The 51,549-nt window shown below is 64.3% G+C and carries 42 protein-coding genes; 32 read left to right on the forward strand and 10 right to left on the reverse strand.

Annotated elements, in window-relative coordinates:
- Nucleotides 1–64: 64 nt before the first annotated feature.
- A complete protein-coding gene (locus AC1VXC_RS11415) occupies nt 65–691 on the reverse strand; it encodes a hypothetical protein (protein ID WP_313173929.1) in 627 nt (208 codons plus the stop codon).
- Nucleotides 692–766: 75 nt separating this feature from the next.
- Nucleotides 767–3,205, reverse strand: coding sequence for a penicillin-binding protein 1A (locus AC1VXC_RS11420; protein ID WP_313173930.1), 2,439 nt, complete (start codon nt 3,203–3,205; stop codon nt 767–769).
- A 214-nt stretch (nt 3,206–3,419) separates the two neighbouring features.
- On the opposite strand from AC1VXC_RS11420, the gene AC1VXC_RS11425 reads away from it, so the two are divergent.
- From AC1VXC_RS11425 to tkt, 13 genes are all read left to right on the forward strand, one after another.
- Entirely contained in the window at nt 3,420–4,478 is a 1,059-nt protein-coding gene (locus tag AC1VXC_RS11425; protein WP_343239511.1) for a pilus assembly protein PilM, read from the forward strand.
- Nucleotides 4,478–5,272, forward strand: coding sequence for a PilN domain-containing protein (locus tag AC1VXC_RS11430; protein WP_481528150.1), 795 nt, complete (start codon nt 4,478–4,480; stop codon nt 5,270–5,272). Before AC1VXC_RS11425 ends, AC1VXC_RS11430 begins: the two co-directional genes overlap by 1 nt.
- Entirely contained in the window at nt 5,269–5,934 is a 666-nt protein-coding gene (locus tag AC1VXC_RS11435; RefSeq protein ID WP_313173933.1) for a type IV pilus inner membrane component PilO, read from the forward strand. Before AC1VXC_RS11430 ends, AC1VXC_RS11435 begins: the two co-directional genes overlap by 4 nt.
- 32 nt (nt 5,935–5,966) lie before the next feature.
- Nucleotides 5,967–6,467 (forward strand): pilus assembly protein PilP, encoded by a 501-nt coding sequence (locus AC1VXC_RS11440; RefSeq protein WP_313173975.1) that lies wholly within the window; start codon nt 5,967–5,969, stop codon nt 6,465–6,467.
- A 19-nt stretch (nt 6,468–6,486) separates the two neighbouring features.
- Nucleotides 6,487–8,370 carry a type IV pilus secretin PilQ gene (locus AC1VXC_RS11445; RefSeq protein ID WP_313173934.1) on the forward strand — a complete coding sequence of 628 codons (1,884 nt, stop codon included), beginning with the start codon at nt 6,487–6,489 and terminating at the stop codon, nt 8,368–8,370.
- Nucleotides 8,371–8,471: 101 nt separating this feature from the next.
- A complete protein-coding gene (locus AC1VXC_RS11450) occupies nt 8,472–9,491 on the forward strand; it encodes an AAA family ATPase (protein ID WP_313173935.1) in 1,020 nt (339 codons plus the stop codon).
- A gap of 67 nt (nt 9,492–9,558) precedes the next feature.
- Entirely contained in the window at nt 9,559–10,491 is a 933-nt protein-coding gene (locus AC1VXC_RS11455) for a DUF58 domain-containing protein (RefSeq protein WP_313494362.1), read from the forward strand.
- Nucleotides 10,491–10,943: a DUF4381 domain-containing protein gene (locus AC1VXC_RS11460; protein ID WP_313173937.1), complete on the forward strand. Its 453-nt coding sequence runs from the start codon at nt 10,491–10,493 to the stop codon at nt 10,941–10,943. The genes AC1VXC_RS11455 and AC1VXC_RS11460 overlap by 1 nt, the downstream gene beginning before the upstream one ends.
- A complete protein-coding gene (locus AC1VXC_RS11465) occupies nt 10,943–11,941 on the forward strand; it encodes a vWA domain-containing protein (protein WP_313173938.1) in 999 nt (332 codons plus the stop codon). Before AC1VXC_RS11460 ends, AC1VXC_RS11465 begins: the two co-directional genes overlap by 1 nt.
- Nucleotides 11,920–13,743, forward strand: a complete 1,824-nt coding sequence (locus AC1VXC_RS11470) for a VWA domain-containing protein (RefSeq protein ID WP_481539147.1) — start codon at nt 11,920–11,922, stop codon at nt 13,741–13,743. Before AC1VXC_RS11465 ends, AC1VXC_RS11470 begins: the two co-directional genes overlap by 22 nt.
- Entirely contained in the window at nt 13,740–15,425 is a 1,686-nt protein-coding gene (locus AC1VXC_RS11475; protein WP_481539146.1) for a BatD family protein, read from the forward strand. Before AC1VXC_RS11470 ends, AC1VXC_RS11475 begins: the two co-directional genes overlap by 4 nt.
- Nucleotides 15,426–15,483: 58 nt before the next feature.
- A complete protein-coding gene (locus tag AC1VXC_RS11480; protein WP_481539145.1) occupies nt 15,484–16,791 on the forward strand; it encodes a dicarboxylate/amino acid:cation symporter in 1,308 nt (435 codons plus the stop codon).
- A 182-nt stretch (nt 16,792–16,973) separates the two neighbouring features.
- Entirely contained in the window at nt 16,974–18,980 is a 2,007-nt protein-coding gene (gene tkt / locus AC1VXC_RS11485; RefSeq protein WP_313173941.1) for a transketolase, read from the forward strand.
- A 537-nt stretch (nt 18,981–19,517) separates the two neighbouring features.
- Here the strand turns inward: tkt and AC1VXC_RS11490 are convergent.
- The gene (locus AC1VXC_RS11490; protein ID WP_313494378.1) at nt 19,518–21,476 is read right to left on the reverse strand and encodes an acetyl-CoA hydrolase/transferase C-terminal domain-containing protein; all 1,959 of its coding nucleotides are present in this window, start codon (nt 21,474–21,476) and stop codon (nt 19,518–19,520) included.
- Between the two features lie 118 nt (nt 21,477–21,594).
- Between AC1VXC_RS11490 and AC1VXC_RS11495 the strand changes: the two genes are divergently transcribed.
- The 3 genes from AC1VXC_RS11495 to AC1VXC_RS11505 are packed head-to-tail and all read left to right on the forward strand — an operon-like array spanning nt 21,595 to nt 24,155.
- Nucleotides 21,595–21,969, forward strand: coding sequence for a BlaI/MecI/CopY family transcriptional regulator (locus AC1VXC_RS11495; RefSeq protein WP_313173942.1), 375 nt, complete (start codon nt 21,595–21,597; stop codon nt 21,967–21,969).
- Nucleotides 21,956–23,581, forward strand: coding sequence for a TonB family protein (locus tag AC1VXC_RS11500; protein WP_481539144.1), 1,626 nt, complete (start codon nt 21,956–21,958; stop codon nt 23,579–23,581). Before AC1VXC_RS11495 ends, AC1VXC_RS11500 begins: the two co-directional genes overlap by 14 nt.
- A 1-nt stretch (nt 23,582) precedes the next feature.
- Nucleotides 23,583–24,155: a hypothetical protein gene (locus AC1VXC_RS11505; RefSeq protein ID WP_481528160.1), complete on the forward strand. Its 573-nt coding sequence runs from the start codon at nt 23,583–23,585 to the stop codon at nt 24,153–24,155.
- A 33-nt stretch (nt 24,156–24,188) separates the two neighbouring features.
- Here AC1VXC_RS11505 and AC1VXC_RS11510 read toward each other — a convergent pair whose 3' ends face one another.
- Complete coding sequence (locus AC1VXC_RS11510) at nt 24,189–25,013, reverse strand: S1/P1 nuclease (protein ID WP_481528161.1); 825 nt, start codon at nt 25,011–25,013, stop codon at nt 24,189–24,191.
- A gap of 129 nt (nt 25,014–25,142) precedes the next feature.
- Complete coding sequence (locus AC1VXC_RS11515; protein WP_282268944.1) at nt 25,143–25,790, reverse strand: OmpW/AlkL family protein; 648 nt, start codon at nt 25,788–25,790, stop codon at nt 25,143–25,145.
- A gap of 210 nt (nt 25,791–26,000) precedes the next feature.
- On the opposite strand from AC1VXC_RS11515, the gene gap reads away from it, so the two are divergent.
- Nucleotides 26,001–27,002, forward strand: coding sequence for a type I glyceraldehyde-3-phosphate dehydrogenase (gene gap, locus AC1VXC_RS11520; RefSeq protein ID WP_282268943.1), 1,002 nt, complete (start codon nt 26,001–26,003; stop codon nt 27,000–27,002).
- A 341-nt stretch (nt 27,003–27,343) separates the two neighbouring features.
- Here gap and AC1VXC_RS11525 read toward each other — a convergent pair whose 3' ends face one another.
- Entirely contained in the window at nt 27,344–28,384 is a 1,041-nt protein-coding gene (locus tag AC1VXC_RS11525) for a pirin family protein (RefSeq protein ID WP_481539142.1), read from the reverse strand.
- Nucleotides 28,385–28,489: 105 nt separating this feature from the next.
- Between AC1VXC_RS11525 and AC1VXC_RS11530 the strand changes: the two genes are divergently transcribed.
- The 5 genes from AC1VXC_RS11530 to AC1VXC_RS11550 all read left to right on the forward strand — a co-directional run bounded on the left by AC1VXC_RS11530 (nt 28,490) and on the right by AC1VXC_RS11550 (nt 35,026).
- Nucleotides 28,490–28,909 (forward strand): winged helix-turn-helix transcriptional regulator, encoded by a 420-nt coding sequence (locus tag AC1VXC_RS11530; protein WP_313173948.1) that lies wholly within the window; start codon nt 28,490–28,492, stop codon nt 28,907–28,909.
- A gap of 300 nt (nt 28,910–29,209) precedes the next feature.
- Nucleotides 29,210–31,942, forward strand: coding sequence for a DUF2339 domain-containing protein (locus tag AC1VXC_RS11535; protein WP_481539347.1), 2,733 nt, complete (start codon nt 29,210–29,212; stop codon nt 31,940–31,942).
- Complete coding sequence (locus AC1VXC_RS11540) at nt 31,939–33,324, forward strand: DUF3999 domain-containing protein (protein ID WP_481539346.1); 1,386 nt, start codon at nt 31,939–31,941, stop codon at nt 33,322–33,324. The genes AC1VXC_RS11535 and AC1VXC_RS11540 overlap by 4 nt, the downstream gene beginning before the upstream one ends.
- A gap of 325 nt (nt 33,325–33,649) precedes the next feature.
- Complete coding sequence (locus AC1VXC_RS11545; RefSeq protein ID WP_481528166.1) at nt 33,650–33,940, forward strand: hypothetical protein; 291 nt, start codon at nt 33,650–33,652, stop codon at nt 33,938–33,940.
- A protein-coding gene (locus AC1VXC_RS11550; protein WP_481539345.1) for an IS3 family transposase occupies nt 33,918–35,026 on the forward strand; the annotation gives its coding sequence in 2 pieces (ribosomal slippage) (nt 33,918–34,170 and nt 34,170–35,026; 1,110 coding nt in all). The genes AC1VXC_RS11545 and AC1VXC_RS11550 overlap by 23 nt, the downstream gene beginning before the upstream one ends.
- Before the next feature lie 22 nt (nt 35,027–35,048).
- Here the strand turns inward: AC1VXC_RS11550 and AC1VXC_RS11555 are convergent.
- Nucleotides 35,049–35,603, reverse strand: a complete 555-nt coding sequence (locus AC1VXC_RS11555) for a GNAT family N-acetyltransferase (protein ID WP_481539344.1) — start codon at nt 35,601–35,603, stop codon at nt 35,049–35,051.
- 81 nt (nt 35,604–35,684) lie between these two features.
- Here AC1VXC_RS11555 and AC1VXC_RS11560 point away from each other — a divergent pair, with 81 nt between their 5' ends.
- The 5 genes from AC1VXC_RS11560 to AC1VXC_RS11580 all read left to right on the forward strand — a co-directional run bounded on the left by AC1VXC_RS11560 (nt 35,685) and on the right by AC1VXC_RS11580 (nt 42,276).
- Nucleotides 35,685–36,863, forward strand: coding sequence for a phosphoglycerate kinase (locus AC1VXC_RS11560; protein ID WP_313173953.1), 1,179 nt, complete (start codon nt 35,685–35,687; stop codon nt 36,861–36,863).
- Complete coding sequence (locus AC1VXC_RS11565) at nt 36,860–37,504, forward strand: HAD-IA family hydrolase (protein WP_481539343.1); 645 nt, start codon at nt 36,860–36,862, stop codon at nt 37,502–37,504. Before AC1VXC_RS11560 ends, AC1VXC_RS11565 begins: the two co-directional genes overlap by 4 nt.
- 593 nt (nt 37,505–38,097) lie before the next feature.
- Nucleotides 38,098–39,564, forward strand: a complete 1,467-nt coding sequence (pyk, locus tag AC1VXC_RS11570; protein ID WP_313173955.1) for a pyruvate kinase — start codon at nt 38,098–38,100, stop codon at nt 39,562–39,564.
- 164 nt (nt 39,565–39,728) lie between these two features.
- Nucleotides 39,729–40,733 carry a class I fructose-bisphosphate aldolase gene (locus AC1VXC_RS11575; protein ID WP_282271310.1) on the forward strand — a complete coding sequence of 335 codons (1,005 nt, stop codon included), beginning with the start codon at nt 39,729–39,731 and terminating at the stop codon, nt 40,731–40,733.
- Between the two features lie 235 nt (nt 40,734–40,968).
- On the forward strand, nt 40,969–42,276 hold the full coding sequence (locus AC1VXC_RS11580) for a M1 family metallopeptidase (protein WP_481539342.1): 1,308 nt from the start codon (nt 40,969–40,971) through the stop codon (nt 42,274–42,276).
- Nucleotides 42,277–42,459: 183 nt separating this feature from the next.
- Here AC1VXC_RS11580 and AC1VXC_RS11585 read toward each other — a convergent pair whose 3' ends face one another.
- The 3 genes from AC1VXC_RS11585 to cysG all read right to left on the reverse strand — a co-directional run bounded on the left by AC1VXC_RS11585 (nt 42,460) and on the right by cysG (nt 45,652).
- Nucleotides 42,460–43,050 carry an O-acetyl-ADP-ribose deacetylase gene (locus AC1VXC_RS11585; protein ID WP_313173957.1) on the reverse strand — a complete coding sequence of 197 codons (591 nt, stop codon included), beginning with the start codon at nt 43,048–43,050 and terminating at the stop codon, nt 42,460–42,462.
- Between the two features lie 170 nt (nt 43,051–43,220).
- The gene (gene cysK / locus AC1VXC_RS11590; protein ID WP_313173958.1) at nt 43,221–44,180 is read right to left on the reverse strand and encodes a cysteine synthase A; all 960 of its coding nucleotides are present in this window, start codon (nt 44,178–44,180) and stop codon (nt 43,221–43,223) included.
- 20 nt (nt 44,181–44,200) lie between these two features.
- Nucleotides 44,201–45,652 (reverse strand): siroheme synthase CysG, encoded by a 1,452-nt coding sequence (gene cysG / locus AC1VXC_RS11595; RefSeq protein WP_481539341.1) that lies wholly within the window; start codon nt 45,650–45,652, stop codon nt 44,201–44,203.
- A 179-nt stretch (nt 45,653–45,831) separates the two neighbouring features.
- Here cysG and AC1VXC_RS11600 point away from each other — a divergent pair, with 179 nt between their 5' ends.
- From AC1VXC_RS11600 to AC1VXC_RS11620, 5 genes are all read left to right on the forward strand, one after another.
- Nucleotides 45,832–46,815: a LysR family transcriptional regulator gene (locus AC1VXC_RS11600; RefSeq protein WP_481528179.1), complete on the forward strand. Its 984-nt coding sequence runs from the start codon at nt 45,832–45,834 to the stop codon at nt 46,813–46,815.
- A 14-nt stretch (nt 46,816–46,829) separates the two neighbouring features.
- Nucleotides 46,830–47,537, forward strand: coding sequence for an alpha/beta fold hydrolase (locus AC1VXC_RS11605; RefSeq protein WP_481539340.1), 708 nt, complete (start codon nt 46,830–46,832; stop codon nt 47,535–47,537).
- 274 nt (nt 47,538–47,811) lie between these two features.
- Nucleotides 47,812–48,267, forward strand: coding sequence for a hypothetical protein (locus tag AC1VXC_RS11610; RefSeq protein ID WP_481528181.1), 456 nt, complete (start codon nt 47,812–47,814; stop codon nt 48,265–48,267).
- A 68-nt stretch (nt 48,268–48,335) separates the two neighbouring features.
- Nucleotides 48,336–50,396, forward strand: coding sequence for a TonB-dependent copper receptor (locus tag AC1VXC_RS11615; protein WP_481539339.1), 2,061 nt, complete (start codon nt 48,336–48,338; stop codon nt 50,394–50,396).
- Between the two features lie 82 nt (nt 50,397–50,478).
- On the forward strand, nt 50,479–50,910 hold the full coding sequence (locus AC1VXC_RS11620) for a BLUF domain-containing protein (protein ID WP_481539338.1): 432 nt from the start codon (nt 50,479–50,481) through the stop codon (nt 50,908–50,910).
- Nucleotides 50,911–51,549 lie beyond the last annotated feature (639 nt).

The following is a 51,549-nucleotide window of genomic DNA, read 5'->3' on the forward strand; positions in this document are numbered from 1 at the left end:
ATGCTCGGCAGGGAGGCTATGCCGGGAAAGCCTCTGCCGAGCATGGCTCGGCACTACCGTCGTCCTATGCTTCCAGTGCCAGCAATTGCCTCAGCTGCGCCAATGTCGCGCGCGGCAGGGGTTTGCCGTCGTCCGCCGACACCGGTGGTTGCCGCAGCGCATCCTCGGGCAGTACCACCAGTTCGAAGGCGATGCCGTCGGCGGCGAATTCGCAGCCGGGGAAATGCTGTTTCGACGCATGGCCGGCAAGTCGCAATGGCCAGGCGCGCGATTCGGCAGGAATGCGCTGCTCATGCAGGAAACGCTGCACCGCATCGGCATCGTCACAGTGCAGGTGCAGGATGACGGGGCTGTTGCTGTCGGCGAGGCCGCTCAGTACCGCGCCGGTCAGGCGCGGCTGGAAGGCGTGTAGAAACTGCATTGCCTGCAGTGCCGATTCGCGGTGCAGGCGCAGTGCGCCGGGTTGGCTGGAAGCGGCAAACAGCAACTGGTGTTCGCGCAGCGCTTGCTCGATCTCGCTGAGCCGCGGCCACAGGGCCTCGCTGGTGATGCCAAGCTTGATGGCGGCCTTGCGGCGTGCGTGCTCAAGATCGTGGATGCCGCTTTCGGCAACCAGACGTGCGGCTTCCTGCGCGATCAGCTGGCGCTCGCGGCTGTTGCGCTGGAGTGAGGGCGGTGGTGAAGACGGCATCGGGCTCTACCTGGTGGTCGCTGGCCCGATTGTAGGCAGGCGGCGGGGCTTGCGTCCCGCCGCCTGCGCGAACGATCAGAAGATGTCGAACGCAGCGTCGTCGGTAGCATGATCCTGCTGGCCGAAGTCGAAATCCTGTACGCGGTCCAGGTCTTCGGTCTTGACCCATTCGGTGGCGCCGTTGAGGGTGGCCTGGACCATGCCCGAGGGCGGGTCGTTCCTGGCGATCGGGACGTCCTTCAGTGCCTCGCGCATGTAGTCGATCCAGATCGGCAGGGCCGCCTTGCCGCCGTACTCGCGGTAGCCCAGCGAACGGAAATCGTCGCGACCGACCCATACCGTCGTTGCCAGCGGGCCGCCAAAGCCGGAGAACCAGGCATCGCGGTGGTCATTGGTGGAGCCGGTTTTGCCGCCGACGTCCTCGCGACCCAATACCTTGGCCGCGGTACCGGTGCCGCGTTGGACCACGTCGCGCATCATCGACACCAACTGGTAGGCGGTGCGTTCGTCGATGGCGCGTGGCGCGGTGCGGGCGTCCGGATTGACCGGCTTGGCCGGCTCGACGGTTTCGGGCTTGGCCTCCGCCGGCTTGGCAGCCACCGGAGCGGGTGCCGTCTCGGCGCCGAAGTTGAAGCCATCCACCACCTGGCTGGCCGGTGCTGCGCCCGTGGCGGAGATGCCGCCGCAGCCGCGGCAGGCCATGGCCGGGTTTTCCTTGAAGATCACGGTGCCGTCGCGGTCCTTGATTTCATCGACGATCCAGGTGTCCACGCGTGAGCCGCCGTTGGCGAACACGGCATAGCCGCGCGCCACCGACAGCGGGGTCAGCGAGGCGGTGCCCAGCGACATCGACAGGTTGGGCGGCAGCTCGGCCTCCTGGAAGCCGAATTCGCTGATGTATTTGCGCGCATAGTCCACGCCCATGCTGTCCAGCAGGCGCACCGAGACCAGGTTGCGCGACTGCACCAGCGCTTCGCGCAGGCGCATCGGGCCACGGAAGCCGCCACCATCGTTCTGCGGCTGCCAGGTCTTGCCGCGACGGTCGCGGAACACCACGGGCGCATCCAGCACGATCGAGGCCGGGTTGAAGCCCTTGTCGAAGGCGGCGGCATAGATGAAGGGCTTGAAGCTGGAGCCCGGCTGGCGCCGTGCCTGGGTGGCACGGTTGAATTTGTTGCCGGCAAAGCTGAAGCCGCCAACCAGTGCGCGCAGTGCGCCGCTGTCGGCGTCGACCGAGACCAGCGCGCTTTGCCCACGCGGAATCTGGTCGATCAGCCATTCGCCTTCCTTCGCACCGGCGCGCACGCGGATCATGTCGCCGCGGGTGACCAGTTTGGCAGGGCTGCGATTGGTCCAGCGACTGGACGCCACCGGCAGCACCAGCTCGCTGCGGTCCGCCAGCACCACGGTGATGCCGCCGTCGGCGTGGGTGGCCGAAACCACCGCTGGCTGCAGGCCCGACTGCGCCGGGATGCCCGCGATGTGGCGGGCCAGGGCGGTGTTGTCGGCATCGGCGGCAACGTCGAAATGCTGTTCCACCCCATGCCAGCCATGGCGGTGGTCATAGGTCAGCAGGCCATCGCGCACCGCGGTGTTGGCCGCTTCCTGCAGTCGGCCATTGATGGTGGTGGTGACGTGATAGCCCTTGTTGAGCACGTCGCCGCCGTACTTGGCGATCATTTCCTGGCGTACCAGCTCAGCCACATAGGGCGCGTAGACCTGCACCGGCGGCTCGTGCGGGCTGGCGTGCATGGCCACGGCCTTGGCCGCATCGGCCTCGGCCTGGCTGACGTAGCCGAGGTCGGCCATGCGCTGCAGCACATAGTTGTCGCGGCGCTGGCGAGCGCGCTCGGGGTTGCTCAGCGGGTTGCCGCTGGAAGGGAACTTGGGAATGCCGGCCAGCGAGGCCATTTCGTCCAGGTCGAGCTCGGCCAGCTTCTTGCCGTAGTAGTACTCCGCAGCGGCACCAATACCGTAAGCGCGATTACCGAAGAAGCTCTTGTTGAGGTACAGCTCGAAGATCTCGTCCTTGCTCAACTCGCTCTCGATTTTGCGGGCAAGCAGGATTTCGGCGAACTTGCGGGTGTAGCTGACCTCGCTGCTGAGGAAGAATTGCCGCGCAACCTGCTGGGTGATGGTCGATCCGCCGGGCACGCCGTCCTTGGAGCCGGTGCGGGCGATCAGCCATACGGCGCGGGCAATACCCTTGTAGTCGATGCCGTCGTGTTGGTAGAAACGGGCGTCCTCGGTGGCCAGGAAGGCCTGCTTCAGGCGCTCCGGAACGTCCTTCATCTGTACCGGGTAGCGGCGGGTCTCGCCGAATACCGCCATCAATTTCCCTTCGTTATCATAGACATACATCGGCTCCTGCAATTCGACATTGCGCAGCGCCTGCACGTCCGGGAGCTTGGACGAGACAACGTAATAGAGCGAGCCAATGGCGATTGCGCCGACCAGAGAGAAGGCGACGAAGAGGGCCAGCAGCCAGCGCAGCCAGCGACGAAAACGTGGCATCCAGAAGTCCCGATTGCGGTTTTTGTAGCCGCAGAGTATAGATTACGCAGGGGAGCGGCTGGGGCCGCGTCCTGGGGAGAGCAAATGAGATACAGCTGGGCGGCGTGATGCAGATCGCGTCTCGCATTCCCGGTGGTTGCCATTTGCTGTAAAAACGTTATTAATGCGCCGACGCAAGACTTGCGTCCAAGTGCCCGTCGGCAGGGGAGAATCCGTGGGGCTTATCCCAAAGAGTCAGGCACCAATCATTGGTGTCGACATCAGTTCGACTGCGGTAAAGCTATTGCAGCTTTCCCGCAGCGGTAACCGTTTCCGCGTGGAACACTACGCCGTGGAACCTCTTCCGCCGAATGCGGTGGTGGAGAAAAACATTGTCGAAGTCGAAGCAGTCGGCGAAGCGATTCGGCGGGCTGTTGCGCGTTCAGGCAGCAAGGCCAAGGGGGCGGCCGCCGCTGTTGCTGGCTCTGCGGTGATCACCAAGGTGATCCCGATGCCGGCGGACCTGGACGAGAACGATCTGGAAGCACAGGTCGAACTGGAAGCGGTGAACTACATCCCGTACCCGATCGACGAAGTGAATCTCGATTTCGAAGTGCTGGGTCCCGTACCGAACAATCCGGAAATGGTGCAGGTCCTGTTGGCCGCATCGCGTTCGGAGAACGTCGAGCTGCGCCAGTCCGCACTTGAACTGGGTGGACTGACCGCCAAGGTGATGGATGTGGAGGCGTTCGCTATCGAGAACGCGTTCGCGCTGGTCGCCAGCGAGCTGGCTGTACCCAGCGATGGCGTGGTGGCGCTGGTCGATATCGGTGCAACCATGACCACCCTCAACGTATTGCGCGGTGGTCGTAGCCTGTACAGCCGTGAACAGGTGTTCGGTGGCAAGCAGCTCACCGACGAGGTGATGCGTCGCTACGGTCTGAGCTACGAGGAAGCCGGTCTGGCCAAGCGCCAGGGTGGCCTGCCTGAAAGCTACGATGTCGAGGTGCTGGAGCCGTTCAAGGAAGCGACGGTGCAGCAGATCAGCCGCCTGTTGCAGTTCTTCTACGCCGGTAGCGAATTCAATCGCGTCGACCACATCGTGCTGGCCGGCGGTTGTGCTGCGCTGGTCGGCCTGCCGACGATGGTGGAAGAGCAGTTGGGCGTGGCGACGTCGGTGGCCAATCCGTTGGCGCAGATGACGCTGGGGCCGAAAGTCCAGGCGCATGCGCTGAACCAGGATGCACCGGCGCTGATGATCGCGACGGGTCTGGCCATGAGGGGGTTTGACTGATGGCACGGATCAACCTATTGCCGTGGCGCGAGGAGCGCCGCAAACAGCGCCAGCGTGAGTTCTACGGGATGCTGGGCTTTGCCGCGCTCAGTGGCGTGGTGCTGTCGGGCTTGCTGTGGTTCTATTTCAGCCAGCAGATCAGCGGACAGAACGACCGCAATGCCTACCTTGAAGCGGAAATCGCCAAGGTCAAGGAACAGAACAAGGAAATCGACCGCCTTGACGTGCAGAAGAGGCGCCTGCTTGATCGCAAGAAGGTGATCGAGGAACTGCAGGGCAAGCGTTCGCAGATGGTGCACCTGTTCGATTCGCTGGTGCGCACCATTCCCGATGGCGTGGTGCTGACGGCACTCAAGCAGGAAGGCGATACGCTGACGCTTGAAGGTCGCACGCAGTCCAACGCGCGCGTCAGTACCTATATGCGCAACCTCGAGACCTCGGGTTGGATGACCAGTCCCGAGTTGTCGATCATCGAGGCACGGGCACAGGATCCGCAGGACAAGGGCGGCAGCGTCGTCGACATCAAGTCCCTGCCGTATGTGTTCACCCTCAAGGTGAAGCTGCCCACGCCAGGCGATGGCCAAGCCGAAGGCGGTGAAATTGTTGTCACCGATGCTGCTTCCACTGCAGCTGCAGCCCCTGCGGCGGCGCCGGCTGCAGCAGGCGCGGCGGCACCCGCTGCGCCGGCAACAACAACACCTGCTGCCGCTCCTGTAGCCCCTGCCGGTGGCGCAGAGCAGCCCAAGGCCGAGGCAGCGCCGGCGGTGCCGGCGCAGAAGGAGGCTCGTTCGTGAGCAAGAAATTCAACGCCAAAGAGCTGGACTTCAACAATATCGGCGCGTGGCCACGCAACGCGAAGATCGTGTTCTGCGTATTGCTGTCGCTGCTCATCATCGTTCTTTCGTATCTGCTGGTCGTTCGCGGCCAGCGCGAAGAGCTGGAAGGCCTGGTGAGCAAGGAGGCCACGCTGCGCGATGACTTCGTGGAAGAGCAGAAGCGTGCGGTCAACCTGGAGCCCTTGAAGCTGCAGCTGGCGCAGATGGAGCAGGTGTTGCAGCAGATGCTGCGACAGTTGCCGAGCAAGACCGAAATGCCGGACCTGATCATCGATGTGTCGCAGACCGCGTTGTCCAGCGGTTTGAACAACGAGTTGTTCAAGCCCGGCGACGAGACCTTGAAAGAGTTCTATGCCGAGAAGCCGATCGCGCTGCGCCTTGTTGGCAGTTATCACCAGTTCGGTGCCTTCGTCAGCGGTGTCGCCTCGCTGCCGCGCGTGGTCATCCTGACCATGCACGACATCAACCTGAAGCCCAAGGGCGGGCAGGGCGTCATTACCCCGGGAGGGGCGCTGGAGCTTTCCGGTACGGTCAAGACCTACCGTTATCTGGATGACGCCGAGTTGGCCGAGCAGGAAAAAGCAGCTGCCGCCGATGCCAAGAAGAAGGGAGGGGCCTGATCATGCGCAAGACTTCTTCCTTGGCGCTGGGCATGGTGTGCATGGTGTTGCTGGGCGGTTGCGCCCGCAGCATCACCAGCACACCGGGCGATGCGCCCAATCTTGAGAAATGGATAGCCGACGTGCGTGCACGCCCGGCCGAGCCGCTGGAGTCGCTGCCGGTGATGCAGCAGTTCGAAACGTTTGAATACTCGGCCCAGGGGCTGCGCGATCCGTTCAGTGATGCCTGGGTGTCCGATGACGGCAACAGCCAGCTGCGGCCGGATCCGAACCGTCGCAAGGAACCGCTTGAAGCGTTCCCGCTCGACAGCCTGGACATGGTCGGTACCATCGGCAGTGGCGGAGGTGCCGTGGCACTGGTGATGGGGCCGGACAAGGTCACCTACCGTGTACGTCCCGGGGTGTACATGGGCCAGAGCGATGGCCGTGTAACGGGGGTGCGCGAGGACGGGATCGAGTTGATTGAACTGGTGCCGGACGGTGCAGGTGGCTGGCTGGAACGCCCAGCCTCGCTTGCACTGGACGATCGTTGATTGATTAGGGGATAGCACGATGACTTTTACCAAAGCCCTGAGCCTGCGTCCCATCCGGCGCCATGCACTGGTCCGCGTCTGCGCCCTGGGAGTGGCGTTGGCAGCGGTGTGCGGCTCTTCATTCGCAGCACAGCCTGCCAACGGTGTCGGCGGCGCAGCCGCGGCCACCCAGCAGGCGGTGAAGGCGGTTTCCGTAACCAAGATCGACTTCAAGCGTGCCGATGATGGCGCTGGACGTCTGATCCTGCAGTTTGACGGCCAGGGCGCCAGCCCGGATCTGCGCAACCAGGGCAACAACGTCGTGATCGACGTTGGCAACGCCGTGTTGCCGGCCGAGCTGCAACGTCCGCTCAACGTCGTGGACTTTGCCACGCCGGTACAGCGCATCGACGCCAAGCCGTCCGGGCAGGGTTCGCAGCTGGTGCTCAGCACCAACGGTGCGTTTGACTCGCTGGCATACCAGACCGGCAATGAGTACGTCGTCGAGATCACCCCGCGGCAGGCCGAGGTGGCTACCGGCGCGGTGACCTCCAAGACGGTTGCGCAGGCAGCGGCTACCGTTGCCGCACGTGGTTACAGTGGCCGTCCGGTGACCTTCAACTTCCAGGACGTGCCGGTGCGCACCGTGCTGCAGTTGATCGCCGAAGAGTCCAACCTGAACGTGGTGGCTTCGGACACGGTGCAGGGCAATGTGACCCTGCGCCTGGTCAACGTGCCGTGGGATCAGGCACTGGACATCGTCTTGCGTGCCAAGGGCCTGGACAAGCGCCGCGAGGGTGGCGTGATCTGGGTTGCGCCGCAGCCGGAGCTGGCCAAGTTCGAGCAGGACAAGGAAGACGCGCGTATCGCGATCGAGAACCGCTCGGACCTGATCACCGACTACGTGCAGATCAATTACCACAACGCCACAACCATCTTCAAAGCGATCACCGAAGCCAAAGGCATCGGCGGCTCGGGTGGTGAAGGCGGTGGTGGTAGTCAGAACGAGAACGGCTTCCTGTCGCCGCGTGGTCGCCTGGTTGCGGACGAGCGTACCAATACCCTGATGATCAGCGACATCCCGAAGAAGGTCGCGCAGATGCGCGAGCTGATCGAGGTGATTGATCGTCCGGTTGACCAGGTGCTGATCGAAGGCCGCATCGTCATCGCCAATGACACCTTTGCCCGCGACCTGGGTGCCAAATTCGGCATTGGCGGCAAGCGTACCTACAACGAGGGCGACAACGAGGCGACGATTGGCAATACCACCAATGGTGGCGGCAGCGCCAATCGCGGACTCAACGTCAATCTGCCGGCAGGCACGTTTACTTCGGCCAACGGTTTGGGCCCGAGCCTTGCCTATACCTTGCTGGGTGCCAACTTCAACCTGGATCTTGAGCTGTCGGCCCTGCAGGAAGAAGGCCGCGGCGAAGTCATCTCCAACCCGCGTATCGTCACCGCCAACCAGCGTGAGGGCGTGATCAAGCAGGGTAAGGAAATTGGTTATGTCACCATTACCGGTGGTACCGGCGGTGCCGCAGCAACGCCGAACGTGCAGTTCAAGGAAGTGTTGCTGGAGCTGAAGGTCACCCCGACCATCACCCAGGACAATCGCGTCTTCCTCAACATGAACGTCAAGAAGGATGAGGTCGACGAATACCTGACCATCACCAACTTCGGCGTTGTCCCGGTCATCAATCGTCGCGAGATCAACACCGCCGTACTGGTGGATGATGGCCAGACGGTGGTCATCGGTGGCGTGTACGAATTCAGTGACCGTGAGAGCGTCAGCAAGGTCCCGTTCCTGGGCGACGTCCCTTTCCTTGGCAATCTGTTCAAGAAGCGTGGTCGCAGCAAGGACAAGGCCGAACTGCTGGTCTTCGTGACCCCGAAGATCCTGCGCGTCGCCAAGGCTGCCCGCTAAACGCTTGTTGTGGATGAGAAAAAGGGCCGCGGATGCGGCCCTTTTTCGTTTGCGGCGATCTGTTTGGAACCATTTCATCGCAGATCAGTCAAACTGCGCCTATGAACCTGCCCCCTCAATTGCCCACCCAAACCGATGCGCCGGTCCGTGACGGCGACCTGCATCAGGAATTCACCGCCTTGCGCGATGCGCTGGCCAGCGAAATCGTCGGCCAGTCCTTGCTGGTCGACCGGCTGCTGACCGCGCTGTTGGCGGATGGCCACTTGTTGGTGGAGGGGGCCCCCGGGCTGGCCAAGACCACCGCCATCCGTGCCCTGGCGTCGCGTATCGATGCCAGTTTCGCGCGCATCCAGTTCACCCCGGACCTGCTGCCTGCCGACCTCACCGGCACCGATATCTGGCGTTCACAGGAAGGACGTTTCGAATTCCAGGCCGGGCCGATCTTCCACCCGATCCTGTTGGCGGACGAAATCAATCGTGCCCCGGCGAAGGTGCAGTCGGCGCTGCTGGAGGCAATGGGCGAGCGGCAGGTGACGGTCGGTCGAAATACCTACCCATTGCCGGAGGTGTTCCTGGTGATGGCCACGCAGAATCCGATCGAGCAGGAAGGCACTTTCCCACTGCCCGAAGCCCAGTTGGACCGTTTCCTGATGCATGTGCGCATCGGTTACCCCGATGCCAGCGCCGAGACCGAGATCCTGCGGCTTGCACGCGAGCGCGCCTTGCGGGCGATGCGGCCGCAGCAGGCAGCTGTCGAGAAGATATCGCTGCAGAAGATCGAACAGGCGCGGCGCGAGGTGTTGGAACTGCATATGGCGCCGCAGCTGGAACGCTACCTGGTAGCGCTGGTGCTGGCCTCGCGCGACGCCAGTGCTTACGACGCCAAGCTGGCCAAGCGTATTGCCTGGGGCGCGAGCCCGCGCGGTTCGATTGCACTGGAGCGCTGCGCGCGTGCGCGTGCCTGGCTGGCCAATCGCGACTATGTGACACCCGATGACGTACGCGGTGTTGCCGCCGATGTGCTGCGCCATCGTGTATTGCCCAGCTACGAGGCTGCCGCCGAGGGTTGGGACGGTGAGCGTCTGGTGGCTGCCCTGCTCGACTGCGTGCCCCTGCCTTGAGGCCGGGTGTGATGACGGGCGGCGGCACCGGAACGGTTGAAGGACCACGTTTGCAGGTGGACCGGCAATGAATGTGCCGGTAACCAGGCAAGCACCGCAGGTCGTGGCCGCCGCCGATGGCATCCGACCACAGTTGGCCGAGCTGATCGCCTTGCGCGGTTCCGCCAACGGCGGCCGCAAGGCCCGGCGCGGCCATTACGCGGTAAGCGGCCGCGCCGCCTCGATGCTGCGTGGTCGTGGCATGGAGTACGCCGAGTCGCGTGAGTACGTAGCGGGTGACGATGCGCGGCACATCGACTGGAAACTGACCGCACGTACCGATGCCACGCATACCAAGACCTTCCAGACCGAGCGCGAGCGGGTCACCTTGTTGATTGCTGACACTGCACCGGCGCTTTATTTCGGTACGCGGGTGCGCTTCAAGTCGGTGCAGGCGGCACGCGCTGGTGCGGTTGCGGCGTGGTCGGCACTGCGTGACGGCGATCGGATAGCGGCGCTGCGTGGTTCCGCGCAGCAGGCATTGGTCCCCCCGGCTGGCGGAACTCGCGGGGTGTTGCGGAGCCTGGACGCCCTTGTGCGTTGGTACGGCGAGCGACCGGCCGATGATGGTGGCCTGCAACTGGCGTTGGAACAGGCCGCCCGGGTGTTGCACCCGGGTGCACGTGCGGTGGTGCTGGCCGATCCGGTCAGTGCACAAGCCGTGGCAGCCGCCACCTGGTCATCGTTGGCAATGCATGTGGAGGTGGAACTGGTGTTGCTGCTGGATCCTCTTGAGATATCGCCTCCGCGATGTGTTCTGCCATTGCAGACACGGGCTGGCCGTCTGCAGCTGGATCTGACCGCAAGCAACGTACGCGAGGCCTGGCACGAAGCGCTGGTCGGGCCGGTCGAGGCACTGTGCCGACAGTTGCCGGGGCGACGCATCCGCGTCAGCACATTGGTCACCGACGATGCCAGTGATGCCTGGTTGAGCGCGACACCGAACCGGAGCGTGGGCTGATGGCCGCACAACTGCCGCTGCGGGATGTGCACCTGCCTGCAGCACCGGGCTGGTGGCCGCTGGCGCCGGGCTGGTGGCTGCTGATCGGTGCGGTCGTGGTGCTCGCGTTGATTGGATTGACCCTCTATTTCTTCCGCCGCCGTCGCTTGCAGCGTTGGACGAACCTGTTCGACCGGCAGTTACAGGCGGCGCCGCAGGGGCCTGCACGATTGGCTGCGGCCTCCGAGCTCCTGCGCCGCGCGGCGCGGCGGATCGATCCGCGGGCAGTGCAGTTGCAGGGTGATGCGTGGTTGCGTTTTCTCGATGGCGGCAAACGAACGGATTTCAGCGGCGGCGAAGGCCGATTGCTGCTGGATGGCGGGTTCCGTCCTCAGCTTGAGGGCGAGCAGGTGGATCGTGCCTGCCAGCTGGCGCGCACGCGTTTCCTGGAACTGATGGCAGGGCGACGTTGATGCAGGACATCCTCGCCAACTGGTCGAACCTGTGGCCGAGCTTTGCCTGGCCGTGGGCATGGCTGGCGCTGCCGTTGCCACTGTTGATGCTGTTGTGGCCGCTACGCGAACAATATGGCGCCGCGCTGCGCGTGCCCTACGAACCGGAGCTGCTGCAGGAACAGGCGCCGTCGCGGGCCGGTGCGGTGCTGCAGACCTTGTTGTTGTCGCTGGCATGGTTATGCCTGTGTGCCGCGTTGGCGCGTCCACAGCAGTTGGGTGAACCGATCGAGCCGCCACGGCAGGCGCGGCAGATGATGCTGGCGGTGGACTTGTCCGGCAGCATGAGTGAGCCGGACATGCAATTGGGCGGTCAGGTGGTGGACCGCCTGACCGCTGCCAAGGCAGTGCTGGCGGATTTCCTCGAGCGCCGCGAAGGGGATCGCATTGGCTTGCTGGTGTTCGGCCAGCGTGCCTATGCCTTGACCCCGTTGACGGCCGACCGCGCCACCGTGCGTGACCAACTGCGCGACAGCGTGGTCGGGCTGGCCGGACGTGAGACGGCATTGGGTGACGCCATCGCCTTGTCGGTGAAGCGTCTGCGCGAGCAGCCTCAGGGACAGCGGGTGCTGATCGTGCTCACCGATGGTGTGAACACCGCCGGCGTGCTGGAACCGTTGAAGGCGGCAGAACTGGCCAAGGCCGAAGGCGTGCGGGTCTACACCATCGCCTTTGGTGGCAGTGGCGGCATGTCCTTGTTCGGTGTGCAGTTGCCCGGGGCCGATGATCAGGTGGACGAGGCTACCTTGACCAAGGTGGCTGATGAAACCGGTGGCCGCTTCTTCCGCGCCCGCGATACGGATGAACTGGTCAACATCTATGCCGAGCTGGATCGATTGGAACCGGTGAAGGACGCCGGTCCCGCGGTGCGGCCGCGGATCGAACGCTATCCGTGGCCGTTGGCGTTATCGCTGCTGCTGGGCATGACGGCATTGGCCTGGCGGGGGCTGCGGCAATGATTGATTGGCAGAATCTGCATTTCCTGCGTCCGGAGTGGCTGTGGGCGCTCTTGCTGGTGCCGGCTGCGCTGCTCGGCAGTTGGTGGCGCCGTCAGCGCAGTGCCCGTTGGCACGAAGCAGTGGACCCGCATCTATTGGCGCAGCTGTTGAGTAAAGGCGGCAAGCGTGGCTGGTGGGGCAGTGCAGGGCTGGCGCTCGGCCTGGTGCTGGCGGTGCTTGCGCTTGCAGGGCCAAGTTGGCGTCAACTGGATCAGCCGTTGTGGGAGTCGAAGACGCCGCTGGTGATCGTACTGGACTTGTCCAGCAGCATTCGCGCCACCGACCTGCCGCCGTCGCGCCTGCTGCAGGCACGCGCGAAGCTGGCCACCCTGCTGCGCGAGCGCAAGGGCGGCGAGGTAGCCTTGATTGCCTTCGCCTGGGAGCCATTCACGGTTGCGCCGCTGACCGATGATGCCGCCAACGTCGCGCTGTTTCTTGATGCGCTGGCACCGGAAGTGATGCCGGTGGATGGTCAGCGCGCGGACAAGGCACTGCTCTGGGCAGGTGATCTGCTGAAGCAGTCCGGGGCCCGCAATGGCGAGATACTGTTGTTGAGTGATCATGCCGACGCCGCGGCACTGGCCGAAGCGGCCAAGCTGCGCGTGGCGGGCTATCGTGTTTCAGTGATCGGCCTGGGCAGCCTGCAAGGTGCGTCCTATCGCGATCCGCGTGGGGCGATCGAACAGGCGCACCTGGACGAAACCTCACTGCGAGGTTTGGCTGCAGCCGGCGGTGGTGGCTATCAACGCATCGCCACTACCTCGGCAGATCTGCAGGCCCTGGGGGTGCTGGAGCCACAGGCCGGTGCGCAGGATCGTGCGCAGCAGGCCAGTGCGGGCAAGCAATGGCAGGATGAAGGCTACTGGTTGTTGCCGCCGCTGTTGCTGCTGGCGTTGTTTGCGTTCCGTCGCCCGCGCCGGGTCATGCCGGTATTGGCGCTATGCCTGTTGTTGCCGGTCCTGCAGCCTGCCCATGCAGCGGAGCAGGGCGGTTGGTGGCAGCGTGCCGATCAGCGCCAGCATCAGCGCCTGGGCGAAGGCGTCGAGGCATACAGACTGGGTGATTTCGCTACCGCGCAGAGAAAATTCGAGGGCATCGACAATGACCAGGGGTGGTACAACCTGGGTAACGCGCTTGCCCGTCAGGGCAAGTATGACGAGGCGATTGCCGCCTACGACCGTGCCCTGAAGGCGCATCCGGGCATGCCGGATGCGGTGGCGAACCGCGCTGCGGTGGACGCCGCACGCAAGCGCAAATCGCCGCAGGGGCAGCAGGGTAGCCAGCAGAACCCGTCCAAGCCGCAGCAGGGCAAGGATCAGAGCGGACAGCAGAAGTCACAGCAGGATTCGCAACAGAACCAGCAGGGACAACCGCAGGGGCAGCAGCAGGGGCAGCCGCAGGGACAACAGGGGCAGCAATCCGGCCAATCGCAGCAGTCGCAGCCACCGGCTGCGCAGTCTCCCCGCAGCTCCGACGCATCGTCCTCCGGGCGGGGCGAACCGCAGCCGCCGCAGACGGAAGATGCGGGAAAGCAGGAGCAGGCTGACCAGGCCCAGCGTCAGCGCATGGCCGAGGCCATGCGCCAACAGCAGGTGGATGAGGGCGGGAAGCAGTCCGCCGCGCGGGCGGCGATGACACCTGCGCAGCGTGAACAGCAACAAGCGGTGGAAGCCTGGATGCAGCGCGTGCCGGATGAGCCGGGTGATCTGTTGAAAGCAAAATTCCAGCTCGAGTACGAGCGTCGGATGCGGGAAAAGCGATGAGCAAGAATCACGCAGGCAAGGTCCTGCAGTTGCAGCTATGGCTGTTGCTGGGCCTGTTGGCCTTCAGTGGCCTGCTGCAGGCACAGACGCGCGCCTGGTTGGATCGGGACAGCATCAAGCAGGGTGAGTCGATCACGCTGACCATCGAGACCGATCAATCGGGCAGCCCCGAATACGCGCCGCTCGAGGTCGATTTCGTGCTTGGTGCGCAGAGCAGCAGCCGTCAGTTGCAGCTGGGCGGTGGCGCCTCCCGCAACTTCGCCCAGTACACGGTTGTGCTGACACCGCGGCGCGCCGGCATGCTGGACATTCCTGCGCTGCGCGTCGGTGGCGGGAGTACCACGCCCTTGCTGGTGAAGGTGGACGAGGCGCCGATCGCCAGCCGTGACGGCAACGCACTGGCCTTCATCGAAACCGAGGTGGACGACAAACAGCCCTACGTGCAGCAGAGCGTGGGTGTGGTGGTGAGGTTGTACTTCGCCACCCAGTTGGCCTCCGGCGAACTGGTGCTGGATACACCGGCGGCAGCATCGCTGCAGCGCGTTGGCGATGACCGTACCTCCGTGCGGGAGGTCGGCGGGCGCCGCTACAACGTGGTCGAGCGTCGCTTCCTGCTGATTCCCGAGCGCAGCGGCCCGCTGCAGTTGGCTGGTGCGCGCTTCAGCGGGCAGGGCGCGGGCGGATTCTTCGATGACTTCTTTGGCCGCGACAACGGCCAGCTCAGTGCCCGCGGTCCTGACCAGACCCTGCAGGTACGGGCGACACCTGCCGATGCGCCACAACCGTGGTTGCCGCTGAAGAACCTGCAGCTGCGCTATACCGCCGCGCCCAATGGCGGGCGTACCGGCGAGGCGATTGCGATCGAAGTGGAGGCAATCGCCAGCGGCGCCACCAAGGCGCAGTTCCCGGAGCTGCCGGTGCCATCGCTGGGCGACAGTGCACAGGTGTTCGCCGAGCCACCGCAGTACGATGAAACGTTCGAGGGTTCCAGCCCGCAGTTGAAGCTGACCCGGCGCTATTCGATCGTGCCGCAGCAGACCGGCGCATTGACCGTGCCCGGCATCCAGATGCAATGGTGGGACGTTGCGGCGGGCCAGGCGCGCACCACCTCGCTGCCGGCGCTGTCATTGCAGGTAGCCCAAGGGAGCACTACCGGCATGGTCGCGCCACCGCTGGTGCAGCCGGCAGCGGCCGGGTCTGCCGCGGTGGCTGCAGGCAACGCCCTGGCGGCGTCGCCGGACGCCGCAAGCAATTGGCTGTGGCCCGCGCTGGCGGCCGGTTTCGCCTTGTTGTGGCTGGCCACGCTGATCTGGGGGCTGTCGCGCCGCCATGCTCCGGCGGTGGCCCGCGATGGGCCTGCAGCGCAATCTGCCAGCGCTGGTTCGCGCTACGGCACGGCAGACCTGCGCCGCGCCCTGGATGCGGGCAGCCTGGACGAGGTGGCACACATCCTTGCCGTGATGGGCGGAGTGGACGGGCTCGACGCGGTATTGCAGAAACTGGATGACCCGGCACAACGCGATGCGCTGCAACGCATGCAGCGCGCCCGCTGGGGCGGCGAGGGCGACGTGAGCGCGGCGCGCGCGCAGTTGCGCGAGGTATTCAAGGCCGGTCCGCGGTGGCGGAAAACCGCAGTGGTGGAAAAGTCGCCATTGGACCCTCTCTATCCGGGACAAAGCTGAAAAGGGCGGTTGTACACCGTCTGTTAAGCTGAACCAATCTCTGGAGGGAAACCCGCTTATGGCCAATGCAGCCAAGACCACCGCCAAATTGCCGTTCCACTGGAAGATAGGGATCGGCTTCGGCTTAGGTCTGCTGTTGGGCCTGATCGTGCATCTGGTCAGCCCTGACGCGTCTTGGGTGCATGAGGTCACCACCTATCTGACCACGCCGATCTCGGGGCTGTTCCTGAGCCTGATCTTCATGCTGATCGTGCCGCTGATTTTTTCGGCGCTGGTGATGGGCGTGTCGGAGATGGGCGATATCCGCTCACTGGGACGTATTGGCTGGAAATCGCTGGCCTACACCATCGTGCTGTCCGGTGTGGCGGTATTGATCGGCTTGCTGCTGGTCAATCTGTTCCAGCCCGGTGCCGGTGTTGATCCAGCTGTTGCCGCCAAGCTGCTGGCCGAGAATGCCGAGCGCAGCCAGGCGATCGTGGCTGGCGCGGGCTCGCAGCCCAAGGGCCTGGACATGCTGCTGTCGATCGTGCCCAACAATGTGCTCGATGCGGCCTCGGACAACGGCAAGATCCTGTCGCTGATGTTCTTCGCGCTGATGCTGGGCATCGGCATGGTGTTGTCGCCGGCTGAAAAGGTGGCCACGCTGCGCAAGGGCATTGAAGGCCTGTTTGAAATCTCGATGACCCTGATCAATCTGGTCATCCGCCTGGCGCCTTACGCGGTGGCCTGCTTCATGTTCAACCTGGCCGCCATTTTTGGCTTTGATCTGTTGATCAAGCTGGGTGCGTATGTAGGCGTGGTGGTGCTGGCGTTGGCCACCCACATGTTCGTCAGCTATGGCATCGCAGTGAAGCTGGCCGGGCGCTCGCCGATCAGGTTCTTCCGTGAGACGCAGGAGGCCACAGTGATGGCGTTCTCCACCGCGTCGTCCAATGCGACCCTGCCGACCGCGCTGCGCGTGGCCGACCAGATGGGCTTCCCGCACAAGGTTTCGCGCTTCGTGCTGACCGTGGGTGCTACCGCCAACCAGAATGGCACCGCGCTGTTCGAGGGTGTGACGGTGATCTTCCTGGCGCAGTTCTTCGGCGTGGACCTGAGCATCGGCCAGCAGTTCATGGTGATGGTGGTCTGCATCCTCGGTGGTATCGGCACGGCCGGTGTGCCGTCGGGTTCGCTGCCGGTGGTGGCACTGATCTGTGCCATGGTCGGCGTCAATCCTGCCGGTATCGGCCTGATCCTGGGCGTCAACCACTTCCTGGACATGTGCCGTACCGCGTTGAACGTGACCGGTGACCTGGCCCTGACCACCCTGGTGGCGCGCGGTGAGAGTGACGACAGCATCGGTCGGCATCACCCGCAGGGGTGAATTCCGGCGGGTTTACGGTAACGACGGCCACCCTGTTCAGGGTGGCCGTTCTGCTTGGGCATGTTCCTGTCAGGCGAAACCAAGACGAACTACCGTCAGCTTTTACGGACTGATCCCGGCGGTAGCTTGTGGGACAATAGGCCGCCCGCAGTTCCGCGGGAGCCTCCTGATTCTGACGACCCATGACGCAGCCCACCCGCCGCCAGTTGGCGAACGCCATCCGTTTCCTTGCCGCTGATGCGGTAGAAGCCGCCAAGTCCGGTCATCCCGGCATGCCGATGGGCATGGCCGATATCGCCGAAGTGCTCTGGAACGACTATCTCCGTCACAACCCGAACAACCCGAAGTGGTTCAACCGCGACCGCTTCGTGCTGTCCAACGGTCACGGCTCGATGCTGCACTACGCGCTGCTGCACCTGAGCGGCTACGACCTGCCGATCGAAGAACTGAAGGCTTTCCGCCAGCTGGGCAGCCGCACTGCCGGCCACCCGGAGCGTCATGAAACCCCGGGCGTGGAAACCACCACCGGCCCGCTGGGTCAGGGCCTGGCCAATGCCGTGGGCTTCGCGCTGGCTGAAAAGCTGCTGTCGCAGCGCTACAACCGCCCGGAATTCGAAGTCGTCGATCACCGCACCTGGGTGTTCATGGGCGACGGCTGCCTGATGGAAGGCATCTCGCACGAAGCCGCCTCGCTGGCCGGTACCTGGGGCCTGAACAAGCTGGTCTGCTTCTGGGACGACAACAACATCTCCATCGACGGTGAAGTGGAAGGCTGGTTCACCGACGACACCCCGGCACGCTTCGAGTCCTACGGCTGGAACGTGGTGCGCGGCGTCGACGGCCACGATCCGGAAAGCATCAAGGCCGGCATCGAGCAGGCGCTGTCGCAGTTCGACAAGCCGACCCTGATCTGCTGCAAGACCACCATTGGTTTTGGTTCGCCGAACAAGGCCGGCCAGGAATCCAGCCACGGCGCACCGCTGGGCAAGGACGAGCTGGAAGCCACCCGCAAGGCGCTGAACTGGCCGTACGGGCCGTTCGAGATTCCGGAAGAAATCTACGCTGGCTGGCGCGCTGGCGGCACCGGCACCCTGCGTCAGGCCGAGTGGGAGCAGCTGTTCGACAAGTACGCTGCACAGTTCCCGGCCGACGCCGACGAACTGACCCGCCGTTCGCACGGCGAACTGCCAGCCGACTTCATTGCCCAGGCCGATGCCTACATCGCCCAGGTGCAGGCCGAAGCGCCGAACATCGCCTCGCGCAAGGCCTCGCAGAACGCCATCCAGGCCTTCGCACCGCTGCTGCCGGAAATCATCGGCGGCTCGGCTGACCTGGCCGGTTCCAACCTGACCCTGTGGAAGGGTGCGCAGACCGTGGTCGGCGAAGACCCGCACGCCAACTACGTGCACTACGGCGTGCGTGAGTTCGGCATGAGCGCGATTGCCAACGGCCTCGCCCTGCACGGCGGCTTCCTGCCGTTCGACGCCACCTTCCTGGTGTTCAGCGACTACGCCCGCAACGCGCTGCGCATGAGCGCGCTGATCCCGGCGCACGTCATCCACGTGTTCACCCATGACTCGATCGGCCTGGGCGAAGACGGCCCGACCCACCAGCCGGTGGAGCACGTGTCCTCGCTGCGCTACATCCCCAACAACGATGTGTGGCGCCCCTGCGATGCGGCCGAATCGGCGGTCAGCTGGAAGGCGGCCATCGTTCGCAAGGATGGCCCGAGCTGCCTGATCTTCAGCCGCCAGAACCTGGCCCCGCAGCCCCGTACGGCCGAGCAGGTGCAGCAGATCGAACGCGGTGGCTACGTGTTGGCTGACGCCGCCGGTACCCCGGACGTGATCCTGATCGGCACCGGTTCGGAAGTGGGTCTGGCCGTGGCCGCCAAGGCCGAGCTGGACGCTGCCGGCATCAAGACCCGCGTGGTGTCGATGCCGTGCACCGACGTGTTCGATCGCCAGGACGCCGCTTACCGCGAGTCCGTGCTCCCGAATGCCGTGCGCAAGCGTGTTGCCGTCGAAGCCGGCGTCACCGGTTTCTGGCGCCAGTACGTGGGCCTGGACGGCGCGGTTGTTGGTCTGGACACCTTCGGCGCATCGGCCCCGGCCGACAAGCTATACAAGCATTTCGGCATCACCACTGAAGCGGTTGTGGCAGCAGCCAAGGCGCAGGTCGCGGGCTGATCAAGCGCCGCTGCACGTCTTGAACAAAGGCCGGGGAAACCCGGCCTTTGTTTTGGCTTCGCCCCAACTGTAGTGCCGAGCCATGCTCGGCAGGGGGCTCGCCCAGCGAAGGGCTAACCCCTCCCCAACCCTCCCCTTCGCTGCGCGAAAGGGAGGGAGCAGATATGTAGTGCCGAGCCATGCTCGGCAGGGGCTTTCCCAGCAAAAAGCCACCCCTCCCCAATCCTCCCCTTCGCTGCGCGAAAGGGAGGGAGCAGATCTGTAGTGCCGAGCCATGCTCGGCAGGGGCTTTCCCAGCAAAAAGCCCCCCCTCCCCAACCCTCCCCTTCGCTGCGCGAAAGGGAGGGAGCAGCTATGTAGTGCCGAGCCATGCTCGGCAGGAGCCTCCCCGGTACTCCGACCAATGTAGGAGCAGCGTAAGCCGCGAAGCTGAGAACCTTTGGCTACCGATGCCAATATCGATTGTCAGCTTCGCGGCTTACACCGCTCCCACAAAATCAGGCTTCCCGGCGTGCGATCAGATTGCGGTGCACACCATCAATCTTTCCCCGCACTCCGCGCCAGACCAACCCGCAACAGCCCAGCATTGAGCCGCTCGCCAAAATTGGCCGGTCGCTCCAGTCCCATCCGCTGCATGTACATCGCATCGTTCTCGGCGGGCGGTTGGCGCAAGGCTGCGACGACGGTACGCAGCTTGCCCATCGACGTCGCAGTCGCCGATTTCAGCCAGCCCAAGGCGCGTACCAGATCCTGTTCAACGGCATCGAAATCACTACCCAGCGGGTAGTCCGGCAGACTGCCATCGGCACGGAATGGGGCAAGTTTCGCGCGCAGCACCTCGGCGTGGTTCTGTTGCCACTGTGCTGGCGCGCTGAAGCTGGCGGCGAGTTTCTTCGAGGCCTTGGCTTGGTCCAGTAACGCCGTCTGGAATGCAGCGTCGGTGATGCTGCTCATCGCGACCACGCAATCCTCGTCGGTGAGGTTGCGCAGGTCGGCGATGCCGTATTCGTTGACGAAGACATCGCGCAGATGACGCGGAATGGTGGTGTGGCCGTAGTTCCAGCGCACATTGGATTGCGGCTTGCCGCCATCGTCGCGCGTCGCCCGGAACATCAGCACGCTGCGTGCATCGGGCAGTGCATGCGCCATCGCCACGAAGTTGTACTGGCCACCGACGCCGGACACCACGCGACCATCTTCCAGTGCATCCGATGCCGCTGCGCCAAGCGCGCTGGCGATCATGCAGGAATTGAAGAAGCGTGCATCGCGGCGTTGCAGGCGTTCCAATGCCTCGTTGCCGCCGTAGAGCTGGTTGATCTCACTGATGCGGCGCATGCCGATGGCGGCGCGTTCGGCATCGGGGAGATTGCGCAGCCACTCGTAGAACTCGGTTGAGCCCAGATAGAAGGCACCGTGCAGGTACTCGCCTTCGCGTGCAAGTCGGCCGCGGTCACCATTGCTGGCAGTGCCGTCGGCCAAACGCTGCATCAGGCCAAGATCGTCATGCACCTTGCGCCAGATAACGCCGGTCTGCACCAGCTTGCGGAAGCCTTCGTTGAGCATCTCGCTGCAGCCGTACAGGCCGATTTCGAACGGCCCCAGCCCACCTGCTTCATGCACCAGCGGGTGCTCGGCGATCTGCGGATCCAGCGCGTGCAGGATCTGCCGGTAGCGTGCGTTGTCGGTGTGCCGCAACACCAGCGCATGGCTGAGCGCGTCGGCCAGCGTGCCGATGCCGATCTGCAAGGTGCCGCCATCGCGCACCAGGGTGCTGGCGTACAGGCCGATGGCGTAGTCGGCATCGCTGACCGGCTGCCGCGGCAGGCCAAACAGCCGGGGGTAGGGACCGGGGGGGGTGATAACCAGATCGAAGAAGTCCGGATCAACGGCGGCGGTGCCGCCCAGCCACGGCAGTTGCGGATCAATCTCGGCAATCAACAAGGGCTTGGGCAGGCCGCGCTTGGCGATGGCATCCAAGGTGTCCTGGGTGATGTCGTTGTTGCACGACAACGACAGCTGATGGCTGCCTTCGCGGTAGGCCACTTTCTGCACGATGGCATTTGGCGCGCGCTGCGCTACCGCATCGGCGGCATGCGTGTAGTTGAGGCTGGTGTAGTAGCGCTGTGCCTGCGTCGACCGCAGCAGCGCGCCGGATTGCATGTAGAACTCTTCCACCTGCACATGTGCAGGCAACGCATCGCGGGCGATGGCATCGGAGTAGGCAAGGCGCGGGAAGTCTGCGCCGAAGTGGCGCTCGACGAACGGGCGCATGAAGCGCGCTTCCAAACCATCGCCTTTGGCCTGCGGCGGGTTCAGTGACAGCGCGGTATACAACTGCAGCGGCCGCGCCGGGTCGTGTTCGAGACGCGCGTACAGGGCATTGAGCAAACGGTGCGGTTTGCCCAGCGCCAGTGGGGCGCCGATGCGCAGTGGGCCTTGGATGTTGCTCAGCAGCCAGTCCACGGCGGCGTCGAGGTCGGTCACGTGATGGGGCATGGTGTCCGGTATCTGCGGGGGTGCCGGCATTACAGCATGTCCCCCCTGAATCACTTGGTGAGGACTTGACAGGGCTTTTGTTTACTCGTGTAATCGTAAAAAATTACAGGCGTAAACGATGATCCGTATCAGCGAGGCCGAGGCCGTTGTCATGGAAGTCCTCTGGGGGCAGCACCCGCTGTCTGCCGACGAGGTCATCGCGCGACTGCCCGGCGGCAATGACTGGGCCGAGGCCACGGTCAAGACCCTGCTCAACCGCCTGCTCAACAAGGCGGCCATCAGTGCAACAAAGGAAGGACGGCGCTTCCTGTACACGCCGCTGGTGCAGCGCGATGCCTGGTTGCTGGAGGAGAGCAGCAGCCTGATCGAGCGCCTTTTTGATGGCCGGGTTGCGCCGCTGGTCGCCCATTTCAGCCAGCACCAGCGGCTCAGCCGCGAGGACGTGGCCGAGCTGCGCAAACTGCTGGAGGGGCTCGACGATGACCAGCACTGAGATCTTGGCGCTGCTGCTGAATACCACCTTGGCCAGCAGTGCGGCGGTTGCGCTGGCACTGATCCTGCGCCGGCCGCTGCGGCACTGGCTTGGGGCAAGTGCAGCCTATCTGCTGTGGTTGCTGCTGCCGGCGATGCTGCTGGCGGTGCTGTTGCCGGCACCGCGGGTGGCGCCCGTGCCGATGCGGGTCAGTGAGGTAGCTGTGCAGGTTGGGCAGGCGGTGGTTGCGGGTCCCGCCGTGATAGCGCATTGGCCACTGTGGCTGTGCTGTGCGTGGCTCGCCGGGGGGTTGCTGATGGCGTTGCGCCTGTATCGCCAGCAGCGGAAATTCCAGCAGGGGTTGGGGCGGCTCAGCCAACGCGATGATGGCCTGTGGCAGGCACAGGCCGTGGTGGGCTTGCCTGCGGCGATGGGCTTGTTGCGGCCGCGGATCGTGCTGCCGGCTGGCTTCGAACAACGCTATCTGCCGATCGAGCAGCAGTTGGTGTTGCTGCATGAGCGCGTGCATCTGCAACGCGGTGATATCGCGATCAATGCACTGCTGGCGTTGTTGCAGTGCCTGTACTGGTTCAACCCGCTGTTGTTGTTCGCCCTGCGTTGCTGCCGCGAAGACCAGGAATTGTCCTGCGATGAACGTGTGATTGCCCGGGTGTCGGGCGCACGCCGCAGTTATGGCGAGGCCATGCTCAAAACCGGGCTGGCCGCGTCCCCGTTGCCGGTGGGGTGTCACTGGCAGAACCATCATCCATTGAAGGAGCGTATTGCCATGTTGAAGCGTCCCGTACCGGGCAGGAAGCAGTGGTGTGCCATGTTGATGTTGTCGTTGGGCTTGTCGTCCGCTTTCGGCTATACCGCCTGGGCTGCGCAGCCGGGCAAGGTGGTGTCCACATCTTCGTCGACGTCCACATCGTCTTCTTCATCGACCTCGACGACGACCGGCAAGGGCACGGTGTATGCCACCTTCGTGGAGGCGACGCTGGAAGGCACCAGGCAGCGCTTCGAGCTGCAGCAGTCAGCAGGCACGCCGTTCTCCTTCAGCGCCAGCTCGGACAAGGGTGTGCAGTGGGCAGCGGAGTTCACCCTGCAGCCCGCAGCTGACGGGATGCTCACGCTGAAAGGCACGCTGAAGGCGAATGGGGATCTGATCTCGTCGCCGACCTTGCTGATCAAGCCCGATGTGGCTGCGGGCATCGAAGTGTCCACCGCCGACGGGCGCTCGACCTGGGTGCTGGAGCTGCGATCGGTTGCGTTGGCAGCAGGAGACCCGGCCATCGCATCGGCAGCTTCCGGCAAGGCCGAGCAGGTCGGTTTGCCGAATGCCGGACGGATGCCGCCGCCCAGCTATCCGCGTGCTGCGATCGACAGTGGCACCAGTGGCAAGGTGGTGCTGCGTATCACGGTGGATGCCGAAGGCCGGGCGACCGACGTGGTCGTTGCCGAGGCGCATCCCAAGGGGGTGTTCGAGGAAGTGTCGATTGCTGCTGCAAGGCAGTGGCGTTTCACGCCGGCGATGAAGGATGGCAAGCCGGTCGCCGGCACCATCCGGGTGCCGATCTCGTTTGATATGGACGAAGAAGAAATGCACTACACCGAAACCCAGAGCAGGAGCTGAGGTGCGCGGGCATGCGGTGATGCTGGTGGTGCTGATGCTTGCAGCTTGTACGACGCGGCCAGCGAAAGAGCAGGCGAGCAGCAGTTTCAACCTCAACCAGCACCGGCAGATGCTGACGCCCGAGTCGTCCGGCGGTGCAGGCGAAATACAGCCCTATCAGTTGGCCGCCACGGAAAGCTTCCGCATGCCGGTTGCAGTGACTGCCGATGATCCCGTGCTGCCGTCGGAGTACGCCAAGCGTTCACTGGATGCCACTACGGTATGCGTGAATGTCATCCTCGATGCGCAGGGGCGGGTGGAACGCAGTGCGCCGCTGCTGGCGCATTCGGCCTGCGGTGCGGGAAGTGATGCGGCCAACGCAGGCCTGCTGCAGGCGGCGCTGGCCGCCACATCCGGGTGGTTGTTCGAGCCGGCTGCGGTTTGTCATTACGCTGCCGGTGTACGGGCGCCGTCGAACGGGGACTGCAGCAGTGCCTCACGCATCGAGGCGGTGCCGGTAACCCTGGCTTATGCCTTCACCTTTGAAGTGGTGGAGGGCAGGCCGCAGGTCCGGCGGCAGGACGGCCTGCACTGAGTGCAGGCCTGCTTCGCTACAGCCGTGTTTCTCTCAAGGAGTATCGAGCAACTGGTTCAGCAGCGCGGCCAGTTGCTCACCTCCCAGGCGGAGTTGGGCCTCGGCAACCGGCTCCCACACAGCGGTATAGCGCTCGTCGATCTTGTGGCCGCTTGGATACAGGCCTTTGCGTGTGGCGATGCGGCAGGTCTGTTCGGCCCACAGCGCGGGGTCGCGCTGCAGATCCGGCGCGCGCCGGGCGGCCGGTGCCGGTAACGCCAACAGCCGCTGCAGGAATTGATCATCGTTGAGCTGCAGCGTGTAGAACATGCCACTGTCCCAGACCGAATGCAGGTTGGTACCGCGGCCGTTGAACTGCAGCTGATAGGTATTGCCGCCGCGATCGTGGCCATAACCGGCATGCAGGGGCTGGTGCAGATCGCCGACCAGGTGCACGACGAATTTGAGCGCCTGCAGGCGTTCGCGATCATTGAGTTGGCGATTGGCCAGCAGCGCGCTCTGTTGCTTCAGGGCCCCCACCACACAGTCGTCATTGCGGCAGTGGGTGGGCGGAGAGAAGATGCAGTCTTCTTCTGCCATGTTCACGTAGTGCCAACCCGCCGACTTCTTGCCGAGGTCGGGGTCGTTGGCACGCAGCTGGTCGGCCCATGGGGCGATATTGCTGAGGGTCGCACCCGGCTCACTGGCCAGCAGGCGATCAATTTCGACCCTGGCCTGTGGATCCAGGCGGATTTCGGCAATGCGCGCGACCAGGCGGTGGCCCTGCGCGCCCCACGCCAATGCCTGGCCGGGGAGGGTTGCGATGACGGTGGTGGCGATGCCCAAGGCTGGCATCAGTAGACGGTGGAGCTTGTTCATGCCGCCATTCTAACGGCTGCAGTGCCCGCCGCTGCGTGCGCCAGATGGCGAAACACGCCCCCGGCGGTGGCCGGGGACGTGCTCGTTGGGGGAGGGTAATGCTCAGCTACCCATCGACAATGGCCAGACTCAGAACTTGAAGACGTACGCCACGCCATACACCAGCGGATCGATCTTGGCGGTACCCAGCTTGTTGCCGTTGACCTTCACCTTGGTGTCGATGTCGGCCCAGCGCATGTCAACGCGCAGTGCGCCCTTGTCGCTGACGGCGAAGTCCAGGCCGGCGTGGGCAGCCAGGCCCCACGAGTCTTCCAGCTTCAGCTTGGTGCCGGCCAGCGCGCCCTTGCTGTCGGTGCTGAAGAACTTGGTGTAGTTCACGCCCAAGCCGACGAACGGGGTGACCTTGCTGCTGTTGGCGAAGTGGTACTGCAGCGAAACCACCGGCGGCAGCTGCTTGGTTTCGCCGACCTTGCCGACGCCGTCGATGCTGACGTCGTGCTTGAACGGCAGTGCGCCCAGGACCTCGATGCCGACGTTATCAGCGACGAAGTATTCAAAGGTGATGGTCGGCTTGACGTCGCTGTCGACCTTGGTGGACAGCTTGCCCAGACCCAGCGCGGCGCCATTCAGATCGCCCGCATCGGACTTCGGGTCAACCGCGTGGACGCCGACGCCCAGGGTCCAATCGCCCTTGGACTGGGCCATGGCGGGGGCGGCGGCAGCCAGGGACACGGCGGCGGCCATGGCGGAGAGCAGCAGGGCGGAGGTCTTGCGCATGTGTAATTCCGTTGCTTGGTGGAGGTGGCGCCAGTGTCCGGTCCGCGCCCGGGTACCGCTTTGATCCTGATCAAACAGGTGTTTGCGCTCAGCTGGCGCTCAGCTGGGGAGGTTCGGCGGACGGCCACGGGGTGGGCAACTGTCCTGCTAGAATGGCGTCCCCTTTCCACCCCCGCCGCAACGGTTTTGCGGCTGCAGGAGCTTGTGAACATGGCAATCAAGGTCGGCATCAACGGTTTCGGTCGCATCGGACGCAATGTGCTGCGTTCGGCAGTGTTGAACTTCGGCAACGACATCGAGATCGTGGCCATCAATGATCTGCTGGAGCCGGATTACCTGGCCTACATGCTCAAGTACGACTCCGTGCATGGCCGTTTCAAGGCCGACGTGGAAGTGTCGGGCAGCGACCTGCTGGTCAACGGCAAGAAGATCCGCCTGACCCAGGAGCGCGATCCGGCCAACCTGAAGTGGGACGAAGTGGGCGTGGACGTGGTGATCGAATCCACCGGCCTGTTCCTGACCAAGGAAACCGCGCAGAAGCACCTGGACGCGGGCGCCAAGAAGGTGATCCTGTCGGCCCCGTCCAAGGACGACACGCCGATGTTCGTGTTCGGCGTGAACCACAAAACCTACGCTGGCCAGAGCATCGTCTCCAACGCCTCGTGCACCACCAACTGCCTGGCCCCGCTGGCCAAGGTCATCAACGACAAGTGGGGCATCAAGCGCGGCCTGATGACCACCGTGCACGCTGCCACCGCTACCCAGAAGACCGTTGACGGCCCGTCCAACAAGGATTGGCGCGGCGGCCGCGGCATCCTGGAAAACATCATTCCGTCCTCCACCGGTGCGGCCAAGGCCGTCGGCGTGGTGATCCCGGAACTGAACAAGAAGCTGACCGGCATGAGCTTCCGCGTGCCGACCTCGGACGTGTCGGTGGTTGACCTGACCGTCGAGCTGGAGAAGGAAGCCACCTACGCTGAAATCTGCGCCGAAGTGAAGGCACAGAGCGAAGGCGCGCTGAAGGGTATCCTCGGTTACACCGAAGACAAGGTGGTTGCCACCGACTTCCGTGGCGAGACCCACACCTCCGTGTTCGACGCCGAAGCCGGTATCGCCCTGGACGGCACCTTCGTCAAGCTGGTCAGCTGGTACGACAACGAGTGGGGCTATTCCAACAAGTGCCTGGAGATGGTGCGCGTCGTCGCCGCCTGAGCCACGCAATAGCTGCAAACAGAACGGGCGCCGAAAGGCGCCCGTTCTGCGTCTGAGCCCTCCCTTACGCCGAAGGCGAAGGGCACGGGATGCTGTTGCGCTTGCTCTGGCTCAAGCCCTCCCTTTCACCAAAGGTGAAGGGGAGGGTTGGGAGGGGTGCTTTGCTCTGGCGCTGGCCTGCGCTCCAGATCCGTAGCTCCGTAGCCCGGGTAAGCGCAGCGCACCCGGGATTGGAGAGGGTTGAAAAGCCTGCGGCAATGATCTGCACGGGAGGATGCCCCGGGTGCGCTGCGCTTACCCGGGCTACATGGCGTTGCAGACCGCACAATCGCTGCTCGGGCTTACTTCACCGGCGGCAACTCAATCGCATCCTTGCCCGGATGCTTGGCAAACCGCCCTTGACCAGCCGGATGCACGGGGCCATGGCTGGACCACGGCCAGCCACCAAACTGGGTACGCCCGTAATCCCGCCGCGCCTGCTCGATCTCCTCGGCGGTATTCATCACGAACGGGCCATAGGCCACCACCGGCGCACCGATCGGTACGCCCTGCAGCAGCAGGATCTGCACCACGTCATCGCCGCCGTTGTGCAGCGGCAACGCGCTGCCAGCAACCACTTCCAGCAAGCGCGGGCCGCTGATCGCATCACCCGCCACCTGCAGCTGTTTGCCGTCGTGGAAGTACAGCGTGCGGCGCGTGCCTTGCGCGTTCGCCGGCGGCAGGATCACCGAGGCACCGGGTTGCAGGGTGATCTGCCAGACCGCGACATCGGCCTGCGGATTGGCCGCCCAGGAACTGCGCCCAGGTGCCAGCGGCAACAGTTCGGCATGGCCCGGCTCCTGCGGTTCATAGCGCCCGGCAATCACCTTTACCTCGACGCCGTCGATGCGGTATCTGGGAATGTTCTCGTTCCACAGCATCACGAACTCCGGCTCGGCCATCTTGCTCTGCGGCGGCAGGTTCAGCCAGATCTGGTACAGGTCCAGCGGATTGCCGTGTTCACGCGAACGCAGCGGGAACATCTCCGAATGCTGGGTGCCGCCACCGGCAGTAAGCCACTGCACGTCGCCATCGCCGTAGCGCGCGGTGGCGCCCAGCGAGTCGGCGTGGTCCACCAGCCCCTGCGGCACGATGGTGATGGTTTCAAAGCCGCGGTGCGGGTGGGCGGGGAAGCCCGGCACGGTGACGCCGTGGTACATGCTGAAGCCGTCCTTGCCACTGAAGTCGTGGCCAAGTTCACGCCCACCCAGCTGACGCATATCCACGCCCTGTTCGGCGGTGGCCTGCGGATACTGATCCAGGTGATGGGCGCAGAACAGGAACGGATCGGTGCCTGGCCACGGGCGGCCCAGCGGTTCGTTGCGAAGGATCAGGGCGGACATCGGGGACTCCTTTGGGCGTGTGGGGAACGCGCCGGGCTGGCGCCGGGCTGCGTGGTCATGCTCTATTGATGGGTGCGCGGTTCCAGGCCACAAGGAGGCACGTCGATGGCAGCAAGTCACACCGGTGATACTGGACCAGCAGCGGGTGAAGACGCCGCGTATTGCCAGCAGATGCGTCTGCTGCTCGACCGCGTCGGCGAAAAATGGAGTCTGTTGGCGGTCATCGCACTGCGCGGACAAGCGCGCCGCTTCAATCAACTGCGGCGTGAACTGAGCGGTGTATCGCCACGCATGTTGGCGCGCACGCTGCGTGGCCTGGAGCGGGATGGGCTGGTCAGCCGGCGTGTTTATCCGACGGTGCCGCCACAGGTGGACTATGCACTGACCGCGCTGGGGCAATCGCTGCTGCAGCCGGTGGATGCCTTGCTGCAATGGGCTTGGGCACACCAGCCACAGATGGATCAGGCGCGCGCTGAATTCGATGATCGCCAGCGTGATGCTGGGGAAGTCTCGCTGCAAGGCTGATGCTGCCCACTCGACTACCAAACAGATGCCAGGGTTGCGGGGGATTGTTCGGTGTGGGAGCGGCGTAAGCCGCGAAGCTGGGGACGCTGAAGCCCTTGGTATCCATGCCATCTGATGAGGTGCCGGCTTCGCGGCTTACGCCGCGCCCACAAAAGTACGGTCTGGGGCTCAACGTGGCTCATACGCTTGGGCCAGCGCCATTGCACTGCCGGAGCGGGCGGAAGCTGACTGGGCGCATCTTGCGTTTTCAGGTGGCCCCGATAAGGTGATGCTGCACGTTCAGGTGCACAAGGATGATCAATGGACGAGGGTTGGGTGTTGTTGATAGTGCTGCTGGTACTGGCCGCACTGGCGATGCCGGTGTTGCTGGTGGCTGCCCTGGTATCGGTGTCCTCGCTCAAGCGCCGCGTGGCAGCGCTGGAAGAGCGACTGGATGCTGGCGAGACCGAAGCCGCACCTCGCAGGCAGCGCGCCGAAGCGATACGGCCCTACACCTGGGCGGAGCCCGAGCCTGAGGTCGATTCAGATCACTCCGCTGTCGAACCGGTGGCGGTTGCATCTCCATCGCATGCAGCCGAGCCCGTTGCTGCCTCGCCAGCGCCACCGCCGCTGCCGCCCAGGCCAGATCCGCTCGATCCACTGGCAGCCGAGCCGCGTCGCGAGCCGTCGCCGGAGCGGACCTGGACGCCTGCCGAGCCGGTGGAACCATCCGAACCCAACTTCATCGAGCGTGCGCTTGCCTACGCCAAGCAATGGCTGACCAGCGGCAACGTGCCGGTCAAGGTCGGCATGCTGGTGCTGCTGGCGGGCGTCGCCGCTTTGCTGAAGTATGCAAGCGACCAAGGTTGGTTCGTGGTGCCGCCGAGCCTGCGTTTGGCGGGCATCAGTGCCGCAGCCCTGGCGGGTCTGGTGTTCGCCTGGCGCAAGCGCGAGAGCCACCGCACCTTCGCCCTGGCGATGCAGGGCGGCATGATCGGCATCCTGTTGCTGGTGGTGTTTTCCGCCTGCAAGAACTACGGGATGATCGGAACTGGCGCTGCATTTGCATTGAGCGTGGTGCTGATTGCCGGACTGTCGGTGATGGCGGTGCTGCAGGAGAGCAGGACGCTGGCCATCCTCGGCGTTCTGGCCGGTTTCATGGCGCCGATCTGGTTGTCGGATGGCAGCGGCAACCATGTCGCCCTGTTCTCATACTACGCACTGCTCAACGCCGGCATCTTCGCCATCGCCTGGGTGCGGCCATGGCGCATCCTCAACCTGCTGGGGTTTGTCTTCACCTGGGGCATTGGCACGGCCTGGGGCGTGTTGAAGTACACCCCGGCCAATTTCAACAGCACCGAGCCGTTCCTGGTGCTGTTCTTCGTGTTCTATCTGTTGCTGCCATTGCTGTATGCCCGCAAGGCCAGTAGCGCCGGCAGTGCGCGTATCGATGGCTGCCTGCTGTTTGGTACGCCGCTGGTCGCATTCTCGTTGCAGGCGGCGTTGCTGCATGGTGATCGCATGCCCCTGGCGTTCTGTGCGTTGGGTGTGGCGGCGTTGTACGCAGTATTGGCACGCGCCTTGATCAACAACGCGCGCATGAATGTACTGGCGCGCGGCTACGCCATTCTCGCGGTCGGATTCGCCACCTTGGCGGTGCCTTTGGCCTTGTCGGCCAAGGCAACTGCATCGGTATTCGCGTTGGAAGGCGCGGGGCTGGTCTGGTTGGGCTTGACCCAGGACCGTCGACTGGCCCGTTGGACCGGTATTGGTCTGCAACTGGCTGCAGCCGCGGCCCTGGCGATTGGCGTGTCGGGCAGTCATCTCGGCGCGACGATTGCCATCGCCAACGCCGCCTTCATGGGCGCCTTGCTGATCGCCGTCGCCGGCTTCGCCACGGCATGGTGGTACCGAAGTGCAGGCAATCTGCAGGTCGCAACCGTTGCCTACCTGTGGGCGTTGGCCTGGTGGTTGGGCAATGTGATCCTGGAGATCGGCGATTTTGTCGAGGTCGACAGTCGCCTGCATGCGGTGTTGCTGCTGCTCGGCGTGACCGGCTGGCTGGCGGCGGAAGTGCAACGACGTGCGCCGGCGTTGGCGCTTTCCTTGACCACGCTGGCGGCGCTGCTGCTGGCCTTCCCGGTGGCCTTCCTGCAGGTGTCCGAATACGGCCAGCCGTTTGCCGGCTATGGCGCGGTGGCATGGGCGGTATTCGCGGCGCTGGGTGTGCGCAGCCTGATGTGCCTGCGCGCAGGCAGTGGTGTGGTCGCCGGGTTGGCGCAGCTGGCCTGGTGGCTGCTGTGGCCGACGGTACTGTCGCTGCTGGCCTGGCATATCGGCGACCGCTTCGCGCTGGCCGAGGGCTGGGTGGGCATGTTGCTGGCGCTGCCCTGGCTGTTGTTGGCCGTGCTGTCGATGTATCGCTGGACGTGGTTGTCGCAGCCGCTGGGTGCGGCCTTCGATCGCTATCGTGCGGCCTTGCAGGTGGCGGTGTTTGCTGCGCTGGGGCTGTGGTGGATGGGTTCGCTGGCCAGCGCCGGGTCGGCTGCGCCGCTACCTTGGATTGTCGTACTCAACCCGCTGGAACTGGCCGAGATCGCGCTGCTTGTGCTGCTGGCGATGCGCCTGCGGCAGAACGGCAGCGGGTCGGTATTGCCGATGCAATTGGTGGGCACGGCAGTCGCCGCGCTGGTGCTGGTGACGGTGATGACGCTGCGCGCCGTGCATCACTGGGGTGATGTGCCGTGGAGCGACAGTCTGCTTGGCACCAAATTGGCGCAGACCAGCCTGACCGTGGTCTGGAGCCTGCTGGGTGTGATTGGCTGGATCAGCGGCTCGCGGCGCGGCCAATGGGGTCTGTGGTTGGCGGGTGCGATCCTGATGAGTGTGGTGCTGGCAAAACTGCTGCTGATCGATCGCGGCAATCTTGGCGATCTGCTGGGTATCGGTGCCTTCATCGCCTACGGTCTGCTGTGCACCCTGGTCGGCTGGCTGGCGCCAGCGCCGCCACGACGCTCAGGTGCTGAAACAAACAATGAGGAAACAACCGTATGATCAAGCGCCTGCTGGTACTGGCGTTGCTGCCTTTCAGTGCTGTCGCAGCCGATGACTTTGCCCGGCAATGGCCGCTGCAGCTGTCGCAGCCGGATGCTGGCGCCTACCGGGTGCCGTTGGATGCATCCGTGTATTCGGCTGTGCACTGGCGCGACCTGCGCGATGTGCGGGTGATCGATGCCGATGGCAAGCCGGTGGCCAGTGTGGTGTACGCCGCCGCAGTGCCACTCGGCGGCGCAGTGCGTATCGCCCCGTTGCAATGGTTTGCATTGCCTGCGGCCAGCGTCGGCGGTGATGACGACCTGAGCGTCGTGGTGGAACGCGATACCGCTGGCAAAGTGGTGTCGATCCGCAATTCCGTGGGCGCGGCGCCTGTGGCTGGTAGCGCTGATCCGGTATGGCTGATCGATCTTGGTGGCGAGGCAGGCAAGCTGCACAAACTGCTGGTGGATTGGAGTGACGCCGCAGCGACGCTGGATCTTGGCTATCGCCTCGAAGGCAGCGACGACCTGCGCGGCTGGCAGGTGCTGGATCCGCAGGTGCGGCTGGTGCAATTGCGCAACCAGGGCAACGAGCTGCGCAGCAACGGCATCAAGGTTGAATCGGGCCTCCGCTATCTGCGTCTGGTCCCTCTGCAGCGCAGCGGCGCGCCGCAGCTGCAGGGTCTGCGGGGTGAATTCGCCGATGCGGTCGAGGTCGGCGACTGGCAATGGCAGGAATTGCAGGCGGCAGCCGGTGGCAATGGCCAGGATGGCTATCTGTACCGCCTGCAGGGTCGATTCCCGGTGCAGCGCCTGGATGTGGTGATGCCGCCGAACAGCGCGGTGAGCTGGACGGTATCCAGTCGCGATGAAGACCGCACGCGCGCTGACAACGGTGAACCGGTCTGGCAGACGCTGACCAGTGGCTGGAACGCGTGGAACCTGAGTCAGGCTGGCAAGCAACAGCGCTCGCCGCCGTTGGAGACCTCGGGCATCGTTGATGACCGGCAGTGGCGTCTGCAGGCCGAGCCTGGAGCGGTACCTGCTGCCGCGCCAGCGTTGCGTCTGGGCTATCGCCCCGGCAGCGTGGTGTTTCTTGCACAGGGGCGTGCGCCTTACCTGCTGGTTGCAGGCAGCGCGGATGAAGGCAAGGCGCAGGCAGCGTTGGACCCTATGTTGGCGGCCTTGCGCGCACACAACGGCGCGCAATGGCAGCCTGCCGCAGCGACGCTGGGGGTCGGAGTGCAGCGTGCCGGTGATGCTGCCTATCAGCGGGCCGAGGCACCGCGTGATTGGAAGAACATCGTGCTGTGGGTGGTATTGGTACTGGGTGCGTTGGCGGTCGCGGGCTTTGCGTTCAGCCTGATTCGCAGCAGCCGCGCAGAAAAGAAAGAGACCTGAGGTAGTGCCGAGCCATGCTCGGCAGAGGCTTTCCCGGTACGCCCGACCGACCTGACTCTCTCCCTTTCGCACAGCGAAGGGGAGGGCCGGGGAGGGGGGCTTTTGCTCTATTGGTTTATCTGCTTCGTGGCTGACGTCGCTTGTGTCTGCCAGATGAGTAAATTGCGGTTGAGAGCGGAGTGCGGCAGCCCGTTACGACGCGGTGCGTGCAAGCACGTGTAGGAGTTGGGGCGCCGCACGAACAGCTGATCGGATACGAGTCCGAACTGTACAAGCATGGGATCGGGGGAGCGCCCTCATTGTCAGCCTACAACAGGAGCCGATGATGAGCAGCTATGTGGGTATCGATGTCGCCAAGTTGGAGTTGGTGGTCCATGTTCTGCCGCAGGAGCAAGGCAGAATTTTTGCCAATTCAGCAGTCGGCTTGGCCGAGCTGGTGGTTTGGCTGCAGCAGATGCCGTGTCAGCGCATCGTCTTCGAGGCCAGTGGCGGTTATGAACAGGCCCTGCTCAAGTGCCTGTGTCCCCTTCCCGTAAACTTGATCCAGGCATTCTTAGAGGTCTCCGGGCAAACTAGCCCCAAGGAGACAGCCGATGCACAAGAGCAAATTCACTGAGAGTCAGATCGTTACGACGTTGAAGCAGGTTGAGGCTGGAAGGCAGGTCAAGGATGTCTGCCGTGAGCTTGGCATTTCTGAAGCGACCTACTATGTCTGGAAGTCCAAGTACGGTGGCATGGAAGCTTCTGACGTGCAGCGGCTCCGCGACGTTGAAGCCGAGCACGCCAAGCTCAAGCGGATGTATGCCGAGCTGGCGATGGAGAATCATGCGTTGAAAGACTTGATTGCAAAAAAACTTTAGACCCGGCCCACAAGCGCCCGCTCTTGGCCTGGCTGCAGGACCGCCACGGCTGGAGCGAATGCCGGGCCTGTGCGGCGATTGGAATGCCACGATCGACGGCACGCTACCGCCATCGACCGCATCGGGACGAAGAGGTTATCGCGTTATTGGCTGAGCTCTCTGGGCGTTTTCCGGAGCGCGGCTTCGGCAAGCTGTTTCAACTGATTCGTCGCCGCGGTTTGGTATGGAATCACAAGCGTGTCTGGCGTGTGTACTGCCTTATGAAGCTCAATCAGCGTCGACGAGGAAAGAAGCGTATTCCAACCCGACATCCGATGCCGTTGGTGGCCGGTGAGCCGATCAACGGCAGCTGGTCGATTGACTTCATGTCCGACGCACTTTGGGATGGGCGACGGTTCCGGACATTCAACGTAATCGACGATTTCAGCCGCGAGGCTTTGGCCATCGAAGTTGATCTCAATTTACCGGCTACATGGGTCATCCGCACTTTGGAACGAATTGCGGCGTGGCGCGGCTATCCCGCAAAGCTTCGCCTGGACAACGGTCCCGAATTCATCGCCTTGGCGCTGGCGGAATGGGCCGAGCGCAGGCGCATCGCGCTGGACTTCATCGAGCCAGGACGACCGATGCAGAACGGCTTCATCGAACGCTTCAATGGCAGCTTCCGACGTGGTGTTCTGGATATGCACGTCTTCCGCAATCTCGGAGAAGTACGCGAACAGGCAGAGCAGTGGTTGGCCGATTACAACACCGAGATACCTCACGACAGCCTCGGCGGGCTGACACCCGCCGAATTTCGTCAGTACCACGAACCGGAAACCTCTAATTTAGCCTGGTATTGAATTACGGGGAGTCGACACGGCTCTATAGCCGGAAATCCTTGCTCAGCAGGCCGTAGATGGCGCTGTCGCAGATTTCGCCGTTTACGTGCCAGCGTTCGCGGAGCAGGCCTTCGCGGACGAAACCGAGTCTTTCGACGAGGCGACAGGAGGGCAGGTTGCGTGGGTCGATGTCGGCCTCGATGCGGCGTAGCCCCAGGTTGTCGAACACGTAGCCCAACACGAGTTGCAGCGCTTCGCTGGCCAGGCCGCGGCCCTGCCAGTCGGGATGCAGGCTGTAGCCGATCTCGGCGCGGCCTTGTTCCAGGTTCAGGTAGAACACCGCGCTACTGCCAATCAAAAGATCACTGGTGGCATCCGCGATCGCCCATATCAGGATGTCCTCCTCTCGGCGCTGGCGCTGGATGTCGGCGATCTTCTGTTCGGCCTGTGCCAGTTCGGTCCAGGCTGGGTAGCTCCAGTAGCGCATCACCTGCGGGTGGCTGTGGATGGCGAACAGTGCTGGCGCGTCGTTGGCACGGACCTCGCGCAGGCGCAGGCGGGGGCTGGACAGCTCGGGTTGCGGCAGGCGTGGCGACATCCGGTGCACCTTGGGTTTGCCCCTGCAGGCAGGGCGGGCGAGAATTGCGGTTTCCCCACACTCTGCGGAGCTGATCCTGCCATGTCCATCGTTCGCATGACCGACCTCGACCTTTCCGGCAAGCGCGTACTGATCCGCCAGGATCTGAACGTGCCGATCGACGAGAACGGTCGGATCACTTCCGAGCAGCGCATCACTGCCTCGTTGCCGACCCTGAAGCTGGCGCTGGAAAAGGGCGCTGCGGTGCTGGTCACCTCGCACCTGGGCCGCCCCAAGGAAGGCGTGTGGAGCGAGGCCGACTCGCTGGCGCCGGTGGCCAAGCGCCTGTCCGAGCTGCTGGGCGTGGACGTGCCGCTGGTCAAGGACTGGGTGGACGGCGTGGACGTGGCCCCGGGCCAGATCGTGCTGCTGGAAAACTGCCGTATGAACGTGGGCGAGGGCAAGGACGATGAGGCGCTGTCGCAGAAGTACGCCGCGCTGTGCGATGTGTTCGTGATGGATGCCTTTGGTACCGCCCACCGCGCCCAGGCCTCGACCCATGGCGTGATTCGTTTTGCCCCGGTCGCGGCCGGCGGCCCCCTGCTGATGGCCGAGCTGGATGCGCTGGACAAGGCGCTGGCCAAGCCGGCGCGCCCGTTGCTGGCGATCGTGGCCGGCTCCAAGGTCTCGACCAAGCTGGAGCTGCTGTCCAGCCTGGTTGGCAAGGTGGATCAGCTGATCGTCGGTGGCGGCATCGCCAACACCTTCATCGCGGCCGAAGGCCATGGCGTGGGCAAGTCGCTGGTCGAGAACGACCTGCTCGACACCGCGCGCAAGATCGACGCCGATGCCAAGGCCCGCGGCGCCGAAATCCCGCTGCCGACCGACGTGGTGGTGGCACCGGCATTTGCCGCTGACGCCCCGGCCACGATCAAGGCCGTGGATGCCGTGGGTGCCGACGACATGATCCTGGATATCGGCCCGCAGACCGCTGCACAGTACGCCGAGCTGATCGCCAAGGCGGGCACCGTGGTCTGGAACGGCCCGGTCGGCGTGTTCGAGTTCGACGCCTTCGGCAAGGGTACTGAAGCGCTGGCCAAGGCCATCGCCAGCTCCAAGGCGTTCTCGATTGCCGGCGGTGGTGACACCCTGGCAGCCGTGGACAAGTACGGCATCGCCAAGGAAGTGAGCTATATCTCCACCGGTGGTGGCGCGTTCCTGGAGTTCCTGGAGGGCAAGACCTTGCCGGCGGTGGCAGCGCTGGAGGCTCGCGGCGCGTGAGCCGCGATGTGTTCTTCTTCGATCTCGACGGCACGCTGATTGACTCGGCCGTCGGCATCACCCGCTGCGTGGCCTATGCGCTGGAAAAGATGGACCAGCCGGTGCCGGCCGATGCCGAACTGCGCAAGTGGATCGGCCCGGCGCTGCGTACCAGCTTCACACCGGTATTCGGCGACGCTGAACGGGTGGAGCGGGCCGTTGAGCTGTACCGCGAGCGCTTTGACGTGCTGGGCTGGCAGGAGCATGCGATCTACGTCGGTATCGGCGAGGTCGTGCAGGGCTTGCATGCGGCTGGCCATCGGCTGGCGGTGGTCACCGCCAAGAACGAGCCGCATGCCCGTCGCATCGTCGAGCATCTGCCGTTCGGCAGCTGTTTTGAGGACATCATCGGCGCCACGCCGGACGGCTCGCGCAGCCACAAGCCGGAACTGATCGCCGAGGCCCTGCAGCGCCTGCAGCTGCAGCCGGCAACGTGCTGGATGATCGGCGACCGGCGCATGGATATCGAAGGTGCGCGTCACCACGGCATGCGCAATGTTGGCGTGCTGTGGGGGTTTGGCGGCCGCGAGGAACTGCAGGCTGCCGGGGCTGGGGCGGTGGTGGCTACGCCGGATGCGTTGGCGACGGTGCTGCGTGGCTGATTGATGGGCTTGGGGTTTTCGCGGCTCAGGTAGCCGGAGCCGCGAAGTCTTGAGTAAAGAAAAAGATTCGTCATTCCCGCGCAGGCGGGAATCGCTTTTGGCTTTTGACTCGGGATGTTGCGGCGAGTCGAAAAGGACGAAAGCCAAGAGCCCAGAGCCCAGAGCCCAGAGCCAAGAGCCAAGAGCCAAGAGCCAAGAGCCAAGAGCCAAGAGCCAAGAGCGATTCCCGCTTGCGCGGGAATGACGATCCGAGAGGCCTCAGGGGGAAGGCCCCGGACGTTCGCGCTGGTCGCGCCACTTGTCACACAATGTCCCCGGCGTGTCTCCAGCCAATTTCTTTGCTGCGAAGCAGCACAGAAATCTCTAAAGCCAACACGCAACAGCAACATTCGCGTGCTGAGCTATCCCCCTGGCGTATTGACCTGGGCAAGTCAGCCGCAGGTCCTGCGTTGTCATACCGTACGGTATGTCCAGATCGGCTGTCTGGCTTGTCTTTGGGACACAGCAGAAAGTGTCGTATGAAATCGTATGCGACATCGTTGTCATGCAATGGATGTGCTACTTTCGGCGGTCTACTAGGGAGACCACGCACAATGATTGAACGTCAGCGCCGCACCAAGATCCTCGCCACCCTCGGGCCGGCAACTGACGCGCCGGGTGTGCTGGACGATCTGTTCCGCGCCGGCGTCAACGTGGTGCGCCTGAACTTCTCCCACGGTGATCCGTCCGGCCAGGCCAAGCGTGCTGCCGATGTGCGTGCCGCTGCCCAGCGCGTGGGCGTGGAAGTGGGCATCCTGGCCGACCTGCCGGGCCCGAAGATCCGCATCGAGCGCTTTGCCGAAGGCAAGGTCATGCTCAAGGCCGGTGACCGCTTTGATCTGATCGCCAGCGCCAATGCGCCGGCCGGCGACGCCAGCCAGGTGGGCGTGAGCTACCTCGGCCTGCCGCAGGACGTGGGCCCGGGTGACGTGCTGTTGCTCGACGACGGCCTGATGCAGCTGCAGGTGGTGGAAGTGCAGGGCGAGCGCATCATCAACACCGTGCTCAACGACGGCGTGCTGTCCGACCGCAAGGGCCTGAACAAGCAGGGCGGCGGCCTGTCGCTGGGTGCGTTGACCGAGCGTGACAAGGAACTGATCGGCATCGTTGCCAAGATCGGCGTGGACTTCATCGCCGTCTCGTTCTGCCGCAACGCGCAGGACATGAACGATGCCCGTGCCATCGCCCAGCAGCACGGCTGCGACGCGGCGCTGGTGTCCAAGATCGAGCGCACCGAAGCCATCGAGAACCTGGAAGAGATCGTCGACGCCAGCGATGTGGTGATGGTGGCGCGCGGTGACCTGGGCGTGGAGATCGGCGACGCCGAGCTGCCGGGCCTGCAGAAGAAGATCATCAAGGCCTCGCTGGCGCAGAACAAGGTGGTCATCACTGCCACGCAGATGCTGCAGTCGATGGTCGAAAGCCCGATCCCGACCCGCGCCGAAGTGCTGGACGTGGCCAACTCGGTCATCGACGGCACCGACGCGGTGATGCTGTCGGCCGAAACCGCGGCCGGTGCCTACCCGGTCAAGGCGGTCGAGGCGATGGCCCGTATCTGCCTGGGCGCCGAGCGCCAGTTCCAGACCGAGACCGACTTCAATGCCTCGCCGCGCAACCTGGAACGTGCCGACCAGGCCATCGCCATGGCCACCATGTTCCTGTCCCAGCACGTGGGCGTGCGCGCCATCGTGGCGATGACCGAATCCGGTGGTACCGCGCGTTACCTGTCGCGCTTCCGCGCCAAGTCGCCGATCTACGCGGTCACCCGCCATGACGGTGCGCGCCGGCAGATGGCGTTGATGCGTGATGTGTTCCCGATCAACTTCGACAGCCGTGGTTTCACCCCGCGTGAAGCCGCGCGCGGCAGCATCCGCCTGCTGGTCGAGTCCAACCTGCTGCAGGCGGGTGATCGCGTGGTGTTCACCAGTGGCGAGCACATGGAAACCCATGGCGCCACCAACACCTTGCGCCTGCTGGAAGTGGGCAACGACGGCCGCGCCAGCGGTCTGGGCGACCTGTAAGCGACGCCAGCAACACGCCACCGCTCCGGTCAGAAGTTGATCGGAGCGGACAGGTTTTGTCCTGACCTGACAGCCTGAAACCGATTCCAGACCTTGCGGGCAGCCAGCCGGTGAGCGTGCCGGGCTATAATCCAGGTTTTCCCGCACGCTGTCACAGGAACCTCATGAGCATCGAACTGCTGGCTGAAACCGCCCAGGCCATGGTCGCCCCGGGCAAGGGCATCATCGCCATTGACGAATCCACCGGTACGATTGCCAAGCGCTTCGCAAGCGTCGGCATCGAGAACACGGAAGAAAACCGTCGTGCCTACCGCGAACTGCTGCTGACCACGCCGAAGCTCAACGAGCACATCTCCGGCGCCATCCTGTACGACGAAACCATCCGCCAGTCGACCAAGGACGGCGTGCCGTTCGCCAAGTACATGGCCGACAACGGCATGATCCCGGGCATCAAGGTCGACAAGGGTGCGCACCCGCTGGCCGGCTGCCCCGGTGAGTTGGTGACCGAAGGCCTGGACGGCCTGCGTGAGCGCCTGCAGGAGTACTACAAGCTGGGCGCGCGCTTCGCCAAGTGGCGTGCGGTGATCAACATCGGCGAAAGCATGCCGTCGGGCACCTGCATCGAGTCCAACGCCCACGCGCTGGCCCGTTATGCCGCCCTGTGCCAGGAATGCGGCCTGGTGCCGATGGTCGAGCCGGAAGTGATCATGGACGGCGACCACGACATCGAGACCTGCTACGAAGTCACCGAAGCCACCCTGCGTTCGCTGTTCGACGCCCTGTACCAGCAGAACGTGGTGCTGGAAGGCACCATCCTGAAGGCTTCGATGGTCATCCCGGGCAAGACCTGCGACGAGCAGGTGGATGTCGAGGAAGTGGCCGAGTCCACCGTGATGTGCCTGAAGTCGACCGTGCCGGCGATCCTGCCGGGCGTGGTGTTCCTGTCCGGTGGCCAGAGCGACGAGCAGTCCACCGCTCACCTCAATGCCATGAACCAGGTTGGCACCTTGCCGTGGCCGCTGAGCTTCTCCTACGGCCGCGCCATGCAGCAGGCTGCACTGAAGCTGTGGGCCAAGGACATGAAGGGCAACTACGCTGCCGCACAGAAGACCGTGTTCGAGCGTGCCAAGGAAAACGGCCTGGCAGCACAGGGCAAGTGGGAAGGCTGATACGCCAAGCTGCGTGAGTTGAACAAAACGCCGGCCAAAAGCCGGCGTTTTGTTTTGCTCTGCTTTTGTTTTTTTTTTGTGGGAGCGGCATAAGCCGCGAAGCTGATGCAAAACAAACTGCCACGTTGGCCGCAATTGCAAGCATCTTGGCGGCTGTAGCCTTGCCAGCTTCGCGGCTTACGCCGCTCCCACAAGCTCGGCGGCCTACAATCGGGTTTTGCTCTGGAATGATCCGATGCACCGCAGAATTGCGCTGGGACTATTGGCATCGGCCCTGACCGCATCCGCCTTCGCTGCGGAGCCACGCGATTTCGATATCCAGCACTATGCAACCAGCCTGGATCTGGATATCGCAGTCGGTCAGCTGCAGGGTGAAACCCTGGTGCGCTTCGACGCCACCGCCCCACTGCATCAGCTGGTCCTGGACAGTGGTGGGCTGGTCGTCGATTTGGTCACACAGAATGACAAGCCGCTCAGCTTCCAGCAGACCGATGGAACGCTGACCATCAGCCTTGCAGCGACGTTGACCGCGGGCCAGCAAGGCAGCGTACGTGTACATTTCCGCGGAGAACCGCGCTTTGGTCTGGAGTTCGCCGCCGAGCGCAACGAGGTCTACACGATATTCTCCACCAGCCAATGGATGCCGTCGGTGGACGCGCCGGATGAGCGCGCTACGTTGCAGTTGGCACTACGGCTTCCTCGCAACCTGCATGCGACGGCGGTTGGCGATGAGCTGCCATCGCGCCTGCTTGGTGATGGTCGCATCGAACACCGTTGGCAGCTGCGCAAACCAACGCCCGCGTTTGTCTATGGCTTTGTTGCCGGCCCCTACCAGCACGCACAGCAGGGGCGCCTGCAGTTCTATTCGAAGGACCGTTCCGAGGCCGAACTGCAGCAGCTGTTCGCCGCCACTGACGACATGCTCGACTTCTTCGCTGCACGCGCAGGCCTGGCCTATGAAGGCGACTATCGGCAGGCGCTGGTCGCCAACACAATCGGTCAGGAAATGGCCGGTCTGTCGGTGATGTCGGAGGCCTATGGCAAAAGCGTGCTGGATGATCCCACCCAGACTGGCTTGATGGCCCACGAAGCCGCGCATCAATGGTGGGGCGTACGCGTGACCTGTGCGAGCTGGGAGCATTTCTGGCTCAACGAAGGTTTCGCCAACTTCATGACGGCTGCGTGGTTACAGCAGGCGCAGGGCGAAGCCGCCTATCAGGCGATGGTGCAGGGCTGGGAGCAACGGGTGTTGGCGCTGCGTGAGAAGGGCGCTGATCGGCCGTTGGTGTATCCGGATTGGAACAAACCCAGCGCCGATGATCGTGCGGTGGTCTACAGGAAGGGTGCGTATGTGCTGCACCGTTTGCGCATGGAATTGGGCGAGGAGCTGTTCTGGCGCGGACTGCGCGAATACACGCAGGCCAATGATGGGCGCTCGGTGGTGACGGCGGATTTCCAGCAGGCGATGGAGCGTGCTGCCGGGCGCTCACTGCAGGGGTTCTTCGATGCCTGGGTTTATGGGGTGGGTGGTGAGTTGGGGTGATGGGCCTGCTGCCAAGAGCTACCCCTCCCCAACCCTCCCCTTCGCTGCGCGAAAGGGAGGGCAAAAGCGGCTACCTGCGATCTGCCCGACCTGCACAAACGGCCCCCTCCCTTTGCCGAAGGCAAGGGGAGGGCTGGGGAGGGGTAGTTTTTGCTTTTGCTTGGCCGTTGAGCAGCCAAAACCTCAATGCGCAGGCGCAAACCCACCCGCAAACGACGCCAGTACAGAGCCCGCCTGCTCCTGCGTCGGCGCAGCACTGGCCAAGGCCTGCTGATAGATCTTGAACGCCGCTGCGTTGTAGGCCACCAGCACGATCCGCGAAGGCCGCGTGTGGCTCTTTTGCCAGGTCATGGTCTCGGTGGCGGCAATGACCGCCGCCTGGTGCAGCGGGTAGCCGTACACACCGCAACTGATTGCCGGGAACGCGATCGATTCCAGCCCCATCTGCTCGGCCAGTCGCAGCGATTGCCAATAGCAGTTGGCCAATAACGCCGCTTCATCATGGCGGCCATCGCGCCACACCGGGCCGACGGTATGGAATACGTGCCGGGCAGGCAGGTTGTACCCGGCCGTTGCACGCACCTCCCCCGTGGGGCAGCGCACGCCTGCACGCAGCTCGGGTAGCTGCTCGCATTCGCGCAGCAGGCCGGGGCCTGCGGCCCGATGGATTGCACCGTCCACGCCGCCGCCGCCAAGCAGGGTTTCATTGGCTGCGTTGACGATGACGTCAACCGCCAGTTCGGTAATGTCGCCCTGCCAGACTTCAATGTTCATGGCCGTGATCTTCCATTGCGATGTATGAGAAAAATGTGATGGCTACCGCCGCGCCGGACACAGCTGCAGTCTGCGCTCTTGCCGTCTCATCCGGCGCGATTCGCGGACACAGAAAAGCACGAAGGCCGCATAGGCGGCCTTCGCGTTGCTGACGGGTTAAGTAACCGCGGTTACGGCAGGCCGGCCAGCCAGTCGTCGTCCGATCCCTCGTTGATATCGGCAAACAACGGCGTGGAGAAGTAGCGCTCGCCGGTATCCGGCAGCATCGCCAGGATCACCGCGCCGGCCTCGGCCTTGGCGGCCACATCCAGCGCGCTGGCGACGGTGGCGCCGGCGGAGATGCCGACGAAGATACCTTCCTCGGCGGCCAGCCGGCGCGAGGTTTCAATCGCGCGTTCGTCCTGGACCGACAGCAGCTGGTCGTAGACCTCGCGATTAAGTACTTCCGGCACGAAGTCGGGGGTCCAGCCCTGGATCTTGTGCGGGCTGAATTCCTTGCCCGCCAGCAGGGCGGCACCGGCCGGTTCGGTGGCGATGATGCGGGTGTCCGGGCGGGCCAGCTTGAGCACCTCGCCGACGCCGGTGAGGGTGCCGCCGGTGCCCCAGCCGCTGACGAAGTAGTCCAGCCGCTTGCCGGCAAAATCGCGCAGGATTTCGGCGGCGGTGGTCTGGCGGTGATAGGCGGGGTTGGCCGGGTTGGCAAACTGGCTGGCCAGGAACCAGCCGTGCTGCTGCGCCAGCTCCTTGGCCTTGCGCACCATGCCGGAGCCGCGTTCGGCGGCCGGGGTCAGGATCACCTTGGCACCATAGGCGCGCATCAGTTTGCGGCGTTCGATGGAGAAGGTTTCCACCATCGTGGCGACGAACTTGTAGCCACGTGCAGCAGCCACCATCGCCAGCGCCACGCCGGTATTGCCGGAAGTGGCCTCGACAATGGTGTCGCCGGGCTTCAGCAGGCCCTTCTTTTCGGCGTCGAGGATGATGGCAAGCGCCAGGCGGTCCTTGACCGAACCACCAGGGTTGAACGACTCGACCTTGACGTAGATGTCCACGCCGGCCGGGGCCAGACGGTTGAGCTTGACCACCGGGGTATTGCCGATGGTGTCCAGGATGCTGTTGTACAGGGCCATTGAAATCTCCGGGGAGGTGGTCAGGCGGCGTCGGCCAGTGTGGGCTGCGCCGTCTTTGCGGAAAGTGAGGAAACAGTAGGCGTTGCGTGCAGTGGCGCAGCGCCGAACCAGTGCAGTTCGTCGGCCAGCGCGGCTACGTCACCCAGGATCAGCAACGCCGGTGATTGCACCTGGTGCTGGGTGGCTGCATCGGGGAGCTGGCGCAGCTGCCCGCTGACCACGCGCTGGTTGGCGCGCGAGCCGTTTTCGATCAGGGCGAATGGGGTGCTGGCCGGCAGCCCGGCGCCGAGCAGGTGGCTGCGGATCTGTGCCAGCGCGGCGACCCCCATATAGAACACCAGGGTCTGCCGCGGCTGTGCCAGCGCGGGCCAGTCCAGCGTATCCAGCGAATCCTTGCAGTGGGCCGTCACCAGCCGCAGTTGCTGGGCATGGTCACGGTGGGTCAGCGGAATACCGGCATAGGCGGCGCAGGCCAGCGCTGCGGTGATTCCTGGAACGACCTCAAAGGCGATGCCATGGGCGCGCAGGAACTGCAGCTCCTCCCCGCCGCGGCCGAACACGAAGGCATCGCCGCCCTTGAGCCGTACCACGCGCTTGCCGGCGCGGGCATGTTCCAGCATCAACGCATGGATATGTTCCTGCGCGGTGCTGTGACCCTGTGCGGATTTTCCGACCTCGATGAAGTCGGCATCGCGGCGGGCCAGCTGCAATACCTCGGCGCTGACCAGGCGATCATGCAGGATCACATCGGCCTGGTTGAGTGCGCGCAGGGCGTTCAGGGTAAGCAGGCCGGGGTCGCCGGAACCGGCTCCCACCAGTACCACCGAGCCGGCGTGGACCGGGGCTTCGGCGCCCATGTCCAGCAGCAGCTGGGTTTCGGCGGCGATGGATTGGCGTGCGCGCAGCAGGCCAAGCAACGGGCCTTCGATCAGCCGGTCGAAGAAACGGCGGCGCGCGGCCAGCTCGGGGAAGCGCTCGCGTATCAGCCCGCGCTTGCGGCTGACCAGCTGTGCCAACTGGCCCCAGGCCTGGTCAAACAGTTCCTCGATCTGGCGCCGCACATGGCGCGCCACCATCGGCGCGCCACCGCCACTGGAGATGGCGATCTGCAGCGGCCCGCGTTCGACCACGGCCGGTACATGGAAACCGGACAGGGCCGCGTCATCGACCACGTTGACGAACAACCGGCGTGCCTCGGCAGCTTCGGCGACGGCGCGGTTGATGTGGATATCGTTGGTGGCAGCGATCACCAGCCAGATGTCCTGATCAAGCCATGCAGGTTCGAAATCGCCGTTCAACCACTGGATGCGCCCGGTATCGGCCAACTGCTGCAGTACCGGGCTCAAGGCCGGGGCACCGAGCCGGGGCAGGGCGCCCGCGCGCAGCAGGGCCTCGGTTTTACGCTCGGCCACCGCACCCCCGCCAACGACCAGTACGGCCCGACCCTTGAGGTCGGCAAACAGGGGGAACAAGGGGCTGTCCAAGGCGGTGACGGAGGTAGTAGGAGTAGGGACCGTGACCGTAGCGCCGGCCCTGCAGGGCCGGAAATGAAAAGCGGCCCACCTCAAATAACTTTAGGTTATAAGTATCGCGAGCGTTTTGGCCTACATTCTTCACAGTTCCTTACTGAAGATCTCTTTCCAACACTGCGATGACACTTACCCAACTGCGTTACCTCGTTGCTATTGCCGATGCCGAGCTGAACATCACGCTCGCCGCGACACGGGTGCATGCCACCCAGCCGGGGTTGTCGAAACAGCTCAAACAGCTTGAAGACGAGTTGGGTTTTCTGTTGTTCGTCAGAAAGGGAAGAAGTCTTGAATCGGTAACGCCTGCTGGCGAAGAAGTCATCAACCGTGCGCGCAGTGTGTTGGCCGAAGCCAACAACATTCGTACCTACGCTGCCAACCAGCGTCGCGAAAGCCATGGCCAGCTGATCCTGACCACCACCCACACGCAGGCACGCTTCGTACTGCCGCCGGCGGTGGCGCGCATCAAGCTGGCGTATCCGCAAGTGAGCGTGCACCTGCAACAGGCTGCGGAAAGTGATGCGCTGGATCTGCTCAGCCAGGGTGATGCGGATATCGCCATCATCAGTACTGCAGGTGGTGAACCGAGCACCGGTATCGCCGTGCCGTTGTACCGCTGGCGCCGCTTGGTACTGGTGCCCAAGGGGCATCCGCTGGACCGTGCCGGGGCAGCGCCCGACATGGCCGCGTTGGCCAGTCATCCGCTGATCAGCTATGAATCCTCCACGCGAACCAGTTCTTCGTTGCGGCGTGCGTTTGCCGCGCTGGACCTGGAACCGGACCTGACCTTGACCGCACTCGACGCGGACCTGATCAAAACCTATGTGCGCACAGGGCTGGGCGTGGGCCTGCTGGCGGAAATGGCGGTAAGCGCCAACGACACCGACCTGCGTGCCTGGCCGGCGCCGGCATCGATCCCCGAATGCATCGCCTGGGCGGTGCTGCCGCGTGATCGCGTATTGCGTGATTACGCCCTGGAGCTGGTGCATGTGCTGGCGCCGCAGATCGACAAACGTGATCTGCGCCGCGTGCTGGATGGCAACCAGCAGGCCGATTGGCCGGTGCCGCCAACCTGGGAATCGTTGACGCAGACGATCACGGTCTAGATTGGATGGGTGGGATGACCGCGTTGGTGATCCTGCCCGGCCTTGATGGCACGGCGACACTGCATGCGCGGTTTGTCGCCTGCCTGGGTGACGTGTTCGGACCGGTGACCGTGCTGCATTACCCGCCGCACAAGGCGTTGGACTATGCGGCGCTGGAACTGCTGGCCAGGGCTGCGTTGCCCGGCGATGTTCCTTTCGTGCTGCTGGGCGAATCCTTTTCCGGTCCGATCGCGTTGTCGATCGCAGCTGACCCACCGGCCAATCTTGTTGGCCTGGTGCTGTCCACAACCTTCGCGCGTACGCCGCTGCCATTGGTATCGCCGTTGGCACCGCTGACGTGTTTTGCGCCGGTTCGCGCGCTGCCGCCGGCCTTGCTGTCCTGGTGTTTGCTGGGTCGCTGGGCAACACCGGCATTGAACGCGTCGCTCGAACGGGCCCTGCTTGAAGTGCACCCGGCTGTGTTGCGGCAACGTGCGGCGCTGGCAATGCAGGCGGATGTATCGGCATTGCTGGAACGCGTCACCCTGCCTGTGCTGTATCTGCGGGCAACAGGTGATCGCTTGATCATGCGTAGCGCCGCTGAACTCATTCTGTCGGCGATCAAGCATGCGACGGTCAGGGATATTGCGGGTCCCCATCTCCTTCTGCAGGCATGTCCTTCGGCTGCGGCGCGGGCTGTGCGCGATTTCGTTGAAGGCCTGCAGTCGGCCAGACTCCGCTGAGGCTTTACCCGTGGGGCGTGACCAGTCTTGCAGGAGCGGCGTAAGCCGTGAAGCTGGTGGTCGGTCGGGCTTGAGGTGATTCGGTGATTTCATTGAAGTCAGCTTCGCGGCTTACGCCGCTCCTACAAAAGCTGCGTGGGTGATGCATTGCCGGGAAAACCCCTGCCGAGCATGGCTCGGCACCACGGTCACGCCTGTGAATGCGATGTGCGGCAAACGGTCGCACCTTGCGCGGCAACTCCGGCATTTGCCGGGTCGATAAAATGCGTGGGTCATGCGCTCGGTTCGTTTCCAATCCTTTGTGCTCCTGCTGGCATTTGCCGCTGCCTTGTTGATGGCGGTGGCGCCGGTGGTCAGCCGCTGGCTGCAATCGCAGCAGCTGCCGATGGCAGCCATGCATCATGCGGCGCATGACGTCGTGATGCCGATGCCTGTCGACCCGCACGCGGGGCATCACGGCATGGCCCCCATGTCGCATGAGGCGCCCGCACGAGCGGCAGCAGAACCGAAAAAGCCGATACCGGCACCCGTCGATCCACACGCGGCCCACGGCGAAGCCTGCGACTACTGCACCATGGCCTCGCGCCTGCTGCCATGGCTTGCGGTAATCCTGATACTGGCGCCGTTGCTGTATCGGCTTGTGCCCCAATCTCCCCGCAGGACGCTCCGCGCCGCCAGCCTGCGCTGGCCTGCACATCCGCCGCGCGGTCCGCCGGCACTCTCCAGATAACGCCAACTTTCCTGTTTGCCGCGCGCTGCCGATGGGTAGTACGTGGCTGTGTCGTATTGGAGAATCAAATGAAATTCCTTTCCCGCACGCCGGGTACTCCCGCGTGCCTGTCCGTCTGTGTCTGCATGGTGCTGTTTGCTGATCTCGCAGGCGCCGCCGAGCATGATCCGACCCGAACCCTCGATACCTTGGTGGTCACCGCCGCCGCTCCTTCATCGCCGCTGCAATGGGTGACCGACCCGCGGCTGCCGCGGCAACCGGTGCCGGCCAGTGATGGCGCCGACTACCTCAAGACCGTGCCGGGCTTTTCCGCCATCCGCAACGGCGGCACCAATGGCGATCCGGTGCTGCGTGGCATGGGCGGCTCGCGCCTGAACATCCTCAGCAACGATGGCACGCTGATCGGCGCCTGCCCGTCGCGGATGGACAATCCGCTGTCCTATATTGCGCCGGAGACCTTCGATCGCCTGACGGTGATCAAGGGCCCGCAAAGCGTGCGCTGGGGCGCGGGTGCCTCGGCCGGCACGGTGCGTTTCGAGCGCGACACCCCGCGTTTCGATGCGCCGGGCATGCGGCTCAACGCCAGTGCATTGGCCGGCTCCAACAACCGCAACGACCAGGTGCTGGATGCCAGTTTCGGCAGTCAGCCCGGCTATGTCCGGGTCAATGGCAACCGCTCGGAAGCCGATGATTACAAGGACGGCAATGGCGATGTGGTGCCCTCGCGCTGGCGCAAATGGAATGCCGATGCCGCCATTGGCTGGACGCCGGATGCCGATACCGTGCTGGAACTCAGTGCCGGTACCGGTGATGCGATCGCCCGTTACGCCGGCCGTGGCATGGACGGTGCCGCGTTCAAGCGCGACAGCTATGGGCTGCGTTTTGAACGCGGCAACCTGCCCGGTGCATGGGACAAGCTGCAGGCCAACCTGTACTACAACAACGCCGATCACCTGATGGACAACTACACGCTGCGCACGCCCAACCCAGCCAGCAGCATGCCGATGCCGATGGCCTCGAACGTGGAGCGTCGTACCACCGGCGGCCGCGTCAGCAGCGAGTGGCGTTGGCAGGACGTGGTCATCGTCGCCGGCGTGGATGCGCAGGACAGCCGCCATCGCAGCCGCAATAGCATGGGCCGCAACACCTGGCAGCAATCGCCGTGGAAGCGCGATGCCGACTTCAGCAACCTGGGCGTGTTCACCGAGTTGACCCTGGGCGAAGGAACCGCACAGCGCTGGATCAGTGGGCTGCGCCTGGACCGCGCGCAGGTGAAGGATCGGCGTGCGAGCACCGGCATGATGAACATGCCCAACCCGACCGCCGGGCAGCAGCGGCAGCAGGATCTGGGTAGCGGTTTCCTGCGTTATGAGCGCGACCACGGGCAGGCTTGGACCTGGTACGCAGGTATCGGCCACAGCGAGCGCATGCCGGATTACTGGGAGCTGTTCTCGGCCAATGCAGGGCCGGCCGGCAGCATCAATGCGTTCTCCGCGGTGAAGCCGGAGCAGACCACGCAGCTGGATCTGGGCCTGCAGTTCCGCAGCCAGCATGTGGATGCCTGGGTATCGGCGTATGCGGGGCGGCTTCAGGACTACATCCTGTTCCGCTATCGCAGTGGCGGCATGATGGGCAGCACCACCCAGGCCGACAATGTGGATGCGCGTATTGCCGGTGCCGAGGCGGGCTTGGAATGGCGTTTGGCCCAGGCCTGGAAGCTGGGTGGCACCCTGGCCTATGCCTGGGGTGAGAACCGCAGCGAGGGCAGGCCACTGCCGCAGATTCCGCCGCTGGAAGCCCGCCTCAGTGCCAGCTGCGAGCATCAGCGCTGGTCGGCGGGTGCGCTGTTGCGCGCGGCCAGCCACCAGCATCGGGTAGCCGAGGATGAGGGCAATGTGGTTGCACGTGACCTGGGGCCGACCGCAGGCTTCGCTACCTTGTCGCTGAATGCGGCGTATCGCTTCACCGATGCGCTGCGCGCCAGCGTGGGCGTGGACAACGTGTTCGACCGCGCCTATGCCGAGCATCTGAACCTGGCTGGCAGTGCCGATTTCGGTTTCCCGGCCGATCCCGTGCGGATCAACGAGCCGGGGCGTAACGTCTGGTTGAAGCTGGATTACCGCTACTGATGTCGCGGTTGCCGCCGCTGCCTGCGCACGGGTAGCGGCGGCATGGCATGCTGTGGTCCGGTAATGATCAGCAAGGAGCGGTATGAGTCTGCGTGCAGTCGCCTACGTGAGCACGGCGGTGGCCGGGCTGGGTACCGCCGACCTGGATCATCTGCTGGTCGATGCGCGTGCGCACAACCAGCTGGCAGGCGTTACGGGTGTGCTGTTGTTCGATGGACGGCAGTTCTTCCAGTACTTCGAAGGTCCGGAAGAGGGCGTGGCACGCGCCTACGAGCGCATCCGCAATTCGCATATGCATGTTGATCTGCGTGAGCTGTACAGCGCGCCGGTGGATAAGCTCCACTTCAGCCAGTGGCATATGGGTTGCACCCATACCGAGGGCAGCGTGCTGCAGCAGCTGAGTACCCAGCAATGGCAGCGTGAGGCCGAGTTTCTGCAGGACGAGGTGGCCCAGTCCGATGCATCACCGGCACTGCGCGAGCTGCTGGCATTCTGGGCCCAGCACAACCGGTAGTGCCGAGCCATGCTCGGCAGAGGCATTACCCGTAACGTGTCCGTTCAAAATCGCTTGCGGCCAGGGTTCCGCGCCGACAGCACCCCTCCCCAACCCTCCCCTTCGCTGCGCGAAAGGGAGGGGGCAGCAGCGTAGTGCCGAGCGATGCTCGGCAGGGGCTTTACCCGTAGCGTATCCGTCCAAGATCGGCCCGCGCCCCGAATTCCGCGCCGACAGCACCCCTTCCCAACCCTCCCCTTCGCTGCGCGAAAGGGAGGGGGCAGCAGCGTAGTGCCGAGCCATGCTCGGCAGGGGCTTTACCCGTAGCGTGTCCGTCCAAGATCGGCCCGCGCCCCGAATTCCGCGCCGACAGCACCCCTCCCCAACCCTCCTCTTCGCTGCGCGAAAGGGAGGGGGTAGCAGCGTAGTGCCGAGCCATGCTCGGCAGGGGCATTACCCGTAGCGTGTCTGTTCAAAATCGTTCGCGGCCAGGGTTCCGCGCCGACAGCCCCCCTCCCCAACCCTCCTCTTCGCTGCGCGAAAGGGAGGGGGCAGCAGCGTAGTGCCGAGCCATGCTCGGCAGGGGCATTACCCGTAGCGTGTCTGTAGTGCCGAGCCATGCTCGGCAGGGGCTTTCCGAGGCAAGCTCCAGCCGAGCAT

The sequence above is a fragment of the Stenotrophomonas sp. STEN033 genome, assembly GCF_056856655.1.

Excerpts from the sequence above, each read along its gene's own strand:
- AC1VXC_RS11415 (WP_313173929.1), bottom strand. The coding sequence starts at position 691 with ATGCCGTCTTCACCACCGCCCTCACTCCAGCGCAACAGCCGCGAGCGC.
- AC1VXC_RS11420 (WP_313173930.1), bottom strand. The coding sequence starts at position 3,205 with ATGCCACGTTTTCGTCGCTGGCTGCGCTGGCTGCTGGCCCTCTTCGTC.
- AC1VXC_RS11430 (WP_481528150.1), top strand. The coding sequence starts at position 4,478 with ATGGCACGGATCAACCTATTGCCGTGGCGCGAGGAGCGCCGCAAACAG.
- AC1VXC_RS11440 (WP_313173975.1), top strand. The coding sequence starts at position 5,967 with ATGGTGTGCATGGTGTTGCTGGGCGGTTGCGCCCGCAGCATCACCAGC.
- AC1VXC_RS11445 (WP_313173934.1), top strand. The coding sequence starts at position 6,487 with ATGACTTTTACCAAAGCCCTGAGCCTGCGTCCCATCCGGCGCCATGCA.
- AC1VXC_RS11450 (WP_313173935.1), top strand. The coding sequence starts at position 8,472 with ATGAACCTGCCCCCTCAATTGCCCACCCAAACCGATGCGCCGGTCCGT.
- AC1VXC_RS11455 (WP_313494362.1), top strand. The coding sequence starts at position 9,559 with ATGAATGTGCCGGTAACCAGGCAAGCACCGCAGGTCGTGGCCGCCGCC.
- AC1VXC_RS11460 (WP_313173937.1), top strand. The coding sequence starts at position 10,491 with ATGGCCGCACAACTGCCGCTGCGGGATGTGCACCTGCCTGCAGCACCG.
- AC1VXC_RS11465 (WP_313173938.1), top strand. The coding sequence starts at position 10,943 with ATGCAGGACATCCTCGCCAACTGGTCGAACCTGTGGCCGAGCTTTGCC.
- AC1VXC_RS11475 (WP_481539146.1), top strand. The coding sequence starts at position 13,740 with ATGAGCAAGAATCACGCAGGCAAGGTCCTGCAGTTGCAGCTATGGCTG.
- AC1VXC_RS11480 (WP_481539145.1), top strand. The coding sequence starts at position 15,484 with ATGGCCAATGCAGCCAAGACCACCGCCAAATTGCCGTTCCACTGGAAG.
- tkt (WP_313173941.1), top strand. The coding sequence starts at position 16,974 with ATGACGCAGCCCACCCGCCGCCAGTTGGCGAACGCCATCCGTTTCCTT.
- AC1VXC_RS11490 (WP_313494378.1), bottom strand. The coding sequence starts at position 21,476 with ATGCCCCATCACGTGACCGACCTCGACGCCGCCGTGGACTGGCTGCTG.
- AC1VXC_RS11495 (WP_313173942.1), top strand. The coding sequence starts at position 21,595 with ATGATCCGTATCAGCGAGGCCGAGGCCGTTGTCATGGAAGTCCTCTGG.
- AC1VXC_RS11500 (WP_481539144.1), top strand. The coding sequence starts at position 21,956 with ATGACCAGCACTGAGATCTTGGCGCTGCTGCTGAATACCACCTTGGCC.
- AC1VXC_RS11510 (WP_481528161.1), bottom strand. The coding sequence starts at position 25,013 with ATGAACAAGCTCCACCGTCTACTGATGCCAGCCTTGGGCATCGCCACC.
- AC1VXC_RS11515 (WP_282268944.1), bottom strand. The coding sequence starts at position 25,790 with ATGCGCAAGACCTCCGCCCTGCTGCTCTCCGCCATGGCCGCCGCCGTG.
- gap (WP_282268943.1), top strand. The coding sequence starts at position 26,001 with ATGGCAATCAAGGTCGGCATCAACGGTTTCGGTCGCATCGGACGCAAT.
- AC1VXC_RS11525 (WP_481539142.1), bottom strand. The coding sequence starts at position 28,384 with ATGTCCGCCCTGATCCTTCGCAACGAACCGCTGGGCCGCCCGTGGCCA.
- AC1VXC_RS11530 (WP_313173948.1), top strand. The coding sequence starts at position 28,490 with ATGGCAGCAAGTCACACCGGTGATACTGGACCAGCAGCGGGTGAAGAC.
- AC1VXC_RS11535 (WP_481539347.1), top strand. The coding sequence starts at position 29,210 with ATGGACGAGGGTTGGGTGTTGTTGATAGTGCTGCTGGTACTGGCCGCA.
- AC1VXC_RS11540 (WP_481539346.1), top strand. The coding sequence starts at position 31,939 with ATGATCAAGCGCCTGCTGGTACTGGCGTTGCTGCCTTTCAGTGCTGTC.
- AC1VXC_RS11545 (WP_481528166.1), top strand. The coding sequence starts at position 33,650 with ATGAGCAGCTATGTGGGTATCGATGTCGCCAAGTTGGAGTTGGTGGTC.
- AC1VXC_RS11555 (WP_481539344.1), bottom strand. The coding sequence starts at position 35,603 with ATGTCGCCACGCCTGCCGCAACCCGAGCTGTCCAGCCCCCGCCTGCGC.
- AC1VXC_RS11560 (WP_313173953.1), top strand. The coding sequence starts at position 35,685 with ATGTCCATCGTTCGCATGACCGACCTCGACCTTTCCGGCAAGCGCGTA.
- pyk (WP_313173955.1), top strand. The coding sequence starts at position 38,098 with ATGATTGAACGTCAGCGCCGCACCAAGATCCTCGCCACCCTCGGGCCG.
- AC1VXC_RS11575 (WP_282271310.1), top strand. The coding sequence starts at position 39,729 with ATGAGCATCGAACTGCTGGCTGAAACCGCCCAGGCCATGGTCGCCCCG.
- AC1VXC_RS11580 (WP_481539342.1), top strand. The coding sequence starts at position 40,969 with ATGCACCGCAGAATTGCGCTGGGACTATTGGCATCGGCCCTGACCGCA.
- AC1VXC_RS11585 (WP_313173957.1), bottom strand. The coding sequence starts at position 43,050 with ATGAACATTGAAGTCTGGCAGGGCGACATTACCGAACTGGCGGTTGAC.
- cysK (WP_313173958.1), bottom strand. The coding sequence starts at position 44,180 with ATGGCCCTGTACAACAGCATCCTGGACACCATCGGCAATACCCCGGTG.
- AC1VXC_RS11600 (WP_481528179.1), top strand. The coding sequence starts at position 45,832 with ATGACACTTACCCAACTGCGTTACCTCGTTGCTATTGCCGATGCCGAG.
- AC1VXC_RS11605 (WP_481539340.1), top strand. The coding sequence starts at position 46,830 with ATGACCGCGTTGGTGATCCTGCCCGGCCTTGATGGCACGGCGACACTG.
- AC1VXC_RS11610 (WP_481528181.1), top strand. The coding sequence starts at position 47,812 with ATGCGCTCGGTTCGTTTCCAATCCTTTGTGCTCCTGCTGGCATTTGCC.
- AC1VXC_RS11615 (WP_481539339.1), top strand. The coding sequence starts at position 48,336 with ATGAAATTCCTTTCCCGCACGCCGGGTACTCCCGCGTGCCTGTCCGTC.
- AC1VXC_RS11620 (WP_481539338.1), top strand. The coding sequence starts at position 50,479 with ATGAGTCTGCGTGCAGTCGCCTACGTGAGCACGGCGGTGGCCGGGCTG.